Raw genomic sequence first — 57,671 nt, 5'->3', positions numbered from 1 at the left:
TGGCGGTGCTGCTGCCGCTGCGCGACGAGGCCGACCGGGTCACCCCGTGCCTGCGGGCGCTGCTCGCCCAACGCGGCGTGCCGGACCTGCGGATCGTGGTGCTCGACGACGGCTCGACCGACGGCACCGCCGAGGTGGTCCGCGCGGTGGCCGGCGACGACCCGAGGCTCACCCTGCTCACCGGGGTCGCCCCGCCGCCCGGCTGGCTGGGCAAGCCGCACGCCTGCTGGCAGCTCGCCACCCGCACCGACCCGGCCCCGACCGTGCTGGCCTTCGTCGACGCCGACGTGGTGCTCACCCCGTACGCGGTCGCGGCGGCGGTGACCGAACTGCGCGCGGCGGGCGCGACGCTGCTGTCGCCGTACCCCCGGATCGTGGTGCGGACGGTGGCCGACCGGCTCGTGCAGCCGCTGCTCCAGTGGTTGTGGCTGACCTTCCTGCCGCTGCGCGCGATGGAACGCTCGCCGCGGCCGTCGCTCGCGGCGGCGGGCGGGCAGTTCCTGGTCGTGGACCGGGCCGGCTACCTGCGGGCCGGCGGGCACGCGGCGGTCGCCGACCGGGTCCTGGAGGACATCGAGCTGGCCCGGGCGGTGAAGCGCTCCGGCGGCCGGATCGCCCTCGCCGACGGCTCCCGGCTGGCCGCCTGCCGGATGTACGAGAGCTGGCCGCAGCTGCGCGACGGCTACGGCAAGTCGCTCTGGGCCTCGTTCGGGCACCCGGGCGCCGCCGCGGTGGTGGTGGCCCTGCTGCTCCTGCTCTACACCGCTCCCCCGCTGGTCGCGGTGGGTGCCCTGGTGGCCGGCGCGCCGGTCACGGCCGGGCTCGCGCTGGCCGGCTACCTGCTCGGCGTCGCGGGGCGGGCGGTCAGCGCCCGGGCCACCGGCGGGCGGGCGTGGCCCGACGCGCTGGCACACCCCGTGTCGGTCGTGGTCCTCGGTTGGCTGACCCTCCGGTCGTACCATCTGCGGAAGCGACGCCGGCTCACCTGGCGGGGTCGCCCGGTCAGCTAGGAGGGGGCGGCATGGCGCGGATCGTGGTCATCGGCGCCGGCGTGGGCGGGCTGGCCACCGCCGCGCGGCTGGCGGTCACCGGGCACGAGGTCACCGTCCTCGAACGGGCCGACACCGTCGGCGGGAAGCTCGGCCGGCACCGGCACTACACCCCCGAGGGGTCGTGGCTCTTCGACACCGGGCCGAGCCTGGTCACCCTGCCGCAGGTGTTCCACGACCTGTTCGAGGCGACCGGCGCGAAGCTCGACGAGTACCTGGACCTCGTGCCGCTGGACCCGATCGTCCGGCACGTCTTCCCCGACGGCGGCCCCACCCTGGACTCCTGCGCCGACCCGGCCGAGTTCACCGCCCGGATCAGCGCGGCGCTCGGCGACCGGGCCGCCGCCGACTGGCAGCGGCTCTGGCAGCGGGCCGGCCGGGTGTGGGCGGCCTCCCACCGGGACGTGCTGCGCCGCACCGTCGACTCCCCGCGCGACCTGGCCGCGCTGGCCTGGCGGCTGGGCGACCTCGCCGCCATCGGCCCCGGCCGCAGCCTGCGCGGGCTGGGCCGCCGGCACCTGTCCGACCCGCGGCTGCGGATGCTGCTCGACCGGTACGCCACCTACACCGGCGCCGACCCGCGCCGCGCGCCGGCCGCGCTGGTCGCCGTGCCCTACGCCGAACTGGCGTACGGCGGCTGGTACCTGCGCGGCGGGCTGGGCACCCTGGCCGACGCGCTGCTGTCGCGCTGCCTGGACCTCGGCGTGGTGGTGCGGACCGGCGCCACGGTCACCCGCATCGACGCGGCCGGCGGCCGGGTGCACGGGGTACGCCTCGCCGGGATGGCCGCTCCCGTCCCCGCCGACGTGGTGGTGGCCAACGTCGACGCGCTGACCGTCTACCGGGACCTGCTGCCCACCCCGCGCCGGCTGGCCGCGCTCACCGACCGCAGCCTGGCCGGATTCGTGCTGCTGCTGGGCGTCCGCGGCGACACCGGGCTGGCCCACCACACCGTCTTCTTCCCGCGCGACAACGACGCCGAGTTCGACGCGGTCTTCGGCGACCCGGGGCGGGGCGTCCGGGCCCGGCCGGCGCCCGACCCGACCGTCTTCGTCACGGTCGCCGACGACCCGGCGGTCCGCCCGGAGGGGCACGAGGCGTGGTTCGTGCTGGTCAACGCGGCCCGGCACGGCACGGCCGCGGGCGCGGTCGACTGGCGGCGGCCGGGGCTGGCCGAGGCGTACGCCGACCGGATCCTCGACGTGCTCGCCGAGCGGGGCGTGGACGTGCGGGACCGGCTGGTGTTCCGGGAGATCCGCACCCCGGCCGACCTGGACGCGGCGACCGGCGCGCCGGGCGGCGCGATCTACGGCACCGCGGGCGGGCTGCTCCGCCCGGCCAACCGGGGACCGGCGGCCGGGCTCTGGCTGGTCGGCGGCTCCAGCCACCCGGGCGGCGGCCTCCCCATGGTCACCCTGTCGGCGGAGATCGTCGCCGACGCCATCGGCCCGGCCTGGTAGGTCGCCCCCCCGGTGGGGTCAGCCGGCGTCGATGAGGGCGCGGCGGACGGCGGAGAGCAACTGGCCGAGACCGAAGCCGGCCAGCAGCACCCAGACCGTGGTGGCCATCGTGATCGTGCCGGCGGTCAGGTCGGCGTCGAGGAGCCCCGCGAGCCCGGCGACCACAAGCCCGAACAGGGCCACGCAGACCCGCGTAGGGCGCTCCCCCACGGTCACCGCGCCGATCTCCCGCATCCCGGCGGAGACCGCCCGGGCCCGCACGTACTCGTGCAGCCAGGACAGGCCGCCGGCCGCGGCGACCAGCGCGCCGGGCGCGCCGAGCAGCCAGAACGCGGTCAGCCAGGCGGCCTCGCCGAGCCGGTCGGCCACCGAGTCGTAGACATAGCCCAGCCGGGTGGTGCGGTTGGTCGCCACCGCCACCGCGCCGTCGACGCTGTCCGCCACCGCGGCCAGCAGCACGAACAGGGCGCCCAGGAACGGCCCGTCGCCGGCCCGCCCCACCAGCAGGGGTACGCAGACGCAGAGCAGCACGCCGACCACGGTCACCGGGGTCGGGCCGATCCGCAGCCGGCCCAGGATGTAGCCCACGTGGTAGGCGAAGCGCAGCCAGGCGCGGACCACCGGCGCGGCCACCCGGGGATCGAAGCCGCCGTGCAGCCGCGCCCACGCGGTCGCGTACTGGTCCCAGTTCAGCTGTGTGCCCACCACGGGATCAACCGTAGAAGGGCGGCGCGGGTGTCGCGGGCCGGGTGGTCACACCCGCGCGTCGGCCCGCAGCCGCTGCCAGACCTCCCGGGTCGCCGTGGACCGGTTGAGGGTGATGAAGTGGATTCCCGGCACGCCCTCGTCCAGCAGCTTCGCGCACATCTCGCTCGCCTGCTCGATGCCGAGCCGGCGGACCGCCTCCGGGTCGTCGGCCACCTCGGCGAACCGCTCGGCGAGGGCCGGCGGGAACGGCGCCCCGGAGAGCTGCACCGACCGCTCGATGGTGGCCAGCTGGGTCACCGGCATCACCCCGGCCAGGATCGGGGTGTCGCAGCCGGCGGCCGCCACCCGGTCGCGCAGCCGCAGATAGTCGTCGGCGTCGAAGAACATCTGGGTGATCGCGAACTCGGCCCCGGCCCGGCACTTGCGCACGAAGTGCGCGGTGTCGCTGGCCACGTCGGGCGAGCGCGGGTGCTTGTACGGGAAGGCCGCCACCCCCACGCTGAAGTCACCGGCGTCCCGGACCAGCCGGACCAGCTCCTCGGCGTACCGCACGCCCTCCGGGTGCTCGATCCACTCACCGCCCGGGTTGCCCGGCGGGTCGCCGCGCACGGCCAGCACGTTGCGCACCCCGACCGACGCGAGCCGGCCGATCACGTGCCGCAGCTCGGCGACCGAGTGGTCGACCGCGGTGAGGTGCGCCATCGGCAGCAGGGTGGTCTCGGTGGCGATCCGCTCGGTCACCGCGACCGTGGTGTCCCGGGTCGAGCCGCCCGCGCCGTAGGTGATCGAGACGAACGAGGGGCGCAACGACTCCAGCTCGCGGATGGCCTGCCAGAGCAGGCGCTCACCCTGCGGCGTCTTCGGCGGGAAGAACTCGAAGGAGAAGGTGGGCCGGCCGTCGCGGATCAGCTCGCCGATGGCCGGCTGGGGGTTGGGGAGGACCGAGGGAAGACCGAGCGCCACGGACCGACTGTAACCGGCGGGTCCGGTCCGACCCAGGATCTTCCCAGCCCGCGAGCACGAGCGCCGCGGAGCGTCGTACCGCGGGGGTAGAACGGAGGCAGCGCGGTGGGGCCGGCCGGTGGCCGGTCCGGGGGGCCGCGCGGGGGTCGCCACGATCGGCGGCGCGCCGGTCCGGCACCGCCGGGCGTCCGCGTCGCCGCCCGCGCCGTCGCCTCCGGAGGACCGATGACCCCGTCCCCGCCACCCGGGCCGCACCCTCCCGACCAGCGCCGTCCCGACTCGCGGCCTCCCGACCCGCGGTCTCCCGGGCCGCGTCCGCTCGGGCCGCTCCTGGCCGAGCTGCGGGCCGCCCGGGGCTGGAGCCAGCGGCGGGTCGCCGCCGAGCTGTGCGCCGCGGCCGGCGTGCCGACCCTGACCCGGCACGAGGTGTCCCGGTGGGAGCGGCAGCGCCGGCTCCCCGGGGACTTCTGGTCCGGCTGGCTGGCCGTGGTCCTCGGGGTGCCGGGCGACCTGCTCGCCGATGCCGCCGCGTGCAGCCGCCGGCTCGCCCCGGGCGGGCCCGGCCGGGCAGGCGGGCCGGGCCGTCCGCGCCCGCCGGGCACGCCCGGGGTGGCGCGGGCGCGGCGGCCGGGGTCCACCGCCCCACGCGCGGCGCGCCGGGGCGGCGATCGGACACGACCGGCGGCGACCGGCTAGCGTCGTCGGCGTGACCCACGCTGCTCCCGTGTCCCCCGTCGACCGCGCCGGCCTCCGCCAGCGGATCGACAAAGCCCTCACCGAGTTCCTCGCCGGCCAGCGCGGCTGGCTGACCGCCGTCGACGACGGCCTGGCGCCCGTCGCCGAGACGATCGAGGCGTTCGTGCTGGGCGGCGGGAAGCGGCTGCGCCCGGCCTTCGGCTACTGGGGCTACCGGGGCGCCGGCGGGGTCGACTCCGACCAGGTGGTCGCGGCCCTGGCCGCGCTGGAGTTCGTGCAGGCCAGCGCCCTGATCCACGACGACCTGATGGACCGCTCGGACACCCGCCGGGGTGAGCCCGCGGTGCACCGGCGGTTCGCCGCGCGACACCGCGCGGCCGGCTGGAGCGGCGACCCGGACGGGTTCGGCGACGCGGCGGCCATCCTGCTGGGCGACCTGTGCCTGGTCTGGTCCGACGAGGTGCTGCACTCCTCCGGCCTGGACCCGCGCACGGTGGCCCGGGCCCGGCCGGTCTTCGACGAGATGCGCACCGAGGTGACCGTCGGGCAGTACCTGGACGTGCTCACCCAGGCCACCGGGGACACCTCGCTGGAGCGGGCCGGCAAGGTGGCCCGCTACAAGTCGGCGAAGTACACCGTCGAGCGGCCGCTGCTGCTGGGCGCCGCGCTGGCCGACGCCCCGGCCGAGGTGCACGCGGCCTACTCGGCGTACGGGCTGCCGCTGGGCGAGGCGTTCCAGCTCCGCGACGACGTGCTGGGGGTGTTCGGCGACCCGGAGCGCACCGGCAAGCCGGCCGGGGACGACCTGCGCGAGGGCAAGCGGACGTACCTGGTGGCGGCGGCCCTCGAGGCGCTCGACGACGCGGGTCGGGAGGTGCTGCTCGGCGGCCTCGGCGACCCGGACCTGGACCCCGCCGGCGTGGCCCGCCTCCGCGAGCTGATCACGGCGAGCGGCGCCCTGGACCGCACCGAACGCCGGATCACCACTCTCACCGAGAGCGCCCTGGCCGCCCTGACAACGGTCGACCTGGACACGGAGGCCCGCCAGTCCCTGGTCGACCTGGCCATCGCCGCAACCCGCCGCACCGACTGAGGCCCCGCCCCCGACCCTCCCCGGCGATCATGAGGTTGACGGCGAAGTCGATCTCCTGAGCTGCCGCCAACCTCATGATCGACGGGGTGGGGTGCCGGGGGGTGCGGGGGGTGCGGGGGGGTCGTCAGAAGCCGAGGGCTTGGGCTCGGCGCTTGACCTCGCGGGCCTGGTCGCTGGCTAGGGCGGCGGCCGGGGTCTTGCCGGGGAGGGTGGGGTCGGGCTCGTAGAGCCAGCGCAGCGCCTCCTCGTCGTCGTACCCGGCGTCGGCGAGCAGGTTGAGCACGCCGGGCAGGTGCTTGAGCACGGTCTGGTTGGCCACCAGGTCGGCCGGGATCCGGCGGACGCCGTCGCGACGCACCGCGAGCAGTTCCCGGTCGCGGATCTTCTGGTGCACCTTGCTGATCGACAGGTCGAGGCGCTCGGCCACGTCCGGCAGGGTCAGCCAGCCGGCCGGGTCGGTCGGTCCGGGCAGGTCGGCGCCGGTGGCGGCGGCCTGGGCGGGTACGGAATCGGTCACCCGACCACCCTGCCACGTACCGGTCGGGACCGGTGGGCGGCACCCCGTACCCCGCCGGGCGCGTGCGCCGGCCCGCCCCCGTCGCACCCCGGCTGTAGCATCCTGTTCAACCTTCACCCTCCCGACACATAGACTGCCTGCCGATGGACACACAGGTCGCCGACACGTTGCTGGGCTCGCTGATCGACGGGCGCTACCGCATTCGCGGTCGCGTGGCCCGTGGCGGCATGGCGACCGTGTACACCGCCACCGACGAGCGCCTGGAGCGCACCGTGGCGGTCAAGATCATTCACCCGACGCAGGCGCCCGAGGCCCGGGCCCGGATGGCCGGCTTCGTCGCGCGCTTCACCGACGAGGCGAAGACCATCGCCCGGCTCACCCACCCCAACGTGGTGGCGGTCTACGACCAGGGCAGCCACGCCGGCCTCCCCTACCTCGTGATGGAGTACGTGCGCGGCCGCACCCTGCGCGACGTGCTCGCCGAGCGGCGCCGGCTCACCCCGGACGAGGCGCTGGCCATCGCCGAGCAGATGCTCGCCGCGATCGCCGCCGCGCACCGGGCCGGGCTCGTGCACCGCGACGTCAAGCCGGAGAACGTCCTGGTCGCCGAGGCGCCCACCGGCGGGACCACCAGCCTGGTGGACAGCGTGGTCAAGGTGGCCGACTTCGGGCTGGCCCGCGCGGTCGAGGCCAGCGCCGAGGAGGAGAACGGCAACCAGCTCATGGCCACCGTGGCGTACGTGGCGCCCGAGCTGGTCACCCAGGGCCACGCGGACCCGCGCACGGACGTCTACTCCGCCGGCATCGTGCTGTTCGAGATGCTCACCGGCCGGGTGCCCTACGACGGCGACCGCCCGGTCGAGGTCGCCTGGCAGCACGTCGACCGTGACGTACCGGCCCCGTCGACCCTGGTGCCGGCGCTGCCCCCGGTCCTCGACGCGCTGGTCGCCCGGGCCACCCGGCGCGACCCGGCCGCCCGCCCGGCCGACGCCGCCGCGCTGCTGACCGAGGTGCAGGCCGCCCGGGACGAGCTGAGCAACTCGCACACCACGGTGCTGCGGCAGGTGAGCGACGACACGGCCGTGATCGCGCAGCCCACCATGGTGGTGGCGGCGGTCCGTCCGGCCGAGCGCCCCGCCTGGGCCCGGCTGCCCGAGGGCGGCGGCCAGCGCCCGCACCGCCGCCGCGCCGTCGCCGACGAGGGCCCGGGCGCCCGGCTCGCCGGGCTGCGTACCCGGGTCATGGGCTCGCCGCGCGGCCGGCTGGCGGTCGCGGCGGCGGCCGTGGTGCTCGGCCTCGTGGCCGCCGTGGGCGGCTGGTGGTTCGGGGTGGGCCGCTACACGGTCGCCCCGCAGCTGGTGAGCCTGAGCAAGGCCGACGCGGAGGCGCAGGCCACCCGGGGCGGCTTCATCCTGCGCTACGCCGAGCCCCGCTACGACGAGAAGATCGCCAAGGACACGGTGCTGGGCCAGGATCCGGTCTCCGCCGCCCGGATCGTCAAGGGCGGCACCATCACCCTGACCCTGTCGCTGGGCCCGGAGCGGCTGCCGGTGCCGGACGTGGTGGGCAAGGACTTCGAGCTGGCCCGGGCCGAGCTGGCCGACGCCAAGCTGGCGCCGGTCAAGGGCGGCTCCCGCTACGACGACGCGCTGCCGGCCGGGGTGGTGCTGGCCACCGACCCGAAGGTGGGCACGGTGGTCAAACCGGGCACGAAGGTGACGGTGGTCCTGAGCAAGGGCCGCGCCCCGGTGAGCGTGCCGAACCTGGTGGGCAAGAGCCTCACCGACGCCCGCGCCATCCTCGGCCGGCTCGGCTTGACGCCGGTGGAGACGTACAAGGACTCCGACAAGCCGAGGGACGAGATCCTCGGCCAGAGCCCGGCGGACGGCACCGGCGTGGAGAAGGGCGCCCAGGTCAAGCTGGACGTCAGCAAGGGCCCGGCCCAGGTGCCCGTCCCCCGCGTCGTCGACCTGCCGTGCCAGCAGGCCAAGCAGGTGCTGGAGAGCCAGGGCTTCCCGGTCAACATCCAGCTCAACCCCAACGGGGTCGCCCGCTTCCAGAACCCGGGCGAGAACACCCCGGTGCCGCCGGGCACCACGGTCACGGTGACCTGCCTGTGAGCGGGCGGCGGCGGGTCGGCTCGCACACCCCCACCTCCGGCGGCCTGGCCAAGGCGGCGCTGCCCTACGTCGACGCGGCCGAATCCGAGGCGGTGCAGGTCTACGTCTCCAACTCGCGGGGCTGGGCGCTGCCGGCGGGCGACCCGAAGCAGGACGTGCTGTTCCGGGACGGCTGCGGCGAGCGCGGCCTGCCGGTCTTCATCCACGCCTCGCTGCTGGTCAACCTCGGCTCCCCCACCCCGGCCACGGTCGAGCGGTCGGCGGAGACCCTGGCGCACGCGCTGCGCCGGGGCCGGGCCATCGGTGCCGAGGCCGTGGTGTTCCACGCCGGCAGCGCCGTCGACGCGGGCCACGCCGAGGCGGCCATGCGGCAGGTCCGCGAGGCCCTGCTCCCGCTGCTCGACGAGACCGCGGCCACCGGCGGGCCGATGCTGCTGGTCGAGCCGAGCGCCGGGGGTGGCCGGTCGCTGGCGTCGCGGGTCGAGCACCTGGGCCCCTACCTGGACGCGGTGGACCGGCACCCGATGATGGGCGTCTGCTTCGACACCTGCCACGCCTGGGCGGCCGGGCACGACCTGGCCACCGAGGGCGGGATGACCGCCACGCTGGACGCGCTGGTCGCCGCGGTCGGCGCCGACCGGCTGAAGCTGGTGCACGCGAACGACTCGAAGGACCTGTGCGGCTCCACCCGGGACCGGCACGAGAGCATCGGCAAGGGCAGCATCGGCGAGCCCGCGTTCGCCGAGCTGATGCGCCACCCCGCCACGGCCGGCGTCCCCGTCCTGGTGGAGACCCCGACGGAGAAGCACGTAGGCCACGCCGCCGACATCGCCACCCTCAAACGCCTCCACCCCTGAGGCCCCCGCCGGGCGGTCCCCGGCGTTGATCACGAAGTTTGCGGCGGGATCCGCGTCGCGGGCGACGCGAACCTCTTGATCGACGAGTTGCGGGGCGGTGGGGGCGGGTCAGGCCCGGAGGAGGGTGGTCAGGGTTTCGACGGCCCGGTCGATCTGGTCGTTCGACACGTCCATGTGGGTGACCAGGCGGGCCGTGCGCGGGCCGAGCACCGACAGCAGCAGGCCCCGCTCCCGGGCGGCGGCGGCCAGGGCGGGCGCGTCGAGCGGGTGCTTGGCCAGGTCGAGCGGGACGATGTTGGTCCGCACCACGGTCGCGAGCACCCCGTACGGGGCGACCGCCTCGGCCAGCCGGGCGGCCTTGGCGTGGTCCTCGGCGAGCCGCTCGACGTGGTTGGCCAGCGCGTACCGGCCGGCGGCGGCCAGGATGCCGACCTGCCGCATGCCGCCGCCCATCCGCTTCCGGACGAACCGCGCGCGGGCGATCTTCTCGGCGCTGCCGACCACCAGCGAGCCGACCGGGGCGCCGAGGCCCTTGGAGAGGCAGACCGAGAGGGTGTCGAACAGCGCCCCGTACTCGGCCAGTGGCACCCCGTCGGCGACGTGCGCGTGCCAGATCCGGGCGCCGTCGCAGTGCAGGGCGAGCCGGTGCTCGTCGGCGACCCGGCGCAGCTCCCGCAGGGTGGCGAGGGGGATCACCCCGCCGCCGCCCCGGTTGTGGGTCTGCTCGACGGCGATGGCCCGGGTCGGCACCGCGAAGTAGCCGTCCGGCCGGACCATCCCGGCCACCACCTCGGGGTCGACCTCCGCGCCCACCGCCGGCCAGGTCCGCGAGGAGATCCCGCCGTACGCGGCGGCCGCCCCGATCTCGTACGTGACCACGTGCGCGTCGGCGTCGCAGAGCAGCTCGTCGCCGGGCGGGACGACGAGCTGGAGGGCGATCTGGTTGGCCATCGAGCCGGTCGGGGCGAACAGCGCCGCCTCGTGCCCGAAGAGCGCGGCGACCTCGGCCTCCAGCGCGGTGACCGTGGGGTCCTCGGCGTAGACGTCGTCACCCACCTCGGCGGTGGCCATGGCCTCCCGCATCCCGGCCGTGGGCCGGGTCACGGTGTCCGAACGAAGGTCGATGAACTCAGCCACTGTTACCCCTTCGGCTGCCGACTGCGGGGCTCGCAAGCTCACTCCTCGCGTCAGCCACGGAGCATCTCCGCAACGAGGAAGGCCAGCTCCAGCGACTGCTGGGTGTTCAGTCGCGGGTCGCAGGCGGTTTCGTACCGGTCGGGCAGGTCGAGGTCCTCGATGCCCTGGGCGCCGCCGAGGCACTCGGTGACGTCCTCGCCGGTCAGCTCGACGTGCAGGCCGCCCGGGTGGGTCTCCAGGCCGCGGTGCACCTCGAAGTAGCCGAGCACCTCGTCGACGATCCGGTCGAAGTGCCGGGTCTTGTAGCCGTTCGAGGACTCGTGGGTGTTGCCGTGCATCGGGTCGCACTGCCAGACGACCTTGGCGCCGGCGGCGGTGACCTTGGCGACGATCGGGGGCAGGGCGTCCCGGACCCGGTGGTTGCCCATCCGGCTGATCAGGGTGAGCCGGCCGGGGATGTTGTCCGGGTTCAGCTTCTCGCAGAGCTCGATGGCCTCGTCCGGGGTGGTGGTCGGGCCGAGCTTGACCCCGATGGGGTTGGCGATGCGGGAGATGAAGTCGATGTGGGCGCCGTCGAGCTGCCGGGTCCGCTCGCCGATCCAGAGGAAGTGCCCGGACAGGCCGTACGCCCGGCTGCCGGAGATCCGGGTGAGCGCCCGGTCGTACTCCAGCGCCAGCGCCTCGTGGGAGCAGTAGAGGGTGACCGTGCGCAGCGCCTCGTCGTCGGTCATCCCGCAGGCCCGGATGAACGCGAGCGCCCGGTCGATCTCCCGGGCGATGGCCTCGTAGCGCTCGCCGGCCGGGGACTGCTTCACGAAGCCCTTGTTCCAGTCGTGCACCGCGTGCAGGTCGGCCAGCCCACCGGCCAGGTACGCCCGGAGCATGTTCATGGCGGCGGCCGAGTTGGCGTACGCCCGGATCATGCGCTGCGGGTCGGCGACCCGCGCCTCCGGCGTGGCCTCCAGCGAGTTGATCATGTCCCCGCGGTAGGCCGGCAGGCCGCGCGCGTCGGTCGGCAGCGACCGGGGCTTGGTGTACTGGCCGGCGACCCGGGCCACCTTGACCACCGGCAGCGAGGCGCCGTACGTCAGCACGATCGCCATCTGGAGCAGGGTGCGGGCGTTGGCCAGCAGGTGGCTCTCGGTGTTGTCGGCGAAGGTCTCCGCGCAGTCGCCGCCCTGGAGCAGGAACGCCTTGCCCTCGCAGACCAGGGCCAGCCGCTGCCGGAGCTGGTCGACCTCGTAGGGGGCGACCACGGACGGGACCGTGTCCAGAACCTTGCAGACCTCGGCGACCTGCTCCAGGTCCGGCCAGGGCGGGGTCTGCGCGCGCGGGAGCTCCCGCCAGCGGTCCAGGCCGAGGGCCGCGTCCTCGGCGGAGTCGACGGTCGGACGACTGGTCTGGAGCCCCGGGCTGCCCACGGCGGGGTGACTCAGCTGATGCCACTCATGGCGCATGGGGGAAAGCGTACGGCGACCGCCGGGGCGGCCCGCCGCCGAGGGGGACGGTTCCGGTGGTTGGGAGATCACCGACACACTCCGGAACCGCCGCAGGTCGGGGCGGGTGCGGGGTCAGGGCGTGATCCCCGGCTCCGGGGTGTTGCCGCCCTGGGCCTCGCCGGCGATGCACCAGTCGGCGCCGGTGCGGGTGACCGTGAACAGCAGCGACCGGGTGGCCTTGCGGGCTCCGACGGCCACCGTGATCGACGTGCTCACCTCCTCGCCCTGCGGGCCGGACCGGACGTCGGTGATGGTGGCCTGCGGGACCGTGAAGTGATCGGCGAAGTCGCCGTTGGGGCCGGTCGCGGCGGCGTCGAAGGCGGCCTGCATGGGCGCGCAGAGCTGGCTGCGCCCGGCGTCGACGTCCTTGGCCGCCATCGCGTCCAGGTACGCCTGGACACGCTCCCGGCTCTTGGCCGCCGCCTCCTCGGCCGGCGCCCGCTGCGACTGGGTGGCCGGGCCGCCGGGGGCGTCGTCCCCCCCGCCGAGGCCGCAGCCGGCCAGCGTGACCGGCAGGAGCGCGAGCAGGGCCGCGCCGGCCACCGCCCGGGGGTGCTTCAGGCCCATCAGTCCCCTTCCATCGGCGCGGACATCGGGACATGCCGAGCGGCGAGTCTGTCACATCGACGTCGTCACATGCCGGCCCCGGGCCGCCGGCGGCGGCTGCCACCGGCCCTCGACGACCTCCCCATCCTCGCCCGGACCGCCCCCGCGGGCCAGCACGGCGCGCGCTGGGCGTCGGCATACGTGCCGGAACGGACGCCGCGCGGGGAGGGGCCGTTGCGGCCCCTCCCCGCCGGGTGGGTGGTGCGTCGGCCCTCGGCTCAGCCGAGACCGCCCTTGATGGCGCCGATCAGCTCACCGTTGCTGGTGTCACCGGAGAGCTCCCAGAAGAACGCGCCACCGAGGCCCTGGTTCTTCGCGTAGGTCATCTTGCCGCCGATGGTCGCCGGGGTGTCGTAGCTCCACCAGTTGCTGCCGCACTTGGCGTAGGCGGTGCCGCCGACGGTCCCGGTCGCCGGGCAGGTGTTCTTGAGCACCTTGTAGTCGTCGATGCCCTGCTCGTAGGTGCCCGGGGCGGGGCCGGTGGCGGTGCCGCCGGGCGCCGTCTGGGTCACCCCGGTCCAGCCCCGGCCATAGAAGCCGATGCCGAGCAGCAGCTTGTCGGACGGGATCCCCTTGGACTTGAGCTTCTGGATCGCCGCGTCCGACCAGAAGCCCTGCTGCGGGATGCCGGTGTACGAGTAGAGCGGCGAGTGCGGCGCGGTCGGCCCCTGGGCGTTGAAGGCGCCGAAGTAGTCGTACGTCATGGGCATGAGCCAGTTGAGGTACGGCGTGGCACCGGCGTAGTCGGTCGCGTCGATCTTGCCGCCGTTGCTGCCGTCGGCGGTGATCGCCGCGGTGACCAGGGCGCTGGAGCCGAACTTGCTCCGCAGTGCGCTCACCACGTTCTTGAAGGCGTTCGGTCCGCTGCCGTCGCACTGGAGACCGCAGGCGTTCGGGTACTCCCAGTCGACGTCGATGCCGTCGAAGACGTCCGCCCAGCGCGGGTCCTTGACCAGGGCGTAGCAGGAGTCGGCGAACGCGGCCGGGTTCTGCGCGGCCTGGGTGAAGCCGGCCGACCAGGTCCAGCCACCGAAGGACCAGATCACCTTCAGGTGCGGGTACATCTTCTTGAGCTTGCGCAGCTGGTTGAAGCTGCCGCGCAGCGGCTGGTCCCACGTGTCGGCCACGCCGTCGACGCTGTCCGCCGCGGTGTACGCCTTGTCGTAGTCGGCGTAGCTGTCCCCGATGCTGCACCGGCCGCCCGTGGTGTTGCCGAAGGCGTACAGGATGTGGGTGAGCTTGGCCGCGGACCCGCTGGTGTGGATGTTCTTCACGTGGTAGTTGCGGCCGTAGACGCCCCACTCGGCGAAGTAGCCGACCACCTTCTTGCCCCCGCTCGGCGGGGTCGTGGTGGGCGGTGGCGTCGTCGGCGGCGGGGTGGTCGGCGGCGCGGTGGTGGGCGGGGCGGTCGTGGGCGGCGGGGTCGTGGTCGGCGGGGCCGTCGTCGGGGTGGTGCCGCCGCCGGAGCAGGACGCGCCGTTGACCGTGCAGTTCAGCGGCGCCTTGTACGCCCCGGTGCCGTTGTAGCCCCAGCTGAAGCTGGCGCCCGCGGCGAGCGGGCCGGCCCAGCTCTTCTTGACCGCCACGTAGTGGTTGCCGCTGCTGGTGACGTCGGCGTCCCAGAAGCTGCTGATCGTGGTGCCGGAGGGCAGGTCGAACTCGATGCGCCAGGTGTCGACGCTGGCGCTGGTGCCGTTGGTGACGGTCACCTTCCCCTCGTGACCGGTCCCCCAGTCCTGCACCTTCGTGAACGTGGCGGTGACGCTGCCCGCGGCGGAGGCGGTCGCCACCGGCACCGCCGCGACCGCGAGCGCGACCACGGCGCCGGCCCAGAGGGCCCGGCGGAGCGATCTCTTCATACGGCGTCTCCCCAAACAGTTAGGAAACTTTCCAGATTGGATGCTGAGACGCTACTCATGCGTCACCACTTCGTCAAGATGTAGATGCATCGATTCGTTGGGTCCGCCGCCGGACGGGACGGGCAACCCCGTAGCCTCGTCCCATGACCGTTTTCGACGTGCAGATCGACGCCCTGGCCGGCGGCCCGGCCGACCTCGGGCGTTACCGCGGCCGCGCCCTGCTGGTGGTCAACGTCGCCTCCCGGTGCGGCCTCACCCCGCAGTACGCCGGCCTCCAGGCCCTCGCCGACGAGTACGCGGACCGCGGCCTCACCGTGCTGGGCGTGCCGTGCAACCAGTTCGCCGGCCAGGAGCCCGGAACGGCCGCGGAGATCGAGGACTTCTGCCAGGTCAACTACGGCGTGACCTTCCCGCTGACCGAGAAGGTCGACGTCAACGGGCCGCACCGGCACCCGCTCTACGCCGAGCTGGTGTCCACTCCGGACGCCGAGGGGCACACCGGCGACGTGCGGTGGAACTTCGAGAAGTTCCTCGTCGCGCCGGACGGCACGGTGGCCGCCCGGTTCGCCCCGACGGTGACCCCGGACTCCCCCGAGCTGCGCGCCACCGTCGAGAAGGTGCTGCCGGCCTGAGGGCCGCCGAGGCGCTCAGGCCGGCGCGGTGAGGGCGGCCTGAGCGGCCGCCGCGGTGCTCAGACCGGCGCGGTGAGGGCGGCCCGGAGCCGGGCCACCTCGGCCAGGAACTCGTTCGGCTCCCCCGCCTCGGCCCACAGCTCGGCCAACTCGGAGTCGTCGGCAACCACCCGGTCCAGCGCACGCACGGCCAGCGGTTGCAGCCGCTCAGGCAGGTCGAGCCGCGCGCCGGCGGTCAGGAATTCCGGCGCGTAGGGCGAGTCGACGGGGAACGCGCCGGGTAGGTGGGCCACGACCACCGCGGCCGCGGCCACCGCCTCGACGCCGAGGTCAGAATCGAGGTGGTCCGGCTCGTCGAGCACCGTCCGCAGGGCCCGCTCCACCAGGGCCGGGCGCTCCTCCGGTGCGGCGTCGTCGAGGTCGCCGGACCAGTCCGCCGCCGTGTCGTTGTCGAACGGCCCCGCCGCCCACGTCCCCATTGGTCCTCCGCTCCCCGGTCCCTTGTCGACCGGACCGCAGGTTAGCCGCGGGGTCCGACAACGACGGGCGCCCGGGACGGGACCTGGCCCGTCCCGGACGTGACCGTGCCGGATCAGCCCGCGGCGGAGCGGAAGACCGGGTAGTAGCCGCCGGACTGCCCCGCGGCCGTCGGGTGGTACGAGACGGTGAGGTTCAGGTAGTTCAACGCGTGCAGCCACTTCTCGCCGTAGCTGCACAGCTGGTGGCCGACGAAGATGGACCGGACGTCGGCGAACGTGAAGCCGGCCGAGGTCGCGGCCGTCCGGGTGATGTCGTCGACCAGGTTGATCCCCTCGTTGATCTTGGCTCGCGAGGTGGCGCTGAGCCCGACGCAGACCGTGCCGAGCTGGTAGAAGACCGGGTAGCCGACCACCACGACGCGGGCCGAGGGGGCCCGGCTCCTGATGCCGTTGTAGACGTTCGCCAGCCGGCCGGGCAGCAGCGTGCGGGCCTTGTCCTCGGCGGCCTGGACGGCGGCCACACACTGGGTCTCACCTTGGAGCACGCAGGTGCTCATGATGCTGGCGAAGCCGACGTCGTTGCCGCCGATCGTGACGCTGACGAGCGTGGTGGTCGAGGAGAGCGCGGAGAGCTGGTTGTTGACGACGTCCGTGGTGGTCGCGCCGGAGCAGGCGACCGAACGGTACGACGCCGGCCTGATGTTGGCGTTGTAGAGCGCCGGATAGGCGTTGGTGCTGCGCAGGCAGGACCCGCTCTCGGAGGTGTAGCTGTCGGCGCCGACGCCGGAGGCGTACGAGTCGCCGAGAGCGACGTAGCGGTCGGTCGCGGCCGCCTGGGCGGGGGCGGCGCCCAGCGTCAGCGTGACGCCGAACGAGGCGGCCAGGGTCAGGGCGAGGGTGGCAAGACGGGATCTCCGCACGTCGCACTCCTGGGGGTGGGAAGTGGTGGTGAGAGATAGATATCAATAAATCAGAGACCGATGGAAGATCAACATTTCGCGCGGGTTGCCGATAGAACCTTATCGATACAAACCATTGTCGATGCGGCGCACGGGTCCGAAGGTTTCCTTCGCCGCGAAAACCTAGCGTCCTGGTCGGGAATTCCGGCGGCCGTCCCCGGGTTGGCACCGGACATGACAACTGTGGGACTGATCGGCAGCGGCAACATCGGCGGCACGGTGGCTCGGCTGGCGGTGGCCGCCGGTCACGACGTGGTACTGAGCAACTCGCGCGGACCGGAGACGCTCAAGGAGCTGGTGGACGAGCTGGGCCCCCGGGCCCGGGCCGCCACCCCGGCCGAGGCGGCGGCGGCCGGCGACCTCGTGGTCGTCACCATCCCGCTGCGGGCCTACCGCGACGTGCCGGCCGGACCGCTCGCCGGCAAGGTCGTCATCGACACCAACAACTACTACCCGGACCGGGACGGGCGCTTCCCCGAGCTGGACGACGAGTCGACCACCACGAGCGAGCTGCTCCAGCGGCACCTGCCGGGGTCGCGGGTGGTCAAGGGCTTCAACAACATCTACTTCGAGCACCTGCGTGCCCTGGCCCGGCCGGCCGGCGCGCCGGACCGTACCGCCCTGCCGATCGCCGGAGACGACCCGGCCGCCAAGGCCACCGTCACCGCGTTCCTCGACTCGCTCGGCTACGACGCGGTCGATGTCGGCCCGCTCGCCGAGGGCTGGCGGTTCCAGCGGGACACCACCGCGTACGCCGGTCTCTACGCCGCGGACGGCGACTGGGCGCACCCGGCGCCGGTGGACGCGGAACGGCTTCGGGCCGCCCTCGCCGCCGCCCGCCGCTACGCCGACAGCTGACGCTCGCCACCGGAGGGCGGACGGCCGCGCCGCCCTCCGTTCCGGCGGTCCCCGGCCGGGTACGCGCCGGCCGGGCCGTCACCCCGCGTCGTCGGGGAGGGTCAGTCGCATCGCCGGATCGGCGGTCTCCCGGAAGCCCAACGCCCGGTAGAGCGGCCGGCCCGCCGCCGTGGCCCGCAGGTCGACCGTGCGCACGCCCCGCTCGCGGAACCAGTTCAGCAGCGCGGTCAGGCACGACCGGGAGTGGCCCTGCCGGCGATGGCCGGGGTCGGTGCTGACGTTGAAGACGTAGCCGACCAGGCCGCTCGGGTTGCCCGGTCCGCCGAGCCGTCGCTCGGTGGTGCCGACCGCGCAGGCGGCCAGCGCGCCGCCGTCCGGCGCGTCGACCACGAAGGCGGCCAGCCACGGCTCCGGTTCGGCCAGCCAGGCCCGCAGGTTGTCCCGCGCGGCGTCCTGCCAGGAGCCGGGCGGCGTCGGGGTGCCGCTCATCGCGGCGAGCATCAACCCGCGCAGCCGGACCAGTTCGCCGGCGTCCTCAGGAGTCGCCCGCCGTGCGTCGGCCATGTCCGGCACGGTACCCGTCCCTGCGTGCGGACGGACTAGGCTCGCTGGGTGCGGTTGATCACCGGCGACGACATCACAGCGGCCGAGAAGCGCCTCGACGGGCGGGTGCTCCGCACCCCGCTGCTGGAGGCGCCGGTCCTCGGCGCCGAGCTGGGCGTACGGCTGGCCGTGAAGGCGGAGAACCTCCAGCACACCGGGAGCTTCAAGGTCCGCGGCGCCACGAACGCGCTGCTCGCCCACGCCGAGCGCGCCGGCACGCCGGCCGGGCTGGTGGCCTTCTCCGCCGGCAACCACGCGATCGCGGTGGCGCACGTCGCCCGCGCCGCCGGGCTGCCCGCCGTGGTCTGCATGCCGCCGCACGCGGTGCCCGCCAAGCTGGCCGCGGTGCGCCGGCTCGGCGCCGAGGCGGTGCTCACCGACGACCTGCTGGCCACCGCCGAGGCGGTCGCGGCCGAGCGCGGCTTCCACCTGCTCGCGCCCTTCGACGACCCGGACGTGATCGCCGGTCAGGCGACCGTGGGGCGGGAGATCCTGGCCGACGGCCCACGCCCCGACCTCGTGCTCGTACCGGTGGGCGGCGGCGGGCTGATCAGCGGGATCGCCGCGGCCGTCCGGGCGGGGTCACCGACGACCCGGGTCGTGGGGGTGGAACCGGACGGGGCCAACGCCATGTCGTACGCGCTGCGGACCGGGACGCGCACCCCGCCGGCCCGCCCGGCCTCGGTCGCCGACGGCCTGGCCGCCCCGTTCGCCGGGCGGCACACCCTGGCACATGTCCGGGCGCTGGTCGACGCGGTCGTGGAGGTGCCGGAGGCGGCCATCCTGCCCGCCTGGGCCGACCTCGTCGAGGCCACGAAGCTGCTGGTGGAGCCGGCCGCCGCGGTCACCCTGGCGGCGCTGCGGGCGGGGCTGGTCGAGGTGGCGCCCGGCGAGCGGACCGTCCTGGTGCTCAGCGGCGGCAACGTGGCGCCGGCCGCGCTGGCCACCCTCGGCTGACGGTCCCACCCGGCGCCGGGCATCGGCCGGCTCTGGCGGGTCAGGCCAGGCGGCGGCCGTGCTCTGGCGGGTCAGACCGGGCGACGGCCGGCGAAGCCGCACTCCACCCGGTGGTACCAGCGGACGTCGGTGTCCCCCTCCAGCCAGCACCAGAGCACGGCCCGGCCGTCCCGCTCGCCGGGGAAGTCCAGCAGCACCGGGGCAATCCCCTTCACCTGGATGCCGTGCTGGTGGAACTCCTCCACCACGGCGTGCAGCCGGGCCTCCAGGGCCTTCACCTCGGCCAGCCCGCCGAGCGCGCTGACCCCGTGGTCGGCCAGGTCGATCCGGAGTTCGGCGAGGTCGGCGCGGAGCCGGATCAGCTCCTCGACGCGCGGCCGCAGGGTGGCCACCAGGTGTCGCGCCTGGGCGAGAGTGAACACCGCGCCAGTATGGGGCAGAAGTCGTTCCCATCGCTGCTCCCCCGGCCCTGTCGGCTCACTGCTCGTGGCAACACAGTCGATTCAAGATCGCGCGGACAGCGAAAGACATGGTCCGGGGCCTAGGATCGACCTGGCGTAGTCGTCGAGGCACAGAACCGAGTCCCAGGACGAGGAAGGGTGGACAGTCAGGATGTACGACCACCGCTTCACTCCGATCTTCAACGACTGCATTCAGCGCTACGTGTCGCGGCCAGAGGTTCTCGCCGCACTCTCGCAGACGTTGACCGAGCTTTCGGTGAAGCCTTTCGGCAACCCTCGGCTGCAGACCCACGCCGTGCGCAAAGCACAGCCGGAGACGTTTACCTCGTATGTCACCAATCAGGGGCACCGGCTGATCTGGCGACGGGTCGGCAACGTGATCGTGCTGCTGCTCTTCGGCGAACATGATGCCGTCTACCGTCGCGCCGAGCGGCTGCGGCTCGAAGTCGACGACACGCAGAACGTGCTGCGGGTCATCGACGAGGACCCGGAGACTGGGCGCGACGTGCCGTACACCAAACGCCGGGCCGAAGAGGGGCGACTCTTCATGGCCTGGAACGACGCCGAGCTTGCCGCCTTCGGATTCGAACCGCAGGAAGTCAAGGTGCTTCGCCGGCTCAACGTCGATTCCGACCTGACATCGCTCGACACGCACATGCGGCCGGAGGCGTGGCAGACGGCGATGAACCTGGCGATGTACGGCGACCCGAGCGGCGAGCCGACCACGCCGGTGATCGAGGATGAGCCGGCTCTCACGGCCGAACCGACCGCTTCGGTGGACGAGCAACTCTCTGAAGCGCTGAGCACCCCGCAGACCAGCCCCGAGTTCGTGCCGGTTCCCGCAGATCGGCTCGCCGAATGGCTGGCCAAGCCCATCGAAGACTGGATGGTCTACCTCGACCCGGCGCAGCAGGACCTGGTCCACCGGACGTACAGCGGACCCGCCCGGATCCGTGGTGGCGCGGGGACTGGGAAGACGGTTGTCGCTCTGCACCGGGCCCGGGCCCTGGCCCGGCTTGGCAGAAAAGTCCTGATGACCACCTACGTACGCAACCTGCCAGAGGTCTACCAGCAGATCTTCGCCCGGTTCGCGCCGGTCGAAAGGGAGTTGGTGGAGTTCGCCAACGTGCACCGTTGGGCGCTGCAGTACCTGCACCGGCACGGTACGCCAATGCGAGTCGACCCGCGCGAGGCCGACAAGGCCTGGCGCGCCACGTTCAACCGCCTGGTCACCGCGACCAGTCCGCTCAAGAAGGCGGGGCTCAGCTCGGCGTACCTCTGGGAGGAGGTGGACTGGGTCGTCCGCGGTCGCGCCCTACCCGACCTGGACGCGTACCTTGCCTTGGAGCGCAACGGACGGGGGACCCGGCTGTCGAGCGAACTCCGCGCCCAGGTGTGGCGGCTGGCCACGGAGTATGCAGCGGAGTTGAGCAATCGTGGTGTGGCCGACTTCACGGACGTGCTCCTCCGGGCTCATGAAGTCGCGCGGAACAGCCCGCCCGAGTATGACGCGGTCATCGTCGACGAGGCGCAGGACCTGACCGATGCCGCCCTGCGTCTCCTCTACGCGCTGGTGGGTGACCGGCCCAACGGCCTTTTGCTGGTGGGTGACGGACAGCAGTCGATCTATCCCGGTGGCTTCAACCTGGCATCCGTGGGCGTCCAGGTACGGGGGCGCTCCCACGTCCTGACACACAACTACCGCAACACGCGACAGGTGTACGAGGTCGCTCAGGCGATCGTGGACAGCCATCCGTTCGACGACGGGGGCGACCGGCCCGAGCCGGGACTGCGTGCAGTCGAAGTGTCCCGCACTGGTGCTCCCCCGGTCTTCTCATCGAACCAGAGCGAAGAGGACCACGATCTGGCGCTCGCCGCGGCGATCGACTCCGTGATCGCGGGCGGTACAGGAATCGGTGATCTTGCTGTCCTCGTTCCCACTCATGCGCTCGCCCGGCACTACACGGACCTGATCGACTCGCTGGGACTGCCGACCCAACGGCTGGAGGATTACGACGGCAACCCCACCACCCTGGTCAAGGTCGGCACCTACCAGCGGGCAAAGGGGCTGGAGTTCAAGCAGGTCTTCCTTCCCCGGCTCGACCCTGACGGGCTTTCGGAGCGCCGTACCCGTGGCGAGGACGCCGACGCACACGCGGAGAGGATCGCCCTGGTGCGGCGCCAACTGTTCGTGGCCATGACCCGGGCACGCGACGGGCTCTGGCTGGGCTGGGTCGGTGAGCCTAGCTCGTTGCTACCGCCGTCGCTGACGGGTAAGTCGGCAGAGCCTGCTCCCGCGACGTGAGCAGCGGCTGCAAGGCTCGCTGTAGCAAAGTGGCGTCGGCCTGGGGCAGGGGCAGCAACGCCCGTCGCAGGTAGACGCTCCACGCCTGGGGCTTGGGAAACGCCGACAGCTGCACGACCAGCGGCTGCAGCTCCAAGCCGTCTGGGTAAGGCACGAGGCGGTTGATCTCCAAGTCACAACCGGAGACGAAACGGCGCCCGGCAATTTCGACTGGCTCGTCCAGCGTGCGGGCGGCGCCGCGAGCGGTCGCCACCCCGATGATCCGGCCCCGGTCCCGAGTCGGGTTACGCCAGGCGCCCCGGGTGGCGTAGAGATAGAGCGAATCGCCGGCGGCGAGGGCCGCAACCTCCGCGCGGGGCGTGGCGGGAAAGGCCATCCGTTGCTCGCGGAGCACCCAGCCAATGGCGTCGCGGTCGCCGAGGATCAGCAGGTACGAGCGGGACACCGCAATAGCTTACGACGGCAGCTCGGCTGCCCCGCGCCGCACGCGCTCGGCGAAACGCTCGGTGCGAACGAGGTCGCTCAACAGCACGCCCGGTCGCTCCGCCTCCGCCTCCTTCTGCGCCCCCACCACGACCAACAGCAGCTCAAGGAAGTGATACTCGGAGTCCAGGGGGTTCCAGACCACGTCGAGAATCTTGTCGCAGGCGTTCTTCCCGGCAGACCCGTGAGGCCAGGACCCCGTGCCGACCAGTCGGGCTTTCAGCGCGGCCAACAGGTGATGACGGGCCGCACGGTAGCCCCAGAATGCCCGCTTGTTTCGGAAGAGCCACTCGAGCCGGTAAAAGGCGGCCGCGGCGGTGTAGTAGACGCGAGGATCGTGGTTTGGCTTGAAGAGCATCTTCTCGTACTTGCTCTTCAGCCTTGCGTAACGACCCGTGCCAGCGGGATCGTCAAGGACCATCGCCGCGTAGGCCTTGGTCAGCTGCGGCCGAGTGATAACCCGGGTCCGCTCGACGCTGGCTTCGCCGCTGTACTGACGGGACCGCCGCTCGTAGTACAGCCGGCGGGACTCGGGGTGAGCGGCGAAGTAGTCCTCGAGCTTCTTGTGGAACGATTCGCGCGCCGCGAGGTCGTCCTCGCTGACAGCCGTCTGCCGGTTGGTCGCCGCGATGATCCCGCCAATAACGTCTTCGTCGTTGGACTGGATGAGTCGGACGTTGACATACACACCGTCTGTCAGGGTCTCCCTCTGGTCGAACAACACATGACAGGTCTGACAGCCGTTGACGATCTGGAAGTCGCGGATGTGGACCTCCTCACCGGCGGTCCTCATCTCTCGGGCGACGATCGTGATCCCGTTGTTCAGCACGGCGAAACGGTCACGACGATCCGGATCTAGGAGACTGCGGCGGATCTCGCCGTTGACCGAGTTGTAGCCTTGGAAGTCGCGAACGTTCTCATAGAAGAGGACCTTGCGAATCCCGCCGTTGGGGTCGGTCAGAATTTTCTCGACGAGCTTCCGCGCGGGGAGAACCGCGACAAACGCCTGCTCAACGCCGGGGATCTTCGGTAATGGAAGTTGCTTGGGCATTGTGAAGCTGGCGCCGACCGCCTCCGTAGCCTTCCGGTACAGGTCTCTCAGCTCGTCGGCGCCGACTGCGAGGACCTCTACGTCCTCGAAAATGTTGAGGTCGCGTAGGCGCTGAGCCGCCGCGATCCGCTTTTCGTCAAGCAGGTTGTCGCCGGGCCGGCCCGTCGTGACGTAGTGAACCGAGAGCTTTGGCAGGGCCTTCTTGAACTTGCTCACGTCCTCGTACACGGCGCCGATGCAGGCACGCAGGTTCGCGATGTCCTCCGACCGCTTGTACGTCATCGGCTCGCGCCGGAACACCTGGACGAGATTGTCCGCGAGATCAGTGAAGACCTTGGCTTCGAACTTCTCGCTGCGCTTGGCCTGAATGACGACGAAACGGACGTCCAGTTGCTTGGCCTTCTGCACCGCTTCGCGGACCTCGTCGGCATCTCCCAGGAGGTCACCGTTGACGACTACACCCGCGACATCGATCCCGAGATCACCGCCGCCGCCCATCCGGAACTGGTCGGGGTTGAAGTCATCCTCGTGGTAGCCGCTCAGCACGCAGTAGCCGGCGAACGCCTCAAACGCCTCGGCCTCGTTGAGGGCACTGAGTTCCTGGTCCTCCTGGAACTTCTTGGTCAATCCCTCGATGATGAGGTTCACTGACCCTCCCGACCTCGCGGTTACTGGCTGCGAGGCAACCCTAGCGAAGAGCGACAGTCCATGCAGGATCCGAACGGGTTATCTCTTCACCCAGCCTACGAGTCCGCGCGAGGAGCTCTTCGGGTTCGACGTTGAGATCGAGCGCGTGGCAGACGATCTCGACCTCGGCGTTGCGGACGACATACCGGACCGGCGGGTGCTCGCCGGAGGCGTAGACCAGGTGCCCGCGCGCCAGCCGGTAGGCAATGCAGTAGGCCAGCATCTGGTAGGCGTCCTCGCGCGCCGTGTCGGCCTTGTACTTGGCGTCCACCACCGCGCCGACCTCGCCCGAGCCACGCCGCCACAGGATGTCGGGTCTCAGTTCCAAGCGCCGCCGATCGTCCAGATGGTGGTGCGCTTGCAGCACGACCGTGCCGCCGTGCGCCGATTCGATGGCCGCGCGGAGCGCGACCGAGAGGAAGTCCTCATACACCCGCCACATGTCGAGCAGGAAGGCGTTGGCGAGAACACCACCCCGGCCAGCCTCGACGGAGGCGCCGGCGAGCACCAGTTCGGCGAGCCGAAGCGCGACGAGCAGCCGCTCGTTGAGCCGCGTCGCGCGCCAGGCCGGCGCGGGCTCCCCCGGCCTCAGCCGCGTGACCCCAGCGAACCGCCCGGCGAGGTGGCGGAGCATCCGCCGGGATCCGGCATCGATCCCCGGTACGCGCAGCATCCGGTCGACCGCGGTGGCGAGGATCTGGTTCTCGGGGATGTCGACCGTGTAGTCGTCGTGGCGAATCTCCAGCGGCAACGCCAAACCCGCTCGCCGGCTGAGCTGCGCGGTCTCTCGGAGGCGGCCGCGGAGCACCGGTGAGGTGTCGTCGACCGTCCGGTAGCCCTGGAGCAGGCCCTGGCGCAGCGCGCGGTCGATCTGTCGCCACAGGGCGGCGGCGAGCGCCGGCACCAGCCCGGCATGCTCGGTGAGCGGCACGCTCTCGTCGCGCCAGCCCTTCGGGTTGCGTGCGTACCCGACCAGGAAGAGCAGCCGCGCGACCGGCACCTTTGGCTCGATGTGCAGCTCCACCCCGCCGACCCGGGCCGCGCCGACCTTCCTGCCGGCGCGTACGCTCCACACTCCGGCGGCCGGTCCTGGGTGCACGTCGACGACCTCGGACGCGGCGAGGCGACGCGCGTCGTCGGCACCGAGGTGCACCTGCACCGCGGGGCCGGCCTCGCGTATCCGGATCAGGGTCATGGTTGGTGCGGCAGCGACTGGCGCAGCGCGTCGAGGCCGTACTGCTGCTCGACGTCGATGTCGTCGGCGTAGTGAAGCTCGACGAGCAGCGGCAGGATGTCGTGCCGCCACACCCGGTCGAGCCCGTCCGGCTTGGCGTGGACCGATTCCCGCATGAAGTAAGACGGTCCGATCGCGTAGTCGGCGTCGGCGAGCCGCAGGTTGAGCGCGTCGAGCAGTGCGGGCGCGTCCGACGTCAGGCCCTCCCGGTCCAGCCAGCGGCGCAGCAGCCCGGAGACCGGCGGTTTCGAAGGATGTAGCTCGACGAACGCGAAACGCCGCCGCATCGCCGCGTCGACCAGGGCGATGGATCGGTCGGCGGTGTTCATGGTGCCGACGAGGTACAGGTTCGCGGGCAGGGTGAAGTCCTCCGCCGAGTACTGCAACCGGATGCGCTGTTCGCGGTACTCGAGCAGGAAGTACAGCTCACCGAAGATCTTGGCCAGGTTGCCCCGGTTGATCTCGTCAATGATCAGGATGTACGCGGTGGAGGGGTGCTCCCGAGCATCGTCAGCGAGCTGGCGCAGCGGGCCGGAGGTGAGCTTGAACCGCAGCGTTCCGTCGTCGCCGCTCTCCGGCCGGAAGCCCTCGAAGAAGTCCTCGTAGGTGTAGGAGGGGTGGAACTGGATCAGCTTCACGGCGTGCGGCTCGGTCAGTCGGGCCGCCAGCTTCTGGGCCAGGTACGTCTTGCCGGTGCCCGGCGGGCCGTACAGGATCACCTGCCGCCGCTCGGTGAGCAGGTCGCGTACATCGGTTAACCAGGCGACATCCGTGAGCAGATCGGCAGCCGTCTGAGGTGTCACCTCGGCCAGCCGCGCCTCGGGAGTCGGCTCAACAACCGTCTGATCGGAGATCAGGTCGGCGTAGAGCCGGTCGAGCGCGTCGAGTGCGTCGGTCAGGTCGATCAGGTCGTCCTGGCTCTGGGTCAGAGTGGGCAGCGGTCCGGTCAGGTCGGTGAGGTCCCGTGGTGAACCGACGTTGAGCCACCGCGCAGGCCGGCGCAGGTTGGACCGCCGATCCGGTGACTCCTCGAAGTAGGCCGCCCCGTCGACCAGGCCGAGGTAGATCTCGCCCCGATGCATGGTCATCAGGTAGTCGCCCGGGCGCATCTTGCGCAGGAACGCGCTGAAGTAGCCGAGCAGCTTCTCCCGCACTGAGTAGCTCTTGTGCCGGTACTCCTCCTCGACGATCTGCTGGAGGCGTTGGGGCTCGATCTCGCCATTCAGCTCCGGCAGCTGCGACGCCGCAAGCGACACCCAGCCGTGCGCCAGCCACTCCGGCACGAGGTCGACGCCGTCGACGTTCGACCCGCGCACCAGCCAGGCCCGGCGTGCCGCCGGCTCCGCCGGAGGCACCCTGTCCACAACGAGGTCGACGGTCACCCGCTGCTCCGGGTTCGCATGCCGGCCATCAAACTCGACGCCCTCCGCTATCAGCCGCTTGCGCAGGTCGTCGCCTCGATGCCGCGAGTGCTGGTAAGCAGCGGACGGCACTTGGCCATCGGCGGTCAGCACACGGTGCGAATCCTCGACGTAGGTGTCGGCGAGCAGATGTGCAATGTCCTCTGCTTTCCCATCCACCAACTCCGCCAAATCTTCGTAGGCAGTCCAAGAGCCGGCGGGCACGTTGTCAACAGCGGCCGCAATGGTGTGCAGCTTGCTCTCGTACTTCTTACGCGCCTGCTTCCGGCTCCGGACGATCTCGCGGTACTGGCGACTGATCTCCCCGTACAGCTCATCAGCACTCGGATAGGCTTCCAGCGCGGCACGGCCCTCACTAGTGATCCACCAGAGGGCGTTTCTCTTGACCATCCAGCCAACCGTGGCCGCGTCGCCCGTGTGGAAGTGTGCCGCGACTACCCATGCGGCTGCCCCACTCTTCTGGGGGCGCAGCTCGGCCTCAGTCAGCTCGATGCGCTGCGGAACCTCTGCCAACACAACCTTGCCAGGCAGTCGCTCAGCGGCGTCGCGCAGCACCTCTAGGCAGGTGCGCACCAGTAGTCCGTACCGGACGCCTTCGGGCATGGTGCTGACCTTTCGGACGTAGCGAGGGGTAATCAGCACAGCCTACGGTCGGTTGCCATGACGAAGCTACGGGTGCTTGGGGTGGACGGCTGCAAGGACGGCTGGGTGGCGGTTGAGCTGCATGACGGCGTCTTCGCGAAGGCACACCTCGCCCCCAACCTGACAGCACTGCTTGCCGAGCGTCAGGACGTCGATGTGGTAGGGCTCGACATGCCGCTGGGGCTGGCCAAGGCGGGGTGGCGCCAGGCCGACATCGCAGCGGCTGCCGCCCTTGGCACAGCACGAAGCACCGTGTTCCGGGTGCCGCCGCGACCGGTCTGGCTCGAAGAGGAGTACGAGGCGGCAGTCAAGCGCTGCCGGGAGATCACCGGACAGGGCTTCAGCCGGCAGGCATGGGCGTTACGAGCAAAGTTGCTGGAGGCCAACGCCTACCGGGACCGCGACCAGCATCGGGTCTACGAGGTGCACCCCGAGGTGTCGTTCCGGGGGATCGCCCAAGGCCGCACCCTGGCATCGAAGAAGACGTGGCAGGGCCAGATGCAGCGACGCGATCTGCTCGTGGAGGTGGGCATCGCGGTGCCGGCAGACCTCGGTGCCGCGGGGCGAGCCGGCCCGGATGACGTGTTGGACGCAGCTGCCGCCGCCTGGAGCGCTCACCGCATTGCCACAGGCCATGCCATCAGCTACCCCGACCCGCCCGAGGAGCATGCGTCCGGAGACACTATCGCCATCTGGTGCTGAGGATTCTGGCGGCTGGTCAGCTTCGACCGGCCAAAAGTCTCAACGGAAGCGTTGCCCAGTCATTTGGGACATCGCCCACCATCACCGTGCGATATACAGAGTGCTCACCCAAGGCTCGGCGCGTCGTGGTCGGGTCTCCTCGCGAAGGGCTGATCGGGATGAGCGGTGGGCTGCATCTATCGGTACGGGTGCCGTGGCACGACAGCGGTTGGGCAGGGACGGTCTGCAAGCGGCCTCTGGACAACGCATCGTGTGTGCTGCTCAAGAACATCGGCGAGCAACGCGAAGACGAGTACGAAGCGGCCCACGCCGACAAGCCGCTCGACCTCGTCAATCCGAACCGGATCCCGTGTGTCGGCGAGCGCGGCTCCTTCATGAGCCCACACAACTATCAGCTCATGAAGGAGCACCCGTACCGCCGTAGCCCCGCATTGAAGGGAAAGCTCCAACCCACGCCGGTGACCGTGCCGGCCTACGGCGTGCATGCCACGCCCTACTTCTGGCTGCACCGGGACAACGTCGCGGAAGTGCTCCGCACCACTGACGTCGAATACCGTGAAGAGCTCGAAGAGCTTGTCAACGACACTCTGAAGTTCAAGCCACAGTGGGTCATCCACGGCGACAACCAGCGCGCCCTGATGACCCGTTTCTTCGCCGACGTCGAGCCGGGCAACGCCCTCGTCTTCTTCTACCTGAAGCATTCACCGTTCACCGCCGCCGGCACCAGCGGTGGACGAAGTCTCCTCGTCGGCGCGGCCCGCATCAACGACATCGAGCTGCCCGGCGCCTGGCAGACCACCGGATCGACGCCGTTCCCCAACCACATGTGGGAGACCAACGTCCGGCACTCCCTGCGACCTGACGGCAAGGACGGGGTGCTGCTGCCGATGGCGGAACTGGCGGCCCTCGACCTGGATCCGGACGAGCTCGGCGACGCGCTGGCCTGGGCCCCGGAGTACGGCAGCCGGGAGTTCATGTACGTCACGGAGCATGTCTCGGACGACACTGCAATCGCGGCGCTTGAGCGGCTCTACCGGGCGGCGGAGCGCTGTCTCGACCTCGGCTTGGACGTGCCCTCGGTATCGCTGGACTGGCTCTCGGACCGTATCGCCGAGCTATGGACGATGCGCGGCCCGGCTCCCGGCCTTGGTGCGGTCCTCGAGGCCCTGTCCGTACCGCACGGTCCGGTGGTCGCCCGGGCGATCGCCCGGCAGACGCCCGAGGGCGTAGACCCCTGGGATTTCCTCGGCGAGGCGATGGAGGAGCCGACAAGGCTGAGCCCCGAGCTGGCCAAGAAGCTGAGCGGCACCCCGCGCAAGGTGTGGCGCAAACTGCCCGACGAGAAGCTGCGGTTCCTGAAGCTGCTGACCCGCTTCAACCTCACCGTCGCACAGGCCGAGGCGCTGCTGACCGGTGACACCGAGATCGACCTGAGCCACGGGGAGTTGCTGGAAGACCCCTACCACGCGTACACCTGCCTGCTGGGCGGCCCGGCCGAGGTCGCCTTCGACGTCATCGACCGAGGCTGCTTCCCTGAAGCCTCCGTCCGGGCGGCCTTCCCCCTAGAGGAACCGTCGGCGATGGTCGACGCGGCGGACGAACGCCGGGTGCAGGCGCTGCTGACAGCCGTCGCGGAAGAAGCCGCAGCGACGGGTGACACCGTGGTGCCGCTGGGCCGCATGCTCGACGCCATCAAGGAACGGCCGCTGGTCGAGCCGTGTCCGCTCACCGAGGAGGTGCTGGAGGCCCACGAACTCCACCCCTCGGATCTCAGCTACGACGACGAGTCGCCGTACTGGCCGCCGGTGTGCGGGACGGAACTGGCCGACGGGTCGCCGGCGTTCAAGCTGACCCGGCTGGAGACGACAAGCCGGCTGATCCGAATCACGGTCGACGAGCAACTGGCCAAAATGCGTCACCAGGTGCCGGGCGACGTACGCGCGGTCCTCGACGGGGCGCTGCCCGACTACAACTCGAACGACGCGGACGACATCGCGGCCGAGGAGCGGGCACGTCTGGAGAAGACCGCCGCGCTAGCCGAACTGTTCGCCGCTCCGTTGAGCGTGCTCAACGGACGCGCCGGCACTGGCAAGACCACTCTGATTCACGCCCTCGCCAACCACCCGGATGTCCATGGCGCTGGCGTGCTCCTGCTTGCCCCGACCGGCAAGGCACGGGTGCAGCTCACCAAGAAGGTCAAGTTGCCGGCCCAGACCCTTGCCCAGTTCCTCGGCAAGTACGGCCGGTACGACCGGGACACGGGCGTCTACCTGATCGACAGCAGCCGGCCCAAGGCACCGCGGTTCGGGACGGTGATCGTGGATGAGTCGTCGATGCTGACGGAGGAGCAGCTCGCCGCTCTTCTCGACGCGCTGCGGCCCCCGGACCGCCTCATCCTGGTGGGCGACCCGCGCCAGCTACCACCGATCGGTGCCGGCCGCCCGTTCGTGGACCTCATCGCACGGCTCGCCAGTGAAGGGGCCGTGCCCTCGTTCCCCCGGGTAGTTCGTGGATACGCCGAGCTGACGGTGCTGCGGCGGCAGTCCGGCCAGGTGCGCGACGACCTGATGCTGGCCGGCTGGTTCGCCGGTGACGAAATCCCGGAGGGATTCGACGAGGTGTGGCATCGGCTCCGCAAGGGGGCCGAGATGAAGACGCTTGCGGCACGCCCGTGGCAGGCGACGCGCCCGGAGCAGGCCATCGACGCGGCCCTCGCCGAGGAGTTGGACATTTCGGGGCCGAAGGCCGCCGCGAGGTTCGAGTTGTCCTACGGCGGACGGGAGAACGGACCGTGGGTGAACTTCCCCACGGGCGAGGATGGTGCCGGCGCGCGGTCCGAAGCGTGGCAGATCCTGTCCCCCACCCGTACCAACCCGTGGGGCACCATCGAGGTGAATCGACGCCTGAAGCGCAAGTATCGCGGCAAGGCGTTGAAGGACGCACTGCGGCCGCCGTACGAGCGCACGGTGCCGTCGCCGATCGGGGCGGAGCAGATCGTCCTCGGCGACAAGGTCCTCAACAATCAGAACCAAAACAAGGATGCCTGGCCCGCCGTCCCCGATGCGCTGAACTACGTGGCGAACGGCGAGATCGGTGTGGTCGTCGGGCAGATCAGCAAGAAGGGGTCGCCACCCAGGTACACCCACATCGAATTCTCGTCTCAGGTCGGGTCCCGCTACAGCTACCGATCGAGTAACGAGGACGACCCGGCGCTTGAGCTCGCGTGGGCGATCACCGTGCACAAGGCCCAGGGTTCGGAGTTCGGCAAGGTCTTCGTGCTGCTGCCCGGGTCTTCGCGGCGTCTGTCCCGGGAGTTGCTCTACACCGCGCTCACCAGGCAGAAGGAAAAGGTCGTCCTGCTGCATGAACGGCCGATCGACGAGCTGTTCGAGCTGACGCGGTCAACTGGCTCCGAGACGGCCCGCCGGCTGACGGACCTGTTCGCGCCTCCCGCGCCCCGCGAGGTGCTGCTGCCGGACGGCACCGCAGCCGGCGTACTCGACACCAACCTGATCCATGTGACATCGAACGGCATCCTGGTGCGCAGTAAGAATGAGGTGATTATCGCCAGCATCCTGGAGGACCTGGCGCCCGGTGCATGGGAGTACGAGAAGCCCCTTGTCGCCGGCGAGGTCACCCGCTTCCCCGACTTCACCATCACGGGCTCCGATGGTCGGCCGGTCTACTGGGAGCACCTCGGCATGTTGGACAACCCGCACTACGAAAATGCCTGGGAGGGCAAGCGGGCCTGGTACCGCGAGCAGGGTGTGCTGCCCCAGGACGAAGGCGGCGGCCCGAAGGGCACGCTCATCTGGACCGACGATCGAGACGGGGTCGATGTACCGGCGTGGACCGACCTGGCCAGGTCAGTGCTCGGATCCGGCCCGAGTGGGGTGCGGGTGCCGGCACGGCGCGCAGCCAAGAAGGCAGCGCCGGCAGCGGCTCGCACCCGGAATTGACGAAACCTTGGCCGGTGGAGCATTACGTTCACCGCAAGTGTGCGATTATCGCACCATGGTCGAAGACAGCGACTGGACGACCGTTGGCGAGCAGATCCGTCAGGCACGCCTCGGCGCCGGCATGTCGCAGGCCGAGCTGGCTACCCGCATCGGGCTTGACCGGACGATGATCGCGAAGGTCGAGGCTGGTGGCCGCCGGGTGGACGCGTTGGAACTCATCCGCTTGGCCACCGCGCTCGACGTACCGATCGATTACCTTCTGCATCGACGGCCGGCGGTCATCTCTCATCGCGCAGAGCCGCTTGCCGAGGACAATGACACCGAGGCTGCGCGCAGATCCCAACGCCTTGACATCACGCTGTCCGCGTGGCTTGGCGACGTACGTCAAATGATCGACGCAGGGACGCTGCGCCCCAATGCCCCGATGCGCTACACAGGGCGGGCGGGATCTGAGGCCGACGCCCGGGCGGCCGCACGATGGCTCCGCGAAGCGCACGGCGCGGGCGAGGAGCCGATCCCCACGCTGATGGAGTTCAGCGAACGCAGCGGACAGTACGTCCTGGTCGGCGATCTGCCGGGAGACGGCGCCTCGCTGATCGACGGCGATATTGCGGTGGCCGTGGTGAGTGCCAATGGTGACCCCGGAAGGCGCCGGGCCACGGCAGCCCACGAACTGGGTCATCTGGTGCTCGGCGATGAATACTCCAGCGACCTGGCAGTGCACTTGTCGCGGGCGGATCGCGAGGCCATGATCAACGCCTTTGCGGCGGAGCTTTTGCTGCCGCTTGCGGCCTTCACCGGCCGCACTCCCGAGGGCAACCTTCGCGAGGAAATCATCCGGTTGGCCGCCCGGTACCGCACGTCATGGTCACTCGCGCTCCGACAAGCCGAGCAGGCAGGTTGGCTCGATGCCACGACGCGACGGAGTTTGAGCCAGGTCACTCCCCCCCAGGCGGAATTCATGGACGCCGTCGGATGGTCGCCGCAGCCCGATCTCAGTGCCGTGCGCGTTCCGCCCGGCTACTCGCATGCGGTCATGGAGGCATGGCGGCGTGACCTGGTCACAAGTTCCCGTGCCGTTGAACTCCTACACGGGCAGATCACGCGCGATGACCTGCCGCCGCGCGACGAGGCAGATTTGCCGCTGTGAGCAGCCAGGGAGCGCCCAGCGCACCAATGTTGGTCTTCGACACCACCGTGCTGAACCACTTCGCGCTCGCCGATCGACTCGACGTTCTGGCAAACATGGTCATCGGACGCCGATGTGCCACCACGCCCGTCGTCCTGGACGAGCTCCGGTCCGGCACGGAGCGGCACCCTACGCTCAACTCCGCGCTGGAGCTCGACTGGATGCAGGTCATCGCCCTTGACCAGCCCGCCGAGATCCGGTGTTTCGCGGACTGGGTCCGCAGGATAGGCGCCGGTGCCCGCGACATGGGCGAGGCCAGCGTCTTCGCCGCCGCGGACATTCACAGCGGAGTCGCCATCACCGACGACCGCGACGCCACCAGAGTGGGTCGGGCCCACGGCCTGACCGTCCACGGGACGATCTGGCTCCTGGCCGGTGGATGTGTTACGGGCAAGCTGACGGAGATCGGGGCCGGCGCGATTATCGACGCACTGCGACAGACCGGCCATCGACTGCCCTGCACCGGGACGGAGTTTCCCGCGTTCGCCCGCCGCCATGGCCTGCTGAAGGTGGTGCCCCCACGCCAGCCCGCCGCACCGGAAGGGTTCACCCCGGGTGACGTCGCCCCTGACCCGGCATTGGGTTAAGAGTGGGGGCGAGGGGTTGCCTTGCCTCGGTAGCGCGGGTCATCGCGTCGTAGCGCTCAAGGATGAGACGCTTCACGCGGTACTCGCCGTGGACCCGCTCCTCTCGCTGGCGTAGGACCGCGAAGGTGTCGAGCACATAGTCGACCTCGTCACGGGTGAGGCCGTAGAGCTGGAAGTAGGCGGCGTCCAGCTCCGCGCGAATCAGCTCCCGCCGGCGACTGTCCCAGACGAACGGCGGTCCGTCGTCGCCCAAGTCGCGGGCGTACGGCGCGAGGTCGTCGGCGGTGTAGGTCAGCTCCAGCACACGAGCGGTGATCCACGCCGCCAGGTCCGACGTCTCCGGGTCCCACGGCACCGGTCGCTCGTAACTCTCCGGCGGCAACACCGGCAACTGCTTGAGTACGTAGTACTTCAGTGAAGTGCCGGCGAACTTCTGCCGCACCACGTAATCGAGACAGAGAGTACTGAGGTTGCCTTGTAGGCAGGCCGGATGCGCTCCGGGCAGCGCAAGCAGGAACTTGTCGCCAACCGCGGCTCGGCGTATGACTGCCGATATAAGAGTGCGCTCGTCCGTGCTACGGCAGATGTCCCGCCAGCCGAGCAGCCAGCCCCGCGACCAGCGCTTTCCGAGCCGGCCCTCCACCTCCTGCTCAGCTACCCAGTAGCGCGGCATGACGGTCTCCGCAGCGTCACGGTGGGCGTCGTCGTCGAGCCTGGGCAGGGTGCCGACGTTGAGCTGTGCCTCCGTCGCGCCCTCGTACGTGCCCAGCCGGTGGTCGAAGTGGTGCACCATCTTTGCCTCGTACAGAGGCAGCATCCGCTCCCCACCTCGGACGAAGACATTGCGGTCGAGCTGCCATCCCGCATGCAGAAGGCGATCGAAGGTGTGGAACAGGCCGGAATCGGTGGCCATGTTGAACAGGCCCTGACGCAGCCAGAGCCGCCACGGATTCCCGTTCGAATCGTCCTCCCGCCAGAGCACCGGCACCCGACGGTAGATCCCCAGTGTGATCTCGGCATCGCGACGCGACAGGAAGACCGGGCACGTACCGGTGTTGGGGTTGAGTGCACCGATCTCCTCCGGCGTCAGCCGGTAGGCCCGGGATGCGATGTCGGAGACCTGCCGAGCCCGGAAGGCGAGAGAAATCTGGGATGTCCGCCGATTAGCGCCGGCGAGTGTCAGTAGCGCGAAGCGGACGCGGTGGTCCACGCCCTCGAAGAGCTTCTCCTCGTTTTCGAAGTCGTGGAGCGAAACCAGGCTCTCGCTCGTCACGACGTCCTTGAAGAAAGCCTGGGTGGTCGCGTCGGTCGCGATTCCGGTGGGCAGGATCATCCCGAGCAGACTCCTCGGTGCCGCGATGCCCCGCGCGGCCTCAGCAAAGACGGCGTACGTGTTGAGCCGCCCGGACCCGGTGAGCAGGTACCTCCCCGAAGCACGGACCAGATGGCTCACTCCGCCCACCTCACGTTTCGCGGTGAGCAGTTCGCCGTAGAGGTCGCGTCCGCTCTGATGCTCGTTGGTCCGCAGCGCCTTGATGAGCTCACGTCGCGCGGCGGCATGCTCGGCACCGGCAATCACCTGGTCACGACTGGCGAAGAACTCCTCCTGCTTCAGTTCGATCTTCTCCCAAGGGGGATTGGTGAGGATGCAGGAGAAGCCGCCCGTCCAGCCGGTCGCCGGTTCGACGCCCGCACCGTCCGGTGGAACCGGGAAGATGTGCGGGAACTCGATGTGCCAATGGAAGAAGCGGTACTGGCGGCTCATCGTCTGAACGACCTGGCGTGCCGCCTCGACCGCGCTACCGCGCTCGCCCTTGGCCAGCCGTTCCAGCATCCCCTCGGTGATGGCGTATCCGCGGGTGCGCTCAGTCTTCGGCCCGACGAACGCAGCGCACCAGGCGTCGGCGATCAGCCGGGCGCGCTTTCGATCCTCGTCCAGCAACTCGGCCCGCTTGGCCTGAACATGCACGTCGGCCAGTGACTCGCAGGGCGCCAGGTGGGCGATCGCCCGCGCCTCCTCAGCGAGGTCGAGGTTGACGCCCACCGCATCGCCGAGCGGCCGCTGGCCTCGCCGCTCGGCTGCGTTCTGTTTACGCAGCGCGTTGGCCACGGCACGGTCGTCGCCGTCGAGCGCGACGAAGGCCGCGTCGGGAATGCCACCGGTCAGCATCGCGGGCGTCGCCCCGAGCAGAGAGTTGCCGACCCGGATGTTGGCATCGAGGTAGCCGAGCGGCTTGCCGGGTTCGAATGCCTCCAGCCAGAGCGAAACCTTCGCCAGCTCCGCCGCCATCTCGTTCAGGTCGACTCCGTAGCAGCACCGGCTCACGACGGTACGCAGCGCGATCCGGACGGCGTCGACGCTCGGCTCCGGCTCGCCGGTCTGCTCGGCCGCCAACCGCTTGGCGATACGCCGAGCCGCGGCGATGAGGAAGTGCCCGGACCCGACCGCCGGATCGCAAACGGTGATGTCCAGCAGTGCCGCTTCGCGCTCGGCACGGGTCGGTTTGTCGCACGCCTCATCGAGCAGCGGCTCCAGCGTGGTGTCGAGGAGGCTGTCGACCAGACTCGCCGGCGTGTAGTAGCTGCCGCTCTTTTTCCGGTCGTTGCCGTTCAGCCGGGAGAAGTGGAATCGCCTGCGGGTCGCGTCCCAGTGGGGATGCAGCTCCAGGAGCGCCTCATAGACGCTGCCCAGCTCCTCGGCGCCAAGATGCCGGAAGTCGACCAGCTGCCGGCCGCCACGGCGTTTGGCTAGCACGCTGAGCGCCTCGACGGCTTGGAGCAGGGCGGCGTTTGTCAGCTCCGCGCGGCAGAGCGGCTCGTCGAGGACGCTGTGCTCGAAGATCCCGCCGATGCCGGGCAGGCCGACCGTACGGGAGCCGGTTTCCGACGCGAGGATGCGGAAGACCAGCTTGACCCCCTGCCAGAGGTCGCCGTGCCGGGAGTACCGGCGGACGAGCGCAAGTTTGCGCAGTCGCTGCGACGACAGGTAGGCGTCGTAGCGCTGGCGCGCCGCTTGGTCGGCGGCCGGATCGAGCAGAAGGTCGCGGTCTTCGACGACCATCCAGAAGAGCAGTTTGTAGACCAGCCTCAGCAGCGAGCGCTTGAAGTCGGCCAGCGACAGTTCGGTCCCGATGCTGTCCCGGAGGTGCTGGTTGGCCGGATGGTCCAGGAAGCCCGTGCCGAGGATCTCCAGCGCGATCTCGACCCCGCCACGCAGCCGGGTGAGCGCTCGCTCGCCCTGCTTGGCCCCGTACGTCCGCCACTGCTCCAGCAGGCAGGACGGCGGCCCGATCTCCTCGTCGCGGACCTTGAGCCGGCTGGCGTGCGCCATCCGGAACAGCAGGACGAAATCGGCGAACAGCTCCCCCTCGAAGATCGATTGGAGATCGAACTCGATGTACGACGAGCCGACGAGGCTGGTCGAGTCGCGCAGGAGCCGCAGGCGCTGGCCGTTGGAGAGCACGGCCCAGAGATGCCGGTCGCTCTGGTTCAGCAGTTGCTGAACCATGGCGTGCGGTGCGGCGCCCGCGGGTCCGCCGGCGCGGCCGAGCCGCCGGTCGAGGTCAGCGTGCCACGGCAGCAGGTGCAGCGGAACGGTTTGTCGCCACCGGTGACTGACCGGGAACGATCGTTCGTCCACGGGGATGCCGCGGGGCAATGGCTCATAGTCGCCGTAGTGCAGCTCGCGCAGCAGCGGGCCGAGCCACTCGTCCCGAGTCAGGCGCGCGATGGACGCCGCCCCACGCGACCGGCGCTTGGCGAAGTCGGCGTACGTGTCGCGCAGGTAGAGATACTTCGCGTTGGCCAGACGACGCACTGATTCGCTGGCGGCCAGGTCGTAGGACACGGGGTCGATGCCGGGGACTTCTGGATCGCCCTCGCCGATCCGCTGCACCACACCACCGGGCAGCAGGCCCCCGACCACCTGCACGGCTGGATACGACAACGCCACGTCCGCCCTCCCCAGGTCGGCAGAACCCAGAGCTGGCACCGAGTAACGCAGTGATCACTGTCGGTGTTAGACGGAGCCTATAGATCTATCTCCATGCCTACAAGACCTGCAGTGGGCCGCCGTCTGTCGCAAAGCCGTCAGATACCAACGAGCGGCCAGTCTTGATCATCCACATAGGTCAACAAGTGGCCCCCAGCCGTTGATGGCAGCAGCCCGGCCAGCGATCCAAGATCTTTCAGACGCGCAGCTCGTTGCGCCTCTTCCCCTTGCGCATGAGGCGAATCAGCGCGCCCAGGAACCAGCACAGGAGACCCCTCATCGTGATCAACAGGTACCCCGGAAGCTGCGGAAAGTGCCAAGAATGGGTGGAGGCCGGGGCCGGCCAGGCGGAAAATGTCGGAGGCCGCTGGAGTCCGTACCACCATGAGTGCGTACCGGTCAGAACGGCCCCGCCTGTCGGGGCTCATCGTGGGTGGCACGACATGCCGGTCGTGGGCTTCGACATTGAGGGCACGGAGGACGAGCCCAGGGAAACCCGCATCCTCGCGGCAGCACTGGTGTACGCCGACGGCACGACCGCGACGTGGCTCATCAACCCGGGAGTGCCGATCCCGCCCCGGGCCACCGAAATCCACCGGATCACCAACGAGATGGTGCGCAGCGCCGGGCGGCCGCCTCGGGAGGCACTGGCCGAGCTGGGGACGGCGATCGCGAAGGTGATCGCGGACGACACGCCGCTCGTCGCCTTCTGCGCCCACTACGACGTCACGGCATTGCACACCGAGCTGGCCCGCCACGGTCTTCCGCCGGTGGACTGGGACCGCGCCGTCATCATCGACCCCTCGATCCTGCACAAGCAGGTCGAGCCCCGCTGGTACGGCGGCCGGCAGCTCGGCAACCTGTGCACGTACTACGACGTCGACCTGGGGACCGCACATGACGCGGCGAGCGACGCGCGTGCGGCAGTCGGCATGGCGGTGTCGATCGCGGCCCGCCATGAACGGATCGCCCGGATGCGCCCCGATGCCCTCCACCGGGCGCAAGTCACCTGGTACGCCGAGCACGGGCGGGAACTTCAGGCGTATTTCGACCGGCAGGGCCGCGACGAGACAGTGAGCCTGGAATGGCCGCTGGAGACCAGGCGACGCCGATAGCGGAGTTCCTATCTGGGGTTCCGTGCAAGGTCCTGCACGTCAGCCTGCCAGGTGCGCAGGGCCCGTTTGATGCGGTCGTTTTCGTCCAGGGCATGGTCGAGCAGGCGGGTCCGCTCCCCCATCTCGTAGACGAGCCGGTGCAGCAGCGCGTCGACGTCGTCCGGCCGGTAACCGCGCCGACCAAGTGACGTGCGGGGCAGCTCGATGGCGCTGAGCCGGTCCGCGGTAAGCGGGCCGACCAGCGCGTTGCGGCTGCGGTAGGTGGCCATCAGCCGGCGAACCCATCAGGCAGGTGGATCCGCTTCGCTGGGACGCCGGCGGCGAGCAGTCGCAGGCGCGACCCGGCCGTCATCATCGGCGGCCCGCACACGTAGACCTCCTGGTCGGACCGGTGGTGGTAGAGGCCGACCGTGAGCGCGTCGCCCTGCTCCCCCGGCTCGGCAGAGACGTCGTGAGAGAACGCGGGCACGACGGTCAGCCAGCCGTGGGCGCGCTGGAGCTTGTCGAGGCTGATCGGATCGTAGAGGTCGGCGAAGGTGCGGGCGCCGACGACCAGGGTCACCCGCCGCCGGGCGGGCGACGCGGCGACCTGCTCGACCAGGGCACGCAGCGGTGCCAGCCCGGTGCCCCCGGCGACCAGCAGCAGGTCCGCTCGGGACGCCGGGTCGAGGGTCAGGCCGATGTCCCGGGGTGGGCCGAGCCAGAGCCGGTCGCCGGGGCGTACCGCATTGACCAGGGCGCGGGAGACGGAGGCGATGGCGCGGACGTGGAACTCGAGGGTGCCGTCCGGGCGTGGGGCGTTGGCCGGTGAGTACCAGCGCCACCGGCCGGGCCAGCGCTCGGTGCACACGGGCACCGCCTGCCCCGGCCGGAAGGGCAGGCGCCGCCAGGGGCGTACGGTCAGGATGGCGATGCCGTCGACGGGCCGATCGTGGTCGACGACCTCGGCCGGCCACCAGGCCGGGCCGTCTCCGGCCCGCGCCGCGGCGCGGGCGACCGCCGCCGACGCCCGCCGGCTGGCCCGCGCCCAGGCCGCCGCCAACTCCGGCGTCCACTGTGCGTGGCGGGCCACGGTGGCGGTGAGGGCGGCCTCGACACTGAGCTGGTGCGGCACCAACCGGTAGCGGCGGTAGGCCCGGCCGAGCACGGCCAGCAGCGCCCCCCGCCCGGCCGGATCGTCACCGCCGACGGCCAGCCGCCCGAGCGTCGCGAGGAACACGGCCGCCTCCCGCTCCGGCAGCAGCCCCGGGCAACGGTCCTCGACCGCGCACCAGAAGTGGTCGGCAGCCACGCGGGCGTACCGCATCGTGGCGGACCACGACGCGGCGAGAGCGGCGGTCACGAGCCGGCCTCGTCCGCGAAGGCCCGCCGGGCCGCGGCCACCGCGCCGGCCGGCACGTCGAGCGCCCAGAGCACCCCGGCCAGGTAGTCGACCACCCGGCGGTGCTGCGCCTCGGTCAGGCCGAGGCCGCCCCACGCCCCCGCGGCCAGCCGGGCGATGTCGCCGGCCGGGCCGAGCGCCACCGTGAGGGTCAGCGCCAGGTGCCCGGCGAGCCGAGCCCGATCAATCCCGATGAGGTACGGCGCCAGCTCCGCGTCCGCCGCCACCAGCCGCAGCCACCGCGCCACCGCGTCCCGCGCCCCCGCCGGCCCGAGCCATGCTTCCATCGGGTACGCCCCGAGCCCGGTCACGCCCACGGCCAAGCGTCCGGGTCGCCGGCGGCGACAAGCTCGTCGACCCGCGCCTCGGTGACCCCGGCCGCCCGCAGGGTGTCCCGGCCCCAGCGGGTCAGCCGGCACGGATGCGGCACCCGCTCGCTACGGCACAGTGGGCCCGCCGGCCACCGCTCCGGCGCGTGCACCAGCACCGCCCGCACGGCCAGCGCCACGTCCTCGTCGCTGACCGGGGTAAGCACCGGGAAGTCGTCCAGCACCACCGCCATGGATAGCCCTTCCGTCGAGATCGCGAGATGGAGTGGCACCGGGGCGGGCGGGGACGGTGGAGGCGCGATCGGGGGCCACCGGAGCCCAGCACCCGCCCCGGGCCATGCATCCACCCTGGTCAGCTCACCGATCATGCGGTACGACTACGCTCTGCACTTGCGCTGTACCTGCTCGGAAGTACAGCCGCTAAGCTGCTGAACGGCCGATCTTCGGACGATCGGAGGCGAGCGGATGACGACTGTGCAGAAGTGGACCGGCCGGGAGACCCGGGCGCTGCGGCACGCCCTGCGGATGAGCATCCGCGACTTCGCGGAGCACCTCGGCGTCAGCGAACGCACGGTGTCCAAGTGGGAGGCTGGCCGGGACGCGGTACAACCGCGACCGGAACTGCAAGCCGCGCTCGACACTGTGCTCGTACGCGCAGACGGCGAGGTTCATCGGCGGTTCCGCGCGAGCTTGGGACCGGCCGGCCCCGTCGAGATGCCGTACGGCGCAGTCGATGCCGGGGCAGCGGGGATCCACAACGCGGCCGCTGCCCCTGCCACAGGCGTCGAACCCCTTGCAGACGTGACGGCGGTCTACCGCAATCGAGCCGAACTCACTGCGCACCTGCCTGCGGATCGCATCCTGGAGGGTGCCCGCGACGTCCGAGCAATGGGCCTCTCCCTGAACCTGCTGTGCCAGCACTACCCCGACCACCGCTGGCATCAACTCATCGAAGATGGTGCACAAGTCCGGTGCCTGTTTCTAGATCCGGACGGCTCGGCGATCCAAGCGAGGGAACATGATGAGGGCTTTCCGGCAGGTCAGCTCGCGGCGCTGACGAAGCTCAACATCGAGACGATGTTGAGGGTGCGTGACCGGCTGCCCGACAACTTGCACGGCAGCGTCGAGGTGGCCACCTACGATGAGACACTTCGGTTCAACATCCTTCTCGTCGATGACCTCTGCCTTGCCCAGGCCTACCTGCCAGCGAGCCGAGGCGTCGACTCTCCAACCTTCGTCATGCGGCGGCGCGACTCCGCGACGGGGTTGTACTCGGTGTACGGGCAGGTCTTCGACTCGCAGTGGGAGCGGGGTCGACGGCTGTGATCGCATATCGTGACCTGCTGCCGATCGCCCTCGACGCAGTAGAGCGCGCAGCTAACTTCATGCGCCGCCGAACGCCAGTTACCTCGATCAGCAAGGGTGACCGCGACCTCGTCTCGGAGGTCGACTACGCGATTGAGCGAGACCTTCGCTCGTTTCTGCACGACGCGACACCAGACATCGCCTTCCTCGGTGAGGAGGAGGGCATCAGCGGCACCGGCGAGTTGCAATGGACTCTCGATCCGGTTGACGGCACGGTCAATTTCGTTCGCCGTCTTCCCCTGTGTGGTATCTCCCTCGGCCTGCTCCACGGCAGCCATCCGGTCCTCGGCGTCATCGACCTACCCTTCCTCAGCGCCCGATACTGGGCCGCCGAAGGCTATGGCGCGTTTGCGAACGGCCAACCAATAAAGGTGAGCGGCACCGCGAGCCTGAGCGAGGCGGTGGTCGGGATCGGCGACTTCGCCGTCGGCGCGGATGCCGCAAAAAAGAATCGGGAACGTCTGGCACTGATGGCGCGGCTCGCCGAGACGGTGCAGCGCGTGCGGATGAGTGGGTCAGCCGCCGTCGACCTTGTCTGGCTGGCGGAGGGGAAGCTCGACGCCGCCCTCACCCTCTCCAACCATCCATGGGACGTGACAGCCGGGGTAGCCATCGCCCGCGAGGCGGGTGCCATGGTCCTCGACAGCAGCGGAGCGGACTACACCAGCGACGCAATGGCAACCCTCGCGATCACCCCCGGACTGGTCGGTCAGCTGTTGCCGCACATTCGGAGTGCCAAGACGGCAGCAGGAGAGCCTTACGAGTAGGAGCCGCTGGTGCTGGACAACTCGGCGGCGGATGACCGCCCACTCTACAAACGGGACCCCGATGCGTGGCAGGCATACCTCGCGGAGGGCAACGCGAAGCAGGCCCGCAAGCGAGTCGGCGCGGACGTCCTGATCAGGAACGAGCAAGGCCATGCGCTGCTCGTCAACCCTTGGTACAAGCCGGATTGGGACCTTCCTGTTGGCATGGCCGAGGCGAACGAACCTCCCCACCAGGCCGCGGAACGCGAGATCCGCGAGGAGTTCGGCCTTGAGCTGAAGGTCAACAAGCTCCTGGTGGTCGACTGGATACCGACCGCACGGTCCATGACGACAGCCTCATGTTCATCTTTGACGTCGGCACCCTTATCAAACAGCAAAGGAGAGCCGTTCGGCTCAGGGATGATGAGTTGCTGGCCTACAAGTTCTGCCGCCCTGAAGAAGCAGAAGATGTCCTCCGACCCTACGTCTGGAGCCGGCTCGCGCACGCAATCACCGCAGCATTGGACGGGTTTGCCCGATATTTGATGAATGGATCCACGTAAAATTCCGGTTTTCCACAAAACGAATTGCACGGAGGTCGTGCCAACATGACAGGAATTCTTGGCAGGATGCGCAACCAGTTGCGCGGCCGGCGAGGTGTCCGCCTCACAGGCGTTTCCACCCTGTTCGGCGGCGTTCAATGGGACTACACCAAGTCTGAACGGGACCTGCTGCGGCGTCTCGTCGATTTCCTCGAAACCCGCCGCGTCCTGTGGATGCCGTTCAATAGCGAGAACCATCGGCACGTCGTCGAGTCGGTCTTGTTGATGAGGTCCCGGTTGGTCGACGTTCAGGAGCAACTAAGACACGACTCGCCGGCAAAGAATAGAATCCGACTACTGCGCCTTGCATGTGAGCGGTTTTTGACAAGCGCGCAAGGTGCAAGCGACTTGCACTTCTACTCCGACCTGGGAGAACTCCGAGGCGTCTTCGGAGCCTATCTAGATGACCTACTCGGAATATATGGACTCGACGCATCTCCCCAGTTGCGGTGGATCCTCCCCTCGACACCCGCTGAGGAACTGCCCAATGGATTGGTTCGGACGCGCGGTGAAATCGAGAGGAGCATTTACGTGGAGCCCTTGCAGCGACCACGGGACGAGGAGCACGGTTCGGAGGAGTCAACTCTATGAGCGTCGAGTCTCGTTAGACTACCCATGGCAGTCATCGGGGCATTCCCAGCAAGCCCCAGCGCTGTCGCCATTGTTCAATCCATTCGACCTTGATCTTGTGGTGCACCGAGTCAGGATTGACCGGTCGCTTCCCGCCATGTCGCAGCAGGAACGCTTGGTGTCGTTTCGTGATCTCGTCCCGCACCCAGATCGCAGGGGCAACATAAAAGTCGACCGGGTCGGCCCCGAGGTCGACGAACATCCAGTAACGTTCCCGGCTTGCTAGATCGCCACGAGTCGGTGCGCGCCCCTCAGTAACTGACGTCTGCCAGTCCCCTGACGTCTTCGCCGCCACCTTTACGAGGACAGGACCGGCCAAGTCGGACCAACCAGGAGAAGGAGAGACTTCAAGCAGTCTTCCGGTCAACCTGGCGGCGCCTCCTCGTCGTTCGATCTCAACGATGGCACTACGTACGCCAGCTTCATGGACCTCGTGCGTCTTGATCTTCTTCCGCTCCATACCGCATTGTTCAATGCAGCCCGTGCCGCGCAACACCCCGTCCAACCAAGCAAAGGGACTCCCTCCGGCGTTACGGCCCAAGTCGCGGGTGCTACTGACCTCCGGCAGCGAAGGCGTCGTAACGGTCGAGGATGAGGCGCTTGGTGCGGTACTCGCCGTGGGCGGCCTGGTCCTTCTGGCGGACGACCTTGAAGGTGTCCATGATGTAGGCCACGTCGTCTCGGTCGATCCCGTACAGGTGGAAGTACGCCGCGTCGAGTTCGGCACGGAGAAACTCTCGGTGGGCTGGGTCCCAGGGGAACGGCGGGCCGTCGTTGCCAAGGTCTCGGGCGTACGGCGCAAGGTCATCGGCCGTGTAGGTCAGCTCCAGCACACGCGACCTAACCCAAGCATCCAGTGCTCCACCCTTCGGGTCCCACGGCACCGGTTGGTCGTAACGCTCGGGCGGCAGCACCGGCAGCTGCTTTAGCAGATGATAGGTTAGGTTGGTTCCGCTCATTTTCTGGCGCAACAAATAGTCGAGGACAAAAGAGGATAGGGTTGCGAGAAGGAGCGCCTCTCGCGACTTCTCCTGACAGACGATGGCGTAGCCGGAGTTGGCGAAAGCAACACGAGGAATTGCGCCCAAAATCAAGGTACGCTCGTCAGTGGCACGGGCTATCTTACGACAAGCGAGAAATCCCGGAGCGTCAGCCCATCGACCCAGACGCGCTCCTAGCTCCCGATCGTGCAACCAGTAATTCGGCAACGCAAGAACGCTGGGGTCATTCTTCTGAGAGAGATCGAGTCGCGGCAGGGTTCCCATGTTTCGCTGGGCCGCAGTCTGGCCCGAATAGGTCCCCCATCGATGGTCAAACATGTGCACCATCTTGGCTTCGTAAAGAGGAAGCATCCGCTCGCCGCCACGGAGGAAGACATTCCCGTCGAGCTGCCAGCCCGCATCCGACAGCTCATCCGCCGTCCGGAAGAGGCCAGAGTCGTTCGCCATGTGGAACATGGCTATAAAGGACAGGCCCCAAGGGTTGGACTCCTGCGCACTCTCGCGCCACAGCACTGGGACTCGACGATAGACGCCAAGGGTGATCTCGGCGTCGCGCCGTGACAGGAACACCGGGCAGGTTCCCGTGTTCGGGTTTACCAGAGTGATCTCGTTCGGCGTCAGAGAGTAGGTCCGCGCCGGAATCTGGTTCGCCTGGCGGACCCGGAACACCAGCAATACCCGCTCGGCTATCCGTTGTCGTCCGCTCATCGATAGCAGCGCAAAGCGGAACGAGTGATGCACGTTCGGGAAGACCCTGTCCTCGTTCTCGAAGTCGTACAGCGACACCAGGCTCTTGGTAACCACCAGGTCCTTGAAGAAGTCCTGAGTGGTGGCGTCGGTGGCGATGCCAGTGGGCACGATGATGCCGAGCTGCCCGCCCGGGTGCAGCACAACCCGGGCCGTCTCCGTGAACACGGAGTACGTGTTGATGTCGCCCTTGCCTGTCAACGGGTAGCGGCCGGACGACCGCAGCAGGTGGCTGAATCCGTCCGCCTCGTGCAGGGCGGCGATCCACTCGGCGTACAGCATCTGCTTGGCCGGCTCGTCGCTCTCGGCCAGCGCAGCGATGGCCTTCTTGCGGGCGGCGGCGTTCTTCGCTCCGGCGATCTCCGGGTCGCGGGATGCGAAGAACTCCTGCTCCTGGAGCTTGACCCGTTCCCAGGGCGGGTTGCCGAGGACGCAGGAGAAGCCGCCCTGCCAACCCGTCGCCTCGTCCACCGGGCCGTACTCGGGCACTGGGAAGATGTGCGGGAACTCGATGTGCCAGTGGAAGAAGCGGTACTGCCGGGTCAGCTCATCCACCATCGACTCGACCCGGTGCATCTCCAGCGAAGCTTCGCCCTTGTCAAGGCGTTCCAGGACGGCCTGAGTGATCGCGCCATGACGGCTCGCCTCGGTTTTCGGCTGGACGAAGGCGGCGCACCACGCGTCAGCGACGAGCTTGGCGTGCCGGCGATCGTCCTCTACCGCCCGCGCCCGCTTGGCCTGCACATGCACGTCGGCGAGCGAGCGCGGCTCCGCGTACACGATCTGCTTGACCTCTGCGGCGAGCGAGCTGTTGCCGACCTGGATGCCCGCAGAGCCGAAGAGGTCGCCCTGTCCGGACGACTCGGCCGCGTTCTGCTTCTTGAGCGCGCTGGCGACTCGCCTGTCGTCGCCGGTGAGGGCGGTGAAGGCGGCGTCCGGGATGCCCTCCTTCAAGAGGCGCGGGGTGACGCCGAGCAGGGAGTTGCCGACGCGGATGTTGGCGTCGAGGTAGCCGAGCGGCCGGCCCGGCTCCATGGCCTCCAGCCAGAGCGACACCTTGGCTAGTTCGGCGGCCATCTCGTTGACGTCCACGCCGTAGATGCAGCGAGCGACCACCCGGCGCATCGCCGAGCGGACCGCGGCCGGCGCGGGCTCCAGCTCGTCGGTCTCCTCGGCGGCCACCCGCTTGGCGATCCGGCGGGCCGCCGCGATCAGGAAGTGCCCCGACCCACAGGCGGGGTCGCAGACGGTCAGGTCGAGCAGCGCCTTGATCCGCTCGTCCGGGGTGGGCAGCGCGGTGGCCTCGTCCAGCAGCGGGTCGAGTGCCGAGTCGAGCAGGCACTCCACGAGGGAAGACGGGGTGTAGTAGGAGCCGGTGGTCTTGCGCTCGTTGCCGGCCAGCCGCTCGGCGTGGAAGCGACGGGCCGGGGCGTCCCAGCGGGGGCGCAGCTCCAGCAGCGACTCGTAGACGCTGCCCAGCTCCTCGGCACCCAGGTGCTGGAAGTCGACGCGCTGCCGGCCGGCGCCCTTGCGCGCGGGCAGCACCGCCAGGGCCTCCACCGCGCGCAGTAGCGCCGTGTTACTCAGGCTGGCCTCGGCGATCGGGACGTCCAGCGCGCCGGGCTCGTAGAGGCCGCCGATGCCGGGCAGGCCCAGGGTCGGGTTGCCGGACTCCTTACCGAGGATCTCGAAGACCAGCCGCACCGATTCCCACAGGTCGCCGTGGCCGGAGTGCCGGCGGCGCAGCGCCAGCTCCCGCAGCCGGCGGGCGGAGAAGTAGGTGTCGTAGCGCCGCCGCGCCTCGGGGGCCGCAGCCGGGTCGAGCAGCGCGTCCCGGTCCTCGGCGACGAACCAGAACAGCAGCCGGTAGACCAGGCGCAGCAGGGAGCGCTTGTAGTCCTCCAGCGACAGGCTGACCTCGATCCGCTCCCGCAGCGCGGCGTTGTCCGGGTGGTCGAGGAAGCCGGTGCCGAGGATCTCCAGCGCCGCCTCCACCCCGTCGCGGAGCTGCTCCAGGGCCCGCTCGCCCTGCTTGGCTCCCTCCGTACGCCAGGCTTCCAGCAGGCAGGACGACGGCCCGGTCGCCGCGTCGCGGTCCGCGAGCCGGGTGGCGTGCGCCACCCGGTAGAGCAGCACGAAGTCGGGGAAAAGGTCGCCCTCGAAGATCGCCTCCAGGTCGAATTCGAGGTACGCGGTGCCGACCAGGCTGGTCGAGTCGCGCAGTAGCCGAAGCCGCTGCCCGTTGGCGACGATCCCCCACAGGTGCTTGTCGGAGCGGTTGAGCAGTTGCTGCATCAGCGAGTGCGGGGCGGCGGCGGCCGCGCCGCGCATCCCCGGCGTCCGCCGGTCCAGGTCCGTGCCCCAGCCGAGCAGATGCACCGGTACGGCCCCGAAACGGTGGCTGACCGGGAACGCCTTCTCGTCCACGGTGATGCCGCCGGCCAGCGCCTCGATGCCGTCGTAGCCCAGCTCGCGCAGCAGGATCAGCAGCCAACGCTCGCGGGTCAGCCGGGCCGGCGCGCTGTCGCCGGCCCGCTCCCGCTGGCGCTTGAAGTCCCGCCACACCTCCTGCAGGTAGGCGTAGGAGCGGTTGGCGTAGCGGCGCACCGACTCGCCGGACTGGAGCCCATAGCTGGCGGCGTCGGCGCCGGGCAGCTGGGCGGCGCCGTCGCCAATCCGCTGCACGAGGCCGGCGGGGAGCAGCCCGCCCTCGACCCGGACGGCGGGGTAGGTCACGGCGGTCATGCGGTGGCCTCCGGGAGGTAGATGTAGATGCCGAGCACGTCGGCAGGCTTCTGTGCGCTGACGCTGATCTGCCGGCGGACCCGCTGGCCGGCCGCCTCCCGCACCCGGATGTGCGAGGTGCGCAGCGCCTCGGCGAGGTCGTCGGCGGTGGTGTTCAAATGCGGGACGATCTCGTCGAGCTTGCCGATCACCCGTTCCAGCAACGGGGTGGCGGCCTCGGGCAGCACGTTGCCGGTCGGGGTGGCCGACAGCAGCGCGGCAACCTCCTCATCCGGCAGCCACTCTGCGGCGGTCGGCGCGCCCCGGAAGGCCAGCACGCGGGCCTCCTCGGCGACCATGCGGCGCGGCTCGACGTCCGCCCCCCGGGTGGGCAGGGTGAGGTGCAGCCGGAATCGGACCAGCAGCAGCGTCGTCCGCTTGCTCACCGCCGAGGTGCGCATCACGCCGGCCCGGCGGGCGGGGCGCTGGTCGGCCGGCACGGTCCGGTCCAGCGCGCTCTCCAGGAGGTAGCGGGCCAGCGCGGCGACGTACGGGTCGGTGCGGTCCAGATGGGCGGCGCGGGCGGGGGTGGGCAGCTCCCGGCGCAGGGCGAGGGTGGCCGGGTACCCGGCCGGGAAGGCGTCCCGCAGCGCGAGCGGTAGGCCCGCGATGGTCGCGTCGAAGCCGTCGCCGTTCGCGACGACGTCAGCGCCGAGCGCGGCGAAGCCGGCCCGGGCGAACTCGGCGACCTCGTCCGGCGCGCCGAGGCTGGCCCGGATCTCGGCCAGCTCCGCGGCCACCTCGGCCGGCTGGATGCCTCGCTGGGCGTACTTGGTGCGGGACTCCTTCTCCTTCAGCGCGGCGCTGTCCCACTCCTTGTGCAGCTCCTCGCGGTACTCCATGCCCAGGCCGTCGATGGTCAGCTGCTCCGGCGCGTCCGGCGCGATGAGCAGCTCCTGCGCGATGGTCTGCAACACGTCGTCGCTGCGGTCCGGCACCGGCACGGATACGCCGAGCGCCTTGCGGATCTGCTCGTGCTTGCGCAGCAGGACCTTCAGCACGATCTCGTCGATCCGGTTGTCCGTGCCGTAGATCATCACGGCGCGGACCTTTTGAGCGCGCTGGCCGAACCGGTCGACGCGGCCCTCCCGCTGCTCGTGCCGGGTCGGGTTCCAGGCCAGGTCGTAGTGCACCACCGCCTGGAAGTGCTCCTGGAGGTTGACGCCCTCCGAGAGGCAGTCGGTCGCGACCAGGACGGGCCGGCGCTTCGGGTCGGCGGTCAGCTCCCTGATCCGATCGGTGCGCTCCTCGGGGGGCAGCGCACCGGTCACGCAGCCGACGGCGAAGTTCTTGCCGAGCGCCGCGGTCAGGCGGTCGGCCACGTACTCGGCGGTGTCGATGTAGCGGCAGAAGACGACCGGGTTGAACCCGTCGCCGAGCAGCGCCTTGACCTCCTTGACCAGCAGGTCCAGCTTGTTGTCGCCCTTGGCAGCGAGCGCCTCGGCGCGGCGGGCGAAGGCGAGCAGCCTGCGCCGCTCCGGGCTGCCCGAGTCCGCCTCGGTCTCGGCACCCGGCACCAGGTCCACCGACTCCTGGGTCTCGTCGTCCGGCAGGTCCAGCACGGCGGCCCGACCCAGCGCGTCGGCCTCGTCGGCGTCGGTGGCGTCGGCGTTCGCCGCTCGGGTTCGCAGCGTGGCGGCGGCGGCCTGGGGCGAGGAGGCCATCGCCCGCAGGAGTGCCAACGCCGACCAGTAACGCACCCGCTGGCGTACCTGACCGCCGATCGGGTCCCGCACGGTCTGCCGGGCGTAGGCGACCACGTCGTCGAAGAGGCTGCGGTAGTCGCCGGTCAGCCGGTAGGCGCGCTCGGTCGACTCCCGGTCCTCGGGGAACGGGGTGTCCTCCAGGAAGCGGCGGATGTCCACCCGGCGGCGCTGCACGAAGTGCCGGGCCAGCAGCTCCCGGCCCTCGACCCGGTCCAGGTCGACGGTCTCCAGCCGCGGATCGAGCAGTCCGACGAGGTTGCGGAAGCCGGCGTCCTTGCCGCTGTGCGGGGTGGCGGTGACCAGGATCAGGTGCCGGTCGGCACGGGCCGAGAGCTTGCGGACCAGCTCGTGGCGGAGCATCCGCGACCGTCCGCCGGAGTTGCTGTCGTCCAGCACGCAGGAGTGCGCCTCGTCGACGATGACCAGGTCCGGGGCGCCGCGCAGGAACTGGTCGCGCAGCTCCGGTCGCTTGATGTAGTCGGTGGAGACCACCACGTGCCGGTACCGGTCGAAGATGGACTGCGCGCCGACCAGGTCGCGCTCCAGCCGGCGTACGGTGCCGGGGAGCACCAGCTCGGCGGCGATGCCGAACTTCTCCGCCAGCTCCCGCTGCCACTGCTCGGCCAGCGCCGGACTGCACAGCACCGCCAACCCATTTGCGTCGCCCTGGGACAGCAGCTCGGCGGCGATCAGCCCGGACTCGACGGTCTTGCCGATGCCCACGTCGTCGGCGATCAGCAGCCGGACGATGTCCTGCCGCAGCGCCATCAGCAGCGGTACGAGCTGGTAGGGCCGGGGCTCGACGGCCAGGCCGCCGAGGGAACGGAACGGCCCCCCGGTGGACCGGAAGCCGATCCGCAGCGCGGTGCGCAGCAGGGCCGCACGGCTGGCGTTGCCGGCATCCGTGGGATCGGGGTAGGCGAAGGTGGCCTCGCTGACCGGTTCCAGGTCGGTCAACACGGCGGCCCGCTCGTCGTCCGCGCCGCCGAGCGGGCGCAGCACCAGCAGGCCCGGTTCCGACTCTGGCAGCACCACCCACTCCCGGCCCCGCGCCTTGACCAGCGTGCCCGGCTCGAACCGCTCTGCGGTCACCGTCATCAGTTGCTCCCCGTCATGTGCTGCCCGAACACGCTCGGGTACCGGTCCACGGCCTGCTGCCACTCACCCGCCGTCACGCGGATCGGCGTCCATCCGACGTCATAGAGGCTGTCCTCGGCGTCGCCGTCCCGGCCCTCGCCGTAGGGCTCGCCAGGTACGTCGACGAACACTGCCGCCTTGTCCTCCCGATAGACGAGGTCCGCCATCGCCTCGCCTACCCTCTCGTGCCCGCCATCCGGCGTCCGATAGCTCGCCTGCTTCAGCCAGGTCACGAACTCGGCCGCCGGCCCGGTGACGTCGAGGCCGTCCGTGACCGGGGCGGCACCGCCGGTCTGCGTGGTCCGCGCCCCTGCCAGCTCGAGCAGCAGTTCCACGATCAGGTGTCGGTCGATCAGCTTGTGGAAGGGCTGGTTGGAGTACGACAGCAGGCAGTCGTAGCAGCCCTGGACGCACCGGTCGTCGCCGTCTACCACGTCCTGCGGTGCCTCCTCGCCCGTCTCCGGGTCGAAGTGCGCGATCCGCAACGCCTCAGCCGCCACCCGGCTGATCGCCTCAGGTTCCTCGACGAGGCGGCGCAGCACGCCGGCACCACCCTCGGCGCTCTCGATGAAAAGCATCCGGCCCTGCTCGTCGAGGTCGGGCAGGAGTTCCCCAGTGAGTTCCGAATCCTCAAGTTGGAAGGTCGCCTCGATACCACGTTCCAAGGCGTAGAGCAGCGACACCGCCTGCTCGTGCCTGGCTTTACGTGCCAGCCGCAGCACCAGGATGTTGCGCCGGTCCTCGACGTATGGGATCACCCGCTGCTTCCGCTTGACCTCGTCGGCAGCGCCAAGGTCCTCCTCGTCGCTCGTCTTCTCGCCCGCCTTCGACTCCGAGAGCCACTCCCCGCTGCTGGTGTCCAGCCAGAAGCCGCGCTTCTTCTGGTCCTTGCGCCGAATGAGTCCCAGGTTGGCCCGCCGGACCGTGGCCGCATCGCCGTAGACCAGGGTCGCGACCGCCGGTGCCTCCTCCGGCGCCACCGTCGCGGTCAGCTTGCCCGGCCGCCCGCCGTGGTGATGGAAGCGGTACGACGTCTCGATCTGGAAGCCGGAGCGGCGCCGCTCCTCCTCGTCCGACGAGATCCGCTCCCGCCGCTGGGTGCGCACCGTGTACAGGCGCAGCAGGTTTTCGTCAGGCAGGCCGAGCTGCTCACCGCAGCTGTCGCAGACGTCGATCCCCGCGACGTCGTCATGCAGGTGCCCACAGGCGCGGCAGCGTCGGACGGAGCTGGTGAGCAGGCTGTCCTTGCCCGGCTCCGCAGCCTGCTGCAACTGCACGCTGCGCACCATGTAGCGGGCGCCCTCGTGATAGATCAGTGCACCCGGGCCGAACTCGCTGATCCCGATGAACCGCGGCCGGTGGATGTAGTCCCCCTGCCGCTGGCCGTTCAGCCCGGGGATATAGGCGGCAAGCGGTAGCCGAGGGAAGGAGTAGCCGGGCAGGAAGCCCTCCGAGGCTAGGTAGCGGTAGGTGTAGAAGTCGGTCTGCGGCTCGTCGGAGTCCTCGTTGCGCAGCAGGTCGAGCTGCACCCGGGCGTCGTTGGCCCGGCGGTGCGCCTCTTCCCTGGCCTTGTGCGAGACGTTCGTGTCGACCGCCCGGCGGCCCTGCACCTCATACTCTCGGAATGCCGCGCGGTAGAGCTTGCGCCACCGTTCCAGGGCGTCCTCGAAGCTGCGTGGTGCCCGCTCGATGACGTCGGCCACCCAGGTGGGGCGCCACCAGGGCGCGTTGGGCAGTTCCCGGGTGAGGTCGCCGGCGAGCGCCGCCTCGGCACGGGCGAGGGCCCGTCGCCGGGCCTTCGGGTCTTCGATCGACTTCTTGATCCGGGGCAGCAGGTCCAGGGACGGGTTCTCCCCGCCGGTCTCCATCACCGCCGCCAGCGAGCTGGGCAGCTCCTCCCCCGTCTCGGCCAGCCAGATCGCCTGCAGGTGCGAGCGCACCAGGTCCTCGTTGGCCAGGTCGAGGCGGGGCGGCTGTACCGCGCCACCGACCATGAGCGTGGGCCGCTTGAAGTAGTACTGGTCGTGCGCGCTGCCCGTCGAGCAGTAGGTGACCACGAGAGCCGGCTGCCCGGAACGGCCGGCCCGGCCGGCGCGCTGGGCGTAGTTGGCCGGGGTCGGCGGGACGTTTCGCAGCGCCACCGCGTTCAGCGCGTTGATATCGACGCCGAGTTCCATCGTCGGCGAGCAGAACAGCAGCGGCAGGTCCCCCTCGCGGAACTCCCGCTCCCGTTCCTGGCGGACGTCCGGCGTCACCTGGGCGGTGTGCTCCTTGGCCTGCAGGCCCGCGAGCAGGTGCGAGGTGTCGCGGTAGAGGTCGCGGAAGAAGGTGTTGACCCGGGCGCCGACCTCGCCGGAAAGCTGCTTGCGGACCCGGTCTTCCGCGCCCGCCTTGCCGTCACCGGCCCGCCAGAGCAACGCGTCCGAGCGGAGCCGGTAACCACCGATGAGGTCTTCGCCCTCGCCTGGCACGGCCTGGATCACCAGGCCCGCCTCGGTGAGCACCGCCAGCAGATCCCGGATCATGTCCTGCGCGTCGGCGATCCCGCACGGCTGACCGGGCCGGTCGTACTGCCGCTTGAGGTACTTGCCCAGAGCGCCCCGGCCGGACAGGTGTAGGTAGGAGCGGGGGCGCCCCTTGCCACTCGGCTTGGGGAAAGCGATAGCCGCCACGGTGGCCCGCTCTCGCACACCGAGGGCCCAGGGCTCGGCGAGGTGCTGCGCCGACAGCCGGCGGATCTCGTCGAACCCGTCCTCGGTCAGGCAGCGCACGTCGATGGCGAGGTTGCGGCGCATCTCGTCGAGCAGCGTCGCGGCGATCTCGTACCGGTGCTCCGGGTTGTCGTCGCGCAGCAGATGGTGGCTGCGCTCCCAGATCTCCTGGTCGGCGGCCACCTCGTCCAGGTAGCGGTAGTCGACGCGCAGCAGACCGGTCTGCTCGAGGTTCGGCATGGTCACTCGCCAGCCGCGCTCGAGGTCGAGGTAGAGCCGGTAGTTGACCACCTCGCGCAGCGCTCGCCAGATTTCCTCCTTGCCGTAGCGGACCTCCGGCCGGCGGGCGAACTCGGTCAGCTGCAACCCCAGCGCCTCGGTGACCCGCTGGGCGACCCGCTCGTGGGTGAGACCGTCCGGTTCCTTCTCCGCCGCCCGGTAGAGCGCGCCGCGAAGCTGCACGACCTGGACAAAGTCGTTGAAGTGCCCGGCCTGAAGCGACGCGTCCTGCCGGTTGTCGACAAACGAGAGCAGCTTCCGGGCCGGCTTGTCGAGCATCGGTTCGGCGCGCAGCGCCCGCACGACGCTGGCCCCGATCACCGAGAGAGCTGAGCTACGACCTTCGGTCGAGAGCTTGGCGAGCTGGGCAAAGTCCCTGCCCCGTTGGCGCTCGTAGGAGACACGGCAGCGCAGGCAGAACCGGAAGGGCGCCGCGACCCAGGCGGCGGTGACGCCCTTGCCCGGCTCCACCTCGAAGCCCTCGGCGTCGACATGCACGACCTCGGGCAGGTACTTGAGCTTGTCCTCGGCCGGAACCGTGCTTCCGTCGTCGGCCAGCACGGTCCACGAGTACGGCAGCCGGCCGTCCTGCACGGCGATCTCCAGGCTCGCCGGCCACGGTTGATCGTCGCTGAGATAGAGGTAGCCACCGTCCTCGGCGGTGTCCAAGTCCTGCCGCGCCTCGAAGCCGTTCACCGACCGGCGGACGGTCAGGTACTCCTGGCCGCACTCCCGGCAGAAGGCCAACGGCACGAGGATTTTTCGCTCGGTCGGGCCGCTGTCCGGCGAGACGGTCTGGTAGCGGCTGGTGATGTGCCGCTCGGCCGGCGACTCGATGGTGACGTAGACGTTGTCGCCCTTGGAGAGGAACTGGTGCAGCCGGAAGGCGAAGACCGGTCGGCCGGTCTCCGGGTCATTGATCTGCGCACCGGCCTGCAGCACCGCCTGAATCGCGGCCTGGCAGTCGTCGACGGACTCATGCGTGATTTGAGCCAGGTTGTCGGCGGCCCCGGGAACCGTGAGCGGGACCTGCTTGCGCACCAACCGGCCGGTGCCCTCCTCCGGCTCGACCCCGAACGCGCTTTCCACCCAGTGGGCCAGGGGGTCCTGCCGGAAATCGCCAAGTTCCGGCGCGTGCCCATCTCGTCGCCAATGTCGTACCCGCTCCGCGAGCGCACCGACGCCGGCACCGCTGCCCGTCGTGGCCCGCCGCAGGGACTCGCCGATGACATGCTGAGCCTGGACGGGCTGCCCGAACAGCCGGGTCGCCACGGTGGCGACCGCGGCTCGCTGATGGGCCGCGTCACCTTCGGTCGTCATGGTGGCCGACGTGCCGATGCACTGCAGGTCCGGCGCGGCGCAGGCGTCCTTCGTCCGGCGCACGAGGAACGCAACGTCTGCTCCCTGCCGCCCCCGGTAGGTGTGCAGCTCGTCGAGGACCAGGAACCACAATCCGTGCGCCGCCCTGATCAGCCGGTCCCGCTCCCGTTGCCGGGTCAGCACCAGTTCGAGCATCACGTAGTTGGTGAGGAGGATGTCCGGCGGATCCTTGAGGATCCGGCGCTTGGCCTCGGCGTTCTCCTGACCGGTGTAGCGGTCGAAGCTGACGAGTGGCTTGCCGTCGGGGAAGCCCCAGCAGAGGAACTTCTCCAGCTCGTGCAGCTGGCTGTTGGCCAGCGCGTTCATCGGGTAGACGATGATTGCCTTGACGCCCGGCTGGTACGTCCCGTCCGCCTTGGCGCGCAGCACCCGGTCCACGATCGGCACGATGTAGGACAGGCTCTTACCCGAGCCGGTGCCCGTGGTCAGCACGTAGCTGTGGCCGGCACGGGCGGTCGTGATGGCCTCCCGCTGGTGCTGATGTAGGCGCAGCGCTTGGCTGCCCGGGTCGTCCTGGTGCTTCTTGATCCGGAAGATCCGCTCGCTGTCCGGGTGCAGCAGGCCCTCGGCAACCAAGCCGTCGACCGTACCGCCGGAGGCGAAGTTCGGGTTCAGCGACACATGGGGCGCCGGCCACTGGTAGCCGGAGGCGGTGCGGCCCCAGACGTGTTTCCTGATCTGCGGATCACGGGGGTCGACGAAGCTCGACGTGAACTCCCGGTAGTCCCCGATGAGTCGATCACGAACATCGAAGACATCCATATGTACTCCTCGCGGCCCCCACCGTTGCAGGCCTGATTCAACCATTTCCGCCCTGCAACTGTGAGCCCCCGGTGGCGGCTCAGCCCTTACCCTGACCAGAGCGGGAGCGACGGCACGCCGTCCAGCCACCAGTCAACCGTCCGACTACCGGACAGACTGTCGGAAACCCGACTTGGTGTCGACCCACGTCGTCTCGGCGACCGGACGGCGAGCCGTTCGCCTCAGTCGGCCTGGGCGGCCAGTTCGCGGGCCCGGTCGCGGGCCGCTTCGAGGGCCGCCAGCATGGCCGCGCGGACGCCGTGGTTCTCCAGCTCCCGGATGGCGGAGATGGTCGTGCCGGCCGGCGAGGTGACCGCCTCGCGGAGCTTCACCGGGTGCTCGCCGGAGTCGCGCAGCATCACGGCCGAGCCGATGGCGGTCTGCACGATCAGCTCGTGCGCCACCTGGCGCGGCAGGCCGAGCAGGATGCCCGCGTCGATCATGGCCTCGACGAGCAGGTAGAAGTAGGCCGGGCCGGAGCCGGAGAGCGCGGTCACCGCGTCCTGCTGGGACTCGGGCACCCGGAGGGTGGCGCCGAGCGGCTTGAACATCTCCTCGGCCAGCGCCAGGTGCGCGCCGGTGGCGTGCGCGCCGGGCGAGATCGCGCTCATCGCCTCGTCGACCAGGGCCGGAGTGTTGGTCATGACCCGGACCACCGGGGTGCCCTCGGGCAGCCGGCGGTTGAAGAAGGCGGTGGGCAGGCCGGCGCAGAGTGAGATGACCAGCTTGTCGGCGGGCACCTTGGGGCCGATCTCGTCCAGCAGCGCGGCCGCGTCCTGCGGCTTCACCGAGACGGCGAGCACCTCCGCCTCGTCCACCGCGGTGAGGTTGTCCACCACCCGGACGCCGTACCGGGCGGTCAGTTCCTCGGCGCGGGCGGGCCGCCGGGCGGTGGCGAGCAGCCGCTCGACCGGCCAGCCGGAGCGGAGCAGCCCGGAGAGCATGAGCTCGCCGATCTTGCCCGCGCCGATCACCGCGACCGTGTGCACCTCGGGTGCCATGAGCCGTACCCCTCTCCGTGGAGGTGCGGCGCGGCGGGTCCGTGGAAGGACCCCCCCCCCCCCCCCCCCTCGGGCAGCTGCCGCAGAAAAACCCCGGCCCCGCGGACCCCCCCCCCGGCGCCGGCTTCCGCCCCCCGGGGGGCCCCGGGGGGGGGGGGCGGGCGGAGTTCCCGGTTTTCATGGGGGCCCACC

Annotated in this window: 44 protein-coding genes (1 of these 44 running past the window's edge); 19 read left to right on the top strand and 25 right to left on the bottom strand. The window is 70.4% G+C overall.

The annotated features are described in order from the left end of the window. Together FXF50_RS18325 and FXF50_RS18320 are read left to right on the top strand one after the other, a co-directional pair. Nucleotides 1-1,010, top strand: the 3' portion of a protein-coding gene (locus FXF50_RS18325; protein ID WP_148429416.1) for a glycosyltransferase family 2 protein. It extends 118 nt beyond the left edge of the window; 1,010 of the gene's 1,128 nt are visible here — the last part of the coding sequence; the start codon falls outside the window, past its left edge; the stop codon is at nucleotides 1,008-1,010. Nucleotides 1,011-1,021: 11 nt separating this feature from the next. Continuing rightward, on the top strand, nucleotides 1,022-2,509 hold the full coding sequence (locus tag FXF50_RS18320; RefSeq protein ID WP_148429414.1) for an NAD(P)/FAD-dependent oxidoreductase: 1,488 nt from the start codon (nucleotides 1,022-1,024) through the stop codon (nucleotides 2,507-2,509). Between the two features lie 18 nt (nucleotides 2,510-2,527). Here the strand turns inward: FXF50_RS18320 and FXF50_RS18315 are convergent, their stop codons facing one another. Both FXF50_RS18315 and metF read right to left on the bottom strand, forming a co-directional pair. Beyond that, nucleotides 2,528-3,217, bottom strand: a complete 690-nt coding sequence (locus FXF50_RS18315) for a CDP-alcohol phosphatidyltransferase family protein (protein ID WP_091320230.1) — start codon at nucleotides 3,215-3,217, stop codon at nucleotides 2,528-2,530. Between the two features lie 45 nt (nucleotides 3,218-3,262). Beyond that, nucleotides 3,263-4,180, bottom strand: a complete 918-nt coding sequence (metF, locus tag FXF50_RS18310) for a methylenetetrahydrofolate reductase [NAD(P)H] (protein ID WP_148429412.1) — start codon at nucleotides 4,178-4,180, stop codon at nucleotides 3,263-3,265. Between the two features lie 225 nt (nucleotides 4,181-4,405). Between metF and FXF50_RS18305 the strand changes: the two genes are divergently transcribed. Next, on the top strand, nucleotides 4,406-4,876 hold the full coding sequence (locus FXF50_RS18305) for a helix-turn-helix transcriptional regulator (RefSeq protein WP_255510098.1): 471 nt from the start codon (nucleotides 4,406-4,408) through the stop codon (nucleotides 4,874-4,876). A 10-nt stretch (nucleotides 4,877-4,886) separates the two neighbouring features. Next, the gene (locus FXF50_RS18300; protein WP_148429410.1) at nucleotides 4,887-5,969 is read left to right on the top strand and encodes a polyprenyl synthetase family protein; all 1,083 of its coding nucleotides are present in this window, start codon (nucleotides 4,887-4,889) and stop codon (nucleotides 5,967-5,969) included. Nucleotides 5,970-6,093: 124 nt separating this feature from the next. Here FXF50_RS18300 and FXF50_RS18295 read toward each other — a convergent pair whose 3' ends face one another. Then, entirely contained in the window at nucleotides 6,094-6,486 is a 393-nt protein-coding gene (locus tag FXF50_RS18295) for a helix-turn-helix domain-containing protein (protein ID WP_187399723.1), read from the bottom strand. A gap of 143 nt (nucleotides 6,487-6,629) precedes the next feature. Between FXF50_RS18295 and pknB the strand changes: the two genes are divergently transcribed. After that, the gene (gene pknB / locus FXF50_RS18290) at nucleotides 6,630-8,606 is read left to right on the top strand and encodes a Stk1 family PASTA domain-containing Ser/Thr kinase (RefSeq protein WP_148429408.1); all 1,977 of its coding nucleotides are present in this window, start codon (nucleotides 6,630-6,632) and stop codon (nucleotides 8,604-8,606) included. Then, on the top strand, nucleotides 8,603-9,463 hold the full coding sequence (locus tag FXF50_RS18285) for a deoxyribonuclease IV (protein WP_091320219.1): 861 nt from the start codon (nucleotides 8,603-8,605) through the stop codon (nucleotides 9,461-9,463). Before pknB ends, FXF50_RS18285 begins: the two co-directional genes overlap by 4 nt. A 108-nt stretch (nucleotides 9,464-9,571) precedes the next feature. On the opposite strand, the gene FXF50_RS18280 is transcribed toward FXF50_RS18285, so the two are convergent. The 4 genes from FXF50_RS18280 to FXF50_RS18265 form a co-directional block, all read right to left on the bottom strand. Continuing rightward, nucleotides 9,572-10,546, bottom strand: coding sequence for a low specificity L-threonine aldolase (locus FXF50_RS18280; RefSeq protein WP_255510109.1), 975 nt, complete (start codon nucleotides 10,544-10,546; stop codon nucleotides 9,572-9,574). A 104-nt stretch (nucleotides 10,547-10,650) separates the two neighbouring features. Beyond that, nucleotides 10,651-12,057, bottom strand: a complete 1,407-nt coding sequence (locus FXF50_RS18275; protein WP_091320211.1) for a class II 3-deoxy-7-phosphoheptulonate synthase — start codon at nucleotides 12,055-12,057, stop codon at nucleotides 10,651-10,653. Between the two features lie 114 nt (nucleotides 12,058-12,171). Next, complete coding sequence (locus FXF50_RS18270; RefSeq protein WP_148429404.1) at nucleotides 12,172-12,666, bottom strand: hypothetical protein; 495 nt, start codon at nucleotides 12,664-12,666, stop codon at nucleotides 12,172-12,174. 257 nt (nucleotides 12,667-12,923) lie between these two features. After that, nucleotides 12,924-14,564, bottom strand: coding sequence for a glycosyl hydrolase family 18 protein (locus FXF50_RS18265; RefSeq protein WP_148429402.1), 1,641 nt, complete (start codon nucleotides 14,562-14,564; stop codon nucleotides 12,924-12,926). A 143-nt stretch (nucleotides 14,565-14,707) separates the two neighbouring features. On the opposite strand from FXF50_RS18265, the gene FXF50_RS18260 reads away from it, so the two are divergent. Next, nucleotides 14,708-15,196, top strand: a complete 489-nt coding sequence (locus FXF50_RS18260) for a glutathione peroxidase (RefSeq protein WP_148429399.1) — start codon at nucleotides 14,708-14,710, stop codon at nucleotides 15,194-15,196. Between the two features lie 59 nt (nucleotides 15,197-15,255). On the opposite strand, the gene FXF50_RS18255 is transcribed toward FXF50_RS18260, so the two are convergent. Both FXF50_RS18255 and FXF50_RS18250 read right to left on the bottom strand, forming a co-directional pair. Next, the gene (locus FXF50_RS18255; protein WP_148429398.1) at nucleotides 15,256-15,675 is read right to left on the bottom strand and encodes a DUF4259 domain-containing protein; all 420 of its coding nucleotides are present in this window, start codon (nucleotides 15,673-15,675) and stop codon (nucleotides 15,256-15,258) included. Between the two features lie 113 nt (nucleotides 15,676-15,788). Beyond that, complete coding sequence (locus tag FXF50_RS18250; protein ID WP_148429396.1) at nucleotides 15,789-16,595, bottom strand: SGNH/GDSL hydrolase family protein; 807 nt, start codon at nucleotides 16,593-16,595, stop codon at nucleotides 15,789-15,791. Nucleotides 16,596-16,808: 213 nt separating this feature from the next. On the opposite strand from FXF50_RS18250, the gene FXF50_RS18245 reads away from it, so the two are divergent. After that, a complete protein-coding gene (locus FXF50_RS18245; protein WP_370464128.1) occupies nucleotides 16,809-17,492 on the top strand; it encodes an NADPH-dependent F420 reductase in 684 nt (227 codons plus the stop codon). A gap of 78 nt (nucleotides 17,493-17,570) precedes the next feature. Here the strand turns inward: FXF50_RS18245 and FXF50_RS18240 are convergent, their stop codons facing one another. Further along, the gene (locus FXF50_RS18240) at nucleotides 17,571-18,056 is read right to left on the bottom strand and encodes a GNAT family N-acetyltransferase (protein ID WP_148429392.1); all 486 of its coding nucleotides are present in this window, start codon (nucleotides 18,054-18,056) and stop codon (nucleotides 17,571-17,573) included. Nucleotides 18,057-18,104: 48 nt separating this feature from the next. On the opposite strand from FXF50_RS18240, the gene FXF50_RS18235 reads away from it, so the two are divergent. Further along, complete coding sequence (locus tag FXF50_RS18235) at nucleotides 18,105-19,052, top strand: threonine/serine dehydratase (RefSeq protein ID WP_148429390.1); 948 nt, start codon at nucleotides 18,105-18,107, stop codon at nucleotides 19,050-19,052. A gap of 71 nt (nucleotides 19,053-19,123) precedes the next feature. Here FXF50_RS18235 and FXF50_RS18230 read toward each other — a convergent pair whose 3' ends face one another. Then, complete coding sequence (locus FXF50_RS18230; RefSeq protein ID WP_091320183.1) at nucleotides 19,124-19,474, bottom strand: DUF2203 domain-containing protein; 351 nt, start codon at nucleotides 19,472-19,474, stop codon at nucleotides 19,124-19,126. A gap of 190 nt (nucleotides 19,475-19,664) precedes the next feature. On the opposite strand from FXF50_RS18230, the gene FXF50_RS18225 reads away from it, so the two are divergent. Further along, nucleotides 19,665-21,818, top strand: a complete 2,154-nt coding sequence (locus tag FXF50_RS18225; RefSeq protein ID WP_148429388.1) for a UvrD-helicase domain-containing protein — start codon at nucleotides 19,665-19,667, stop codon at nucleotides 21,816-21,818. Here the strand turns inward: FXF50_RS18225 and FXF50_RS18220 are convergent. From FXF50_RS18220 to FXF50_RS18205, 4 genes are read right to left on the bottom strand one after another with little or no spacing between them, the layout of a single operon-like run. Next, nucleotides 21,757-22,263, bottom strand: a complete 507-nt coding sequence (locus FXF50_RS18220; RefSeq protein WP_222866075.1) for a hypothetical protein — start codon at nucleotides 22,261-22,263, stop codon at nucleotides 21,757-21,759. The two genes, FXF50_RS18225 and FXF50_RS18220, sit on opposite strands and share 62 nt — an antisense overlap. A gap of 9 nt (nucleotides 22,264-22,272) precedes the next feature. After that, on the bottom strand, nucleotides 22,273-24,000 hold the full coding sequence (locus FXF50_RS18215; protein ID WP_148429384.1) for an AIPR family protein: 1,728 nt from the start codon (nucleotides 23,998-24,000) through the stop codon (nucleotides 22,273-22,275). A 40-nt stretch (nucleotides 24,001-24,040) separates the two neighbouring features. After that, nucleotides 24,041-25,234: an McrC family protein gene (locus FXF50_RS18210; protein WP_148429382.1), complete on the bottom strand. Its 1,194-nt coding sequence runs from the start codon at nucleotides 25,232-25,234 to the stop codon at nucleotides 24,041-24,043. After that, complete coding sequence (locus FXF50_RS18205; protein ID WP_148429380.1) at nucleotides 25,231-27,297, bottom strand: McrB family protein; 2,067 nt, start codon at nucleotides 27,295-27,297, stop codon at nucleotides 25,231-25,233. The genes FXF50_RS18210 and FXF50_RS18205 overlap by 4 nt, the downstream gene beginning before the upstream one ends. Before the next feature lie 57 nt (nucleotides 27,298-27,354). On the opposite strand from FXF50_RS18205, the gene FXF50_RS18200 reads away from it, so the two are divergent. The 4 genes from FXF50_RS18200 (at nucleotide 27,355) to FXF50_RS18185 (ending at nucleotide 33,773) form a co-directional block, all read left to right on the top strand. After that, nucleotides 27,355-28,038, top strand: coding sequence for a DUF429 domain-containing protein (locus FXF50_RS18200; RefSeq protein WP_148429378.1), 684 nt, complete (start codon nucleotides 27,355-27,357; stop codon nucleotides 28,036-28,038). Nucleotides 28,039-28,292: 254 nt separating this feature from the next. After that, nucleotides 28,293-31,997 carry an AAA family ATPase gene (locus FXF50_RS18195; protein ID WP_222866074.1) on the top strand — a complete coding sequence of 1,235 codons (3,705 nt, stop codon included), beginning with the start codon at nucleotides 28,293-28,295 and terminating at the stop codon, nucleotides 31,995-31,997. 55 nt (nucleotides 31,998-32,052) lie between these two features. Further along, the gene (locus tag FXF50_RS18190; RefSeq protein WP_148429374.1) at nucleotides 32,053-33,147 is read left to right on the top strand and encodes a helix-turn-helix domain-containing protein; all 1,095 of its coding nucleotides are present in this window, start codon (nucleotides 32,053-32,055) and stop codon (nucleotides 33,145-33,147) included. Then, a complete protein-coding gene (locus FXF50_RS18185; protein WP_148429372.1) occupies nucleotides 33,144-33,773 on the top strand; it encodes a hypothetical protein in 630 nt (209 codons plus the stop codon). Before FXF50_RS18190 ends, FXF50_RS18185 begins: the two co-directional genes overlap by 4 nt. On the opposite strand, the gene FXF50_RS18180 is transcribed toward FXF50_RS18185, so the two are convergent. Next, a complete protein-coding gene (locus FXF50_RS18180; RefSeq protein WP_148429370.1) occupies nucleotides 33,733-37,725 on the bottom strand; it encodes a DNA methyltransferase in 3,993 nt (1,330 codons plus the stop codon). The two genes, FXF50_RS18185 and FXF50_RS18180, sit on opposite strands and share 41 nt — an antisense overlap. Nucleotides 37,726-38,207: 482 nt before the next feature. Between FXF50_RS18180 and FXF50_RS18175 the strand changes: the two genes are divergently transcribed. After that, nucleotides 38,208-38,879: an exonuclease domain-containing protein gene (locus FXF50_RS18175; RefSeq protein WP_187399721.1), complete on the top strand. Its 672-nt coding sequence runs from the start codon at nucleotides 38,208-38,210 to the stop codon at nucleotides 38,877-38,879. Nucleotides 38,880-38,887: 8 nt separating this feature from the next. On the opposite strand, the gene FXF50_RS18170 is transcribed toward FXF50_RS18175, so the two are convergent. From FXF50_RS18170 to FXF50_RS18155, 4 genes are read right to left on the bottom strand one after another with little or no spacing between them, the layout of a single operon-like run. Continuing rightward, nucleotides 38,888-39,148 (bottom strand): DivIVA domain-containing protein, encoded by a 261-nt coding sequence (locus tag FXF50_RS18170; RefSeq protein ID WP_148429365.1) that lies wholly within the window; start codon nucleotides 39,146-39,148, stop codon nucleotides 38,888-38,890. Beyond that, nucleotides 39,148-40,221: an oxidoreductase gene (locus FXF50_RS18165; RefSeq protein WP_255510097.1), complete on the bottom strand. Its 1,074-nt coding sequence runs from the start codon at nucleotides 40,219-40,221 to the stop codon at nucleotides 39,148-39,150. The genes FXF50_RS18170 and FXF50_RS18165 overlap by 1 nt, the downstream gene beginning before the upstream one ends. Beyond that, nucleotides 40,218-40,547 carry a hypothetical protein gene (locus FXF50_RS18160; protein WP_148429363.1) on the bottom strand — a complete coding sequence of 110 codons (330 nt, stop codon included), beginning with the start codon at nucleotides 40,545-40,547 and terminating at the stop codon, nucleotides 40,218-40,220. The genes FXF50_RS18165 and FXF50_RS18160 overlap by 4 nt, the downstream gene beginning before the upstream one ends. Before the next feature lie 20 nt (nucleotides 40,548-40,567). Further along, complete coding sequence (locus tag FXF50_RS18155; RefSeq protein ID WP_148429361.1) at nucleotides 40,568-40,822, bottom strand: hypothetical protein; 255 nt, start codon at nucleotides 40,820-40,822, stop codon at nucleotides 40,568-40,570. Nucleotides 40,823-41,054: 232 nt separating this feature from the next. Here FXF50_RS18155 and FXF50_RS18150 point away from each other — a divergent pair, with 232 nt between their 5' ends. The 4 genes from FXF50_RS18150 to FXF50_RS30285 all read left to right on the top strand — a co-directional run bounded on the left by FXF50_RS18150 (nucleotide 41,055) and on the right by FXF50_RS30285 (nucleotide 43,893). Next, on the top strand, nucleotides 41,055-41,915 hold the full coding sequence (locus FXF50_RS18150; RefSeq protein WP_148429359.1) for a DUF5919 domain-containing protein: 861 nt from the start codon (nucleotides 41,055-41,057) through the stop codon (nucleotides 41,913-41,915). Beyond that, a complete protein-coding gene (locus FXF50_RS18145) occupies nucleotides 41,912-42,721 on the top strand; it encodes an inositol monophosphatase family protein (protein ID WP_222866073.1) in 810 nt (269 codons plus the stop codon). The genes FXF50_RS18150 and FXF50_RS18145 overlap by 4 nt, the downstream gene beginning before the upstream one ends. A 9-nt stretch (nucleotides 42,722-42,730) precedes the next feature. Beyond that, the gene (locus FXF50_RS18140; protein WP_255510096.1) at nucleotides 42,731-43,246 is read left to right on the top strand and encodes an NUDIX domain-containing protein; all 516 of its coding nucleotides are present in this window, start codon (nucleotides 42,731-42,733) and stop codon (nucleotides 43,244-43,246) included. A gap of 62 nt (nucleotides 43,247-43,308) precedes the next feature. Next, the gene (locus FXF50_RS30285; protein ID WP_370464127.1) at nucleotides 43,309-43,893 is read left to right on the top strand and encodes a DUF6650 family protein; all 585 of its coding nucleotides are present in this window, start codon (nucleotides 43,309-43,311) and stop codon (nucleotides 43,891-43,893) included. 31 nt (nucleotides 43,894-43,924) lie between these two features. On the opposite strand, the gene FXF50_RS18135 is transcribed toward FXF50_RS30285, so the two are convergent. The 5 genes from FXF50_RS18135 to proC form a co-directional block, all read right to left on the bottom strand. Next, nucleotides 43,925-44,134: a hypothetical protein gene (locus tag FXF50_RS18135; RefSeq protein ID WP_148429358.1), complete on the bottom strand. Its 210-nt coding sequence runs from the start codon at nucleotides 44,132-44,134 to the stop codon at nucleotides 43,925-43,927. Between the two features lie 349 nt (nucleotides 44,135-44,483). Continuing rightward, nucleotides 44,484-48,425, bottom strand: coding sequence for an N-6 DNA methylase (locus FXF50_RS18130; protein ID WP_148429356.1), 3,942 nt, complete (start codon nucleotides 48,423-48,425; stop codon nucleotides 44,484-44,486). After that, nucleotides 48,422-51,268, bottom strand: coding sequence for a helicase-related protein (locus FXF50_RS18125; RefSeq protein WP_148429355.1), 2,847 nt, complete (start codon nucleotides 51,266-51,268; stop codon nucleotides 48,422-48,424). The genes FXF50_RS18130 and FXF50_RS18125 overlap by 4 nt, the downstream gene beginning before the upstream one ends. Then, nucleotides 51,268-56,439: a DEAD/DEAH box helicase gene (locus FXF50_RS18120; protein WP_148429353.1), complete on the bottom strand. Its 5,172-nt coding sequence runs from the start codon at nucleotides 56,437-56,439 to the stop codon at nucleotides 51,268-51,270. Before FXF50_RS18120 ends, FXF50_RS18125 begins: the two co-directional genes overlap by 1 nt. 221 nt (nucleotides 56,440-56,660) lie before the next feature. Further along, nucleotides 56,661-57,479: a pyrroline-5-carboxylate reductase gene (gene proC / locus FXF50_RS18115; protein WP_107076605.1), complete on the bottom strand. Its 819-nt coding sequence runs from the start codon at nucleotides 57,477-57,479 to the stop codon at nucleotides 56,661-56,663. Between the last annotated feature and the right edge of the window lie 192 nt (nucleotides 57,480-57,671).

The sequence above is a fragment of the Micromonospora sp. AP08 genome, assembly GCF_008085935.1.
Lineage (GTDB): Bacteria > Actinomycetota > Actinomycetes > Mycobacteriales > Micromonosporaceae > Micromonospora > Micromonospora chersina.
The sequence above is the reverse complement of the archived record's forward strand: the minus strand, read 5'-3'. Positions and strand labels throughout refer to the sequence as shown.

Bases quoted from the DNA above. Each gene is read 5' to 3' on its own strand.
- FXF50_RS18245 (WP_370464128.1), top strand. From the start codon at position 16,809: ATGACAACTGTGGGACTGATCGGCAGCGGCAACATCGGCGGCACGGTG.
- proC (WP_107076605.1), bottom strand. From the start codon at position 57,479: ATGGCACCCGAGGTGCACACGGTCGCGGTGATCGGCGCGGGCAAGATC.
- FXF50_RS18120 (WP_148429353.1), bottom strand. From the start codon at position 56,439: ATGGATGTCTTCGATGTTCGTGATCGACTCATCGGGGACTACCGGGAG.
- FXF50_RS18150 (WP_148429359.1), top strand. From the start codon at position 41,055: ATGACGACTGTGCAGAAGTGGACCGGCCGGGAGACCCGGGCGCTGCGG.
- pknB (WP_148429408.1), top strand. From the start codon at position 6,630: ATGGACACACAGGTCGCCGACACGTTGCTGGGCTCGCTGATCGACGGG.
- FXF50_RS18155 (WP_148429361.1), bottom strand. From the start codon at position 40,822: ATGGCGGTGGTGCTGGACGACTTCCCGGTGCTTACCCCGGTCAGCGAC.
- FXF50_RS18170 (WP_148429365.1), bottom strand. From the start codon at position 39,148: ATGGCCACCTACCGCAGCCGCAACGCGCTGGTCGGCCCGCTTACCGCG.
- FXF50_RS18130 (WP_148429356.1), bottom strand. From the start codon at position 48,425: ATGACCGCCGTGACCTACCCCGCCGTCCGGGTCGAGGGCGGGCTGCTC.
- FXF50_RS18205 (WP_148429380.1), bottom strand. From the start codon at position 27,297: ATGCCCGAAGGCGTCCGGTACGGACTACTGGTGCGCACCTGCCTAGAG.
- FXF50_RS18175 (WP_187399721.1), top strand. From the start codon at position 38,208: ATGCCGGTCGTGGGCTTCGACATTGAGGGCACGGAGGACGAGCCCAGG.
- FXF50_RS18255 (WP_148429398.1), bottom strand. From the start codon at position 15,675: ATGGGGACGTGGGCGGCGGGGCCGTTCGACAACGACACGGCGGCGGAC.
- FXF50_RS18280 (WP_255510109.1), bottom strand. From the start codon at position 10,546: ATGCGGGAGGCCATGGCCACCGCCGAGGTGGGTGACGACGTCTACGCC.
- FXF50_RS18225 (WP_148429388.1), top strand. From the start codon at position 19,665: ATGTACGACCACCGCTTCACTCCGATCTTCAACGACTGCATTCAGCGC.
- FXF50_RS18240 (WP_148429392.1), bottom strand. From the start codon at position 18,056: ATGGCCGACGCACGGCGGGCGACTCCTGAGGACGCCGGCGAACTGGTC.
- FXF50_RS18210 (WP_148429382.1), bottom strand. From the start codon at position 25,234: ATGACCCTGATCCGGATACGCGAGGCCGGCCCCGCGGTGCAGGTGCAC.
- FXF50_RS18265 (WP_148429402.1), bottom strand. From the start codon at position 14,564: ATGAAGAGATCGCTCCGCCGGGCCCTCTGGGCCGGCGCCGTGGTCGCG.
- FXF50_RS18200 (WP_148429378.1), top strand. From the start codon at position 27,355: ATGACGAAGCTACGGGTGCTTGGGGTGGACGGCTGCAAGGACGGCTGG.
- FXF50_RS30285 (WP_370464127.1), top strand. From the start codon at position 43,309: ATGACAGGAATTCTTGGCAGGATGCGCAACCAGTTGCGCGGCCGGCGA.
- FXF50_RS18320 (WP_148429414.1), top strand. From the start codon at position 1,022: ATGGCGCGGATCGTGGTCATCGGCGCCGGCGTGGGCGGGCTGGCCACC.
- FXF50_RS18190 (WP_148429374.1), top strand. From the start codon at position 32,053: ATGGTCGAAGACAGCGACTGGACGACCGTTGGCGAGCAGATCCGTCAG.
- FXF50_RS18125 (WP_148429355.1), bottom strand. From the start codon at position 51,268: ATGACGGTGACCGCAGAGCGGTTCGAGCCGGGCACGCTGGTCAAGGCG.
- FXF50_RS18135 (WP_148429358.1), bottom strand. From the start codon at position 44,134: ATGTTCGTCGACCTCGGGGCCGACCCGGTCGACTTTTATGTTGCCCCT.
- FXF50_RS18270 (WP_148429404.1), bottom strand. From the start codon at position 12,666: ATGGGCCTGAAGCACCCCCGGGCGGTGGCCGGCGCGGCCCTGCTCGCG.
- FXF50_RS18305 (WP_255510098.1), top strand. From the start codon at position 4,406: ATGACCCCGTCCCCGCCACCCGGGCCGCACCCTCCCGACCAGCGCCGT.
- FXF50_RS18260 (WP_148429399.1), top strand. From the start codon at position 14,708: ATGACCGTTTTCGACGTGCAGATCGACGCCCTGGCCGGCGGCCCGGCC.
- FXF50_RS18160 (WP_148429363.1), bottom strand. From the start codon at position 40,547: ATGGAAGCATGGCTCGGGCCGGCGGGGGCGCGGGACGCGGTGGCGCGG.
- FXF50_RS18275 (WP_091320211.1), bottom strand. From the start codon at position 12,057: ATGCGCCATGAGTGGCATCAGCTGAGTCACCCCGCCGTGGGCAGCCCG.